The following is a 52970-nucleotide window of genomic DNA, read 5'->3' on the forward strand; positions in this document are numbered from 1 at the left end:
CGTCCGGACCCGCCCCCGGCCCCAGGTCGATCACCCAGTCCGCGGACGCGGCGACGGGGATGTCATGTTCGGCCACGACGACGGTGTTGCCCGAGTCGAGCAACACGTCGAGCGCATCCACCACACGCTGGATGTCAGACGGGTGCAGACCCGAAACGGGTTCGTCGAGAACGACAAGGCCGGCCTTGCGGCCCGCGGCACCGCGCTGGATCGCGGACGCCAGCTTCAGCCGTTGCGCCTCGCCGCCGGACAACTCTGTGGCGCTCTGGCCGAGCTGGAGATAGCCAAGCCCGACCTGGTTCAAGGCTCCCAGGATTTCCGCGAGTTGCCGGGGCTCGGCGAACCGCTCCACAGCCTCGGCGACGGTCAGCTCCAGCACCTGATCGATGGCCAGCCCCTGATACCTGATCTCCAAAGCCTCCGGCTTGTAGCGCCGGCCCTCGCACGCGTCGCAGACCACCCACACATCCGGCAGGAAGTGCATGTCGACCAGCTTGCGGCCGTAACCGGTGCAGGTTTCGCATCGGCCACCACCCGCGGTGTTGAAACTGAACCAGGAGGCATTGACCCCGCGCCCGCGCGCCATGTCGGTTTCGGCGAACAGCTTGCGGACGATGTCGAACGCCTTGCTGTAGGTGGCCGGGTTGGACCGCGGCGTGCGCCCGAGCGGTTCCTGATCGACGACGGCGACCCAATCGAACCCCTCCAGGCCGGTCACCTGTCGCACCGTGTCGGTCATCGTCCCGTTCAGGGCGGCCTCCACGCTCGCCGCGAGCGCGCCGAGCAGACTGCTCTTGCCGCTGCCGCTCACCCCGGTCAGGCACGTGAGCCGGCCGGCGGGAAATCGCACCAGGTTTGCGGTCACATTGTGCGCACGCAAGCCGTGCAGCTCCACCCAGCCGGTGTCCTCCCCGGCCGGACGGCGGATCCGGCGCAGCCGCGGCCCCTCCCCGGCCAGGTAGCGGCCGGTCAATGACGTCGGGTGGGCGGCCGCGTCGGCGGGAGGCCCCGACACCAGGACCTCACCGCCGAGGCGGCCCGCGCCGGGCCCCATGTCGATCACCCAGTCGGCCCGGGCGATCAGTTCAGGGTCGTGCTCGACCAGGAGCACCGTGTTGCCGGCCTTGCGTAGCTCCAGGGCGATGTCGAGCAGGTGTGCCTTGTCCGCCGGATGCAGCCCGGTGCCGGGCTCGTCCAGGACGAAGACGATGCCGCTCAGCTCGGTGCTGAGCTGCGCGGCGAGCCGGGTTCGCTGCAACTCACCCCCGGACAGCGTCGCCGCGCTCCGGGACAGCTGGAGATGGGCGAGGCCGAGCCGGTCAAGGATCGCGAGCCTGCGGCCCAGGTCCTGCAGCAGCGGCTCGCCCACCTCGCGCTGCCGGGCGCCCAGGTCGCCGGCCGCCCGCTCCGCCCAGCTGCATACCTTTCGTACGTCCACCTCGAGCAGGTCGGGGAAGGTCAGCCCGCCGAGCCGCACCGACCGGGCCACCTGGTCGTACCCGCTGCCGCCGCAGGTGCCGCACGGCTGCTTGCGCATGTACGGCAGGTAGCGCTGCTTGGCGCTGGAGGTCTGGGCGTTCACGAACACCCGCTCCACCTCGGCGAGCGCGCCCCGCAGCGGCTGGCTGGAGGTGTAGGTCACCTGGGCCGTCTCGTTCTTGTTCGTCATGTTGACGGTCGCCTCGATCTTCTCCTCACCCGTGCCGTACAGCACACAGTGACGGAACTCCTCCGGCAGCGACTGCCACGGCCGGCCGAGATCCACGCCGCGTTTCTCGGCGAGCGCCGGCACGAACGCATGCTCCCCCGACCGCCACTTCGCGTACCAGGGCGAGGCCCCCTCGAAGAGCGGAAGCTCCGGGTGGGTGATGACCAGGTCCTCCTGCGCCTGCCATCGCCCGCCCACGCCGTGGCAGTCCGCACAGCTGCCTTCCGGCGTGTTGCGGTCGAAGTGAGCGGTCGTCAGATGCCCGTGCCCGCTCTCCGCCGCCGGGTCCGCGACGATTCCCGGAAGGCGCGAGTACAGCAGCCCCAGGTGCCCATCGATACCGGTGATCGTCGCGACCGTGGAGCGGGGGTTGCGGTTCAGGCGGCGCTGGTCGACCGCGAGCGTCGCGCCGAGTCCCAGGATGCGGTCGACCTTCGGCCGGTTGCGCTGGGTGATGTACTGCCGCACGAACGGCGAAAGCCCCTCCAGATACCGCAACTGCGCCTCATTGTGCAGGGTATCGATGGCCAGCGAGGTTTTGCCGCTACCGCTCACTCCGGTGAAGGCGACAAGCCGCCCTTTGGGGATGCTCACCGACACGTCCCGCAGATTGTTGGTACGGGCCCCCACCACCTCGATGGCCTCGCACTCGATACCCGCGACGTCCCGTACGAACGCAGTCAACCTTCGTCCATCCTCTCGCAAACACAGAACATGGGCAGGCAGACACCCACCCATGCCGAACCAACCGATCACGCCACCACGCGGCGGCTCGTGCCGCAGATCAGGACCGCGGCACCGAAGTGAGCTTGTCGACGTCGGGGGCGTAGGCGGTCATCCAGTGCGGATGCAGCCGGTAGTAGACCACGTCGTTGCCCCAGTCGGAGAAGTCGCCGTAGAACTCCTTGAGGTAGGCGAGCACGTCCGGCCAGTCCTCGGCCGGTTCGCCGTCCGCAGGGTTGAGGATCTCCACTGTCCCGTGGGTGAACACGCCCAGGTCCTCACCGCGCATGTGCGCGGCGCTGACGGCGGGGCGGGCGGCCAGGTGGCGGGCCTTGGCGGCGCCGGGCGCCGTGCCGAAGTGCCACTTGCCGTGCAGGAAGTGCCCGTCCACGCCGCTGATCCGCGGCTCGCCCTTCGCCGTCACGGTGGACAGGGCGAGGGTGCACATTCCGGTCAGGATCCGGGTGAGTTGCTCCGAGGTCAGGGTGTTCTCGGTATTGATGATCGAGCGGAGGTGCGAGGTAGAGCGGGAAAGGGAGGCATCGAGGAGAGCCTGAAGTTCCCTGAGCTCCTCGGGGGTTTCGCGCATCGAGGTCCTTGTCTGTCCGTGGGGCCCCGGTCCGCACTCACATCGGCGGTGACCGGTGAACCGATGATCGCTCTAAAACCCGACGCCTTGTGTCATGTTTTTCGGCCGTCCTGCGAAACCGCCGGGGCGCCCGGCCGTCGTCCTTTCTTTGGACTGTCCCAGCCGCCGCCTGGATTGGCGAGCGGCCACGTCGTCTCGATGACGACCCCCAGTCTTGTGGCCGGAGTTGTGGCCGTTCGTGGGTGTTCCGTTCGGGAGTCCCCATCGGAACACCGGCGGCCCGGGTGGCCGTCTGTCCGCTGCGCTCGACACCGCCACCGACAGGGTGATCGGCGAACTGTCGGCCCGTCGCCGCGCCAACGACATCGCCAGGCCGTCAGCCTCTGTATCTGGGCGTCTCGGGGATCTGGCTGGTGCCCGTTGGCCCGCAGCATTTCCAGGCGTAAGGGTTGCGCGGGAGACGCCGGTGGATGCGGCCAGGGTCTTGATGTCGCACTTGCCGCCAGGAGGGAGCTCGCCGCGGAGAAGCCGTGCGGCGGCCGCCCTGATGTTGTCCTCGGTGCGTTTGCGGTGAGCGTCGCTGGTCGATGGCATCAACGACGGATTGAGCACGTTGATGCTCCGCTGTCAGGCGGGCCCGTTCTCCCGGAGGGATCCGTGGGTTGCCGAGGAAGACGCGAGTCGTGTCGGCACCCGGGCCGGAACACCACGTCGGCGGGTTCGCCACCCGGATGGTCAAGGCACCAAGCCGGCAACCAGTGCGGCAACTCGTCCAGGCGCACGTTCAGGACTGTGCCAAAGACACCGAACTCAGCGGCGTCTGGGTGCGTCAGTGGTCCGGTCTCGATGATTTCTCGCGCCGTCTGTGGATCGTAGGAGGGCAGGCGGATGCCGCTGTCCATCATCGTTTCGATCAAGCTGGCCGTCTCGGTCAGATGGTGCTCGCGGACTTTTCGCAGGTGCTGGGCTTCTGTGGAGTCGCCCTGCTTGACTTGTTCGAGGTGGGTCAGCCGGCCGGTGGCCTTGATCATGAGGTCGGTTTCGTCGGAGAGTTGCTGGTAGAGCTCCAGGGGCTGCCCAGGCTCCATACCTGAACCGCCTTGGAACTGGCGGAGACGGCGATCGGGAGGTCGCCGAGCCGGCCGATCTTCACCGAAGTGACGTCAACGGCAGCGATCTTCTTCAGCTCGGTACCCTTCTCCAGGTCCCATACGATCATGTTCTGGTCTCTGTCGTCGGAGATGGCGATCGCGGTGTCACCGAGGAGGCCGGCCGCCACATTGTCAGCCATTCCTGTCTCCGCGCGCAGCCGCTTGAGCAGGCTTCCTGTGGCCAGATTCCAGACGCGGACGAAGCCCTTGATGTCGGTGGCCAGGCCGATCGGGACATCTCCCAACCGCCCGATCGCCACCTCGTGTATCTCGGGCAAGTCGCCGGCGAGCACTCTCAGCTCGGTTCCCGCCCGCAGGTCCCACAGCCGCGCGCCCCTGTCCCTGCCGCCTCCGGCTCCGGTCCGGCCTCCCGCGCTGCCTGACAGGGCGATCGGGATCTTCCCCAGGTGCCCGAGCGCCACCGCGTTGGCCTGGTACTCGTGGCCGGGGAGTGTCTTGATCAGAGTGTCCGCGGTCAGGTCCCACACCCGCAAGGTCCCGCCGCTCACCGCGGAGACGGCGATCGTGGACCGGCCGAACCGGCCGACGGCCAGGCCGTACACCGGGCGTTCCGGGCCGGCGGACGTTTTGATGAGTTTCCCCCGGGCCAGGTCCCACACCGCCAGCCGGCCAACGGAATGGTCGCATCCGACGACGACCGTGGTCCTACCCAGCCGGCCGATCGCCAGCATGGTGTACAAGCCGTCCTGGCTGGGTGGTACGGGGAGCTTCTTCAACAGGGTGCCTGCCGCCAGATCCCATACTCGTATCGTCTCCTGGTCGGTGGAGACAGCGATCGTTTTTCCGCCCAGCTCACCGAGAACTACATCAAAGATCCTGCTCTTGTGACCGCTGAGCGTGTGCAGCAGGGTTCCCAGCGCCGGCGCCGTAGCGGCGGGGGGCGAGGATGCCGGTGGTGTCGTTTCGACGTCGGGGCCGCTGAACCATCGGGGGAGAGCCAGCGAGGCGGTGCCGGTGAGGGCCGCGGCGCCGGCTCCGAGCAGGACACGGCGGCGGGTCATCCGGCCGGGACGCGGTTGAGCCGGGGGCGGCATGTCGGGTGCCGGGGCCTTGAGGGGGAGCGGAGGTGCGGTGCCGGCCCTGTTCAGGTTCGGCGTCCCGAGCTGGTCCGGTCGTCGGACGAGGGCCGGCAGGGGCATCGACGCGGGCTCTGGGACGACGGCCGCCGCGGAGGCGCTGAGAACCGGGGTGAGAGGGGGAGCGGGCGGGATTCCGTCGGTGAGATGGCCGAGCAGGACGTCGGTGGTGGGCCGGTCCTGCGGCAGCTTGGCGAAACAAGCCGCTAAGAGGGCGGTCAACCGGTCGGGGACCCCGGTCAGGTCAGGGGCGCCGGTGAGAATGGCGGCGAGCACCGCCGCCTGGGTGCCGCCGGGGAAGGCCCGGTGCCCGGTGGCCGCGTACACCATGGTGGCCGCCCAGGCGAAGACATCGGCGGGAGGGCCGGCGGGCTGGCCACCGAGCTGTTCTGGGGCCAGGTAGGCGGGAGTGCCCACGAGCCCGGAGCTGGTGGTGCTCCGGTCGGTCAGGCGGGCGATGCCGAAGTCGATGACGGTCGGCCCGGCCGGGCCCATGATCACGTTGCTCGGTTTGAAGTCCCGGTGCACGATCCCGGCGCGATGCACCGCGGCCAGTGTCGTGAGCATGGTGACCGCCAGTTGGTCCAGCCCGCCGCGTATCGGGCCGTGCTCGATGACCAGCTCGTCCAGGGTGGGGCCAGGGATGTACTCGCTGATCAGGTACGGCCGCCCGGCGAACTCGCCCAGGTCCAGCACAGCGGCGGTGCAGAAGGCGGCGGCCAGCCGGGCCATGATGGCGCTCTCGCGGCTGAAGCGGCGCCTTTCCGCCGGGTCGGTGGCCCGCCGGGCATGTAGCACCTTGATCGCGACCTGCCGGCCGTCGGGTGCCAGGCCCAGGTAGACGATGCCCTGCCCGCCCTCGCCCAGCACCTGGGTCAGTCGGTAGTCGCCGACGTGCGCCGGGTCTTCCGGCCCGAGAGGACGACGGTCGGCCATGGCACCTCACCCGCCTTCGCGGCTCGAGCTTTCGCTTCTCCTCAGCCTTAGCAAACGGATCAGGTAAGGGCCACCGCGACGGACGGGCCGGCATGGTGCGTGCGCTCGTCCGCTGGGGCGGTGTTCACGTTCTCGCTGAGGTCAGCGTTTGGAGGTCGGCGTCTTGATCGGCGGCGCGTCCAGGAGGAACGGCGTGAACCGCAAGCGGCCGCACGGCAGGTCGACGGGGAAGAGTCCGAGCGGCGGGACACCTCGACTCAGCTGTGCAGGGTAGGCCGGAAGATGAGCTCTTGAGTCCGGCCGTCGAGCGTCCGGCTCTTGAGCAGTTCGAGGTCGAAGTCGGCCGCGCCCTGGAAGATCGGGGCCGTTCCGGTCTGTCCGGTGATCACTGGGAAGATCGTCACCTGAATGTGGTCGACCAGGCCGGCGGCCATCAGCGCTCGGTTCATGGACAGGCTGCCGTGCGAGCGTAGTGGCACGTCGGACTCTTCCTTGAGCCGGGCGACGACGTCGACGGCGTCGCCGCGCACGAGGGTCGCGTTGGGCCAGGCGAGGGGCCCTTCGAGTGTGGTCGAGATCACCGTTGTCGGCAGGTTCCTCAACCGGGCGTTCACCGGGTCGAGCGCCTCAGGCTCGGTGCTCAAGTCCAGAAGCTGCACGGATTCCCGGTAGGTCCGGGCCCCGAAGACCATCCGCTGCTCCTCGCCGTACAAGGCGAAGCGGTAGTCCAGGAACTCGGGGCCTTGCTTGCCCCAGTAGCCGCCCCAGTCGCCGTCGCTGTTGTAGGAGCCGTAGCCGTCGAGGGTGGAATAGATGTCCCAGGTGTAGGTCGCGGTCATGATGTTCTCCTTACGTGTGGTCGATCGGGTGTGATCGCGGCGGTCAAGCCGATCACGTGATCCTCGGGATCGGTGAACTGGCCCAACTCGACGTTGGTTCCCGGCACGATGGCCGGGCCGAACAGTCGTCGGCCACCCAGCTCTTCGGCCCTGCCCAGAGCTGTACCGACATCGGGCACCTCGACGTAGATGGTGACGTGCCGGCTGTCACCACTGTCACCGGAGCCGATGCCGCCGGTGATGCCGTTCGGCCCGCTCGGCTGGACGACGCCGTAACCGCCAGGGCCCCGAGGTTCGATCTTCCAGCCGAACAATTGGGCATAGAAGGCATGCAGTGCCGCGGCGTCGCCGCCGACGATCTCGAAGTGCACGACGGGTTGGGGCATGGCTTCTCCTCGATCGGGGTCAAATCGATGAGCGCGCATCGCTCGGCGTGGCTGTTTCGGCTCCGCGCAGTGGGTCGGCGTCCGACGTCGTGTCGTCGCCGTGCGAGTTCCGAACGTGCTTGAATGCCCGCACAGCGAGAACGGCCAGGCCGGCATACATGATGGCGCTGACGATGCCCACCACGTGCACGCCGGAGGTGAAGGCGTCGCGGGCTGTGGCCAGCAGGTCGCCGCTCTGCGCCGCGGGCAGTTGACCGGCCACGCCGACCGCGCGGTCGATGCTTTCCCGGGCCGCGTCCGCAACCTCAGGAGGTACCGTGCCGAGCGCGCCCTCCACGCCATCCCGGTACACCGCGGCCCCGAGCGTTGCGAGCATGGCGATGCCGAACCCGATCCCGAACTCTGCGGCCGTCTGGACGATCGACGCCCCCGAGCCGGCCTTGTCCGGCGACACGACGCCCATGGCGAGGTGGTTGCAGAGCGCGGCCAGCGGAGCGGTGCCGAGCATGACGACACACATCGCGACGAAGATCGTCATCGGGCCGGACGTCGAGTCAGCCAGCGTGAAGGCCAGGTAGCCCGCGCCCGCGATGAGAAGGCCACCCGCGATCAAGTACGCCGGACGGATGTGGTTCGCCACAAGAGGAGTGGTCAGATTGCCGATGATCATCAGTACGTTGGGCACCAGCAGGAGCAAGCCGGCCGCCAGCGGGGTGAGGCCGGCGACGTTCTGCAGGTACTGCGTGGCGAGGAGGAGGGTGCCGGCCCCCACGACGGCGGTGACGAACATCAAGATCAGAGCGGAGCTGAACGTGCGGTTGCCGAACATGCGCAGATCGAGCAGCGGGTGCTCCAGGCGTCGCTGCCGCTGGACGAACACCCACCCAACCGCGATGCCGAACACCAGTGCCCCGGCGGGGAACCACTCCCAGCCGTTGCGAGCAAGTCCCTTGAGCCCATAGACGAACGGCAGGATCGCTGCGAGGGACAGCGCGACGCTGACCGGGTCGAGCTTGCCGGCCAGCGGTGCCTTCTGCTCAGGGAGCAGGGAACGGCCGAACGCCAGCAGCAGCACGATACCCGGCACGGACACCAAGAACACCGAACCCCACCAGAAATGCTCCAGCAGGACGCCACCGACGAGCGGGCCGAGCGTCGCCCCACCCATGAAACAAGCCAGATAGCCGGCCAGAGCGCGGCGGCTTTGCGACGGGTCGGTGAACATGCCGGTGATCAGGGCCAGCACCGACGGCGTCACCGCGGCGCCTGCCACGCCGAGCAGCGCACGGCTGGCGATGAGCATCTCCGGGCTGGTGGAGAACGCCGCCGCCACAGAGGCGATGCCGAACACCGCGGCGCCGAGGAACAACAGCTTCCTCCGGCCGATCCGGTCACCGATGGTGCCCATGGTGACCAGCAAGCCCGCGATCATGAGGCCGTAGATGTCCACGATCCACAGCTGCTGGATGCCGCTGGGCGCGAGGTCGGCGGTGAGGCGTGGTACGGCCAGGAACAGCACGGAGAAGTCCATGGTGACGAGGAACGTGGGCACGCCGAGCACGGCGAGCCCAACCCATTCTCGCCACCCGGCTCCGGGTCTCGCATTTCCAGTAGTCACGATCTACCCCAGTCGGTGGTGCTCAGCTCCTGGTCCACCAATCCGCCGGGCGCGGCAGCCCGGCGGTGGTGCTTCGACACTAGGGAGATCGGCCGATGCCCGAATCCGTATCGGTATCAGTGGTTGCATGGCCAGTGCGGCGGTAGTCTGGCCGCCATGCTTCGCGGCCGGCAGGTTGAGTGTGCTGCCATCGACGCCCTGCTCGAGCAGGTCCGGCGCGGGGCGAGTGGTGTGCTGCTGATGCGCGGGGAGCCCGGGATCGGGAAGACCGCCCTGCTGGAGTACGCCCTCGGCAGCGTGGACGAGCACGTCCGGGTACTGCAGTGCGCAGGCTATGAATCGGAGAGCCAGGTGCCGTTCGCCGGGCTGCACCAGGCGCTCCGCCCAGTCCTCGACCATCTTCCGGCGCTGGCCGAACCGCAGCGCCGTGCGTTGTCCGGTGCCTTCGGGCTAGGGGAGGCCACTCCGGACCGGTTCATGATCGGCGCGGCGGTGTTGTCGTTGCTGGCCGAGGCGTCCGAAGTGTCTCCGCTGCTGGTTCTGATCGACGACGCGCACTGGCTGGACCGGGCATCGCTGGATGCGTGGATGTTCGCCGCACGGAGGCTGGGGCGCGAGGCCGTCGGCGTACTGATCGCCACCCGTGACGAGCCCGGCGCGCCGGATGCGTCCGGGCTCCCGCAAATCACACTCGCCGGCCTACTGCCACAAGACGCTGCGCTGCTGCTCGATGATCTCGGTTTCGCGGGCGTTGCCCGGACCGAGTTGGTCGCGTCCACCGAAGGCAACCCATTGGCGCTGCGTGAACTTGCGGCCACAGGCCCGATGCCGTACGAGGCCCCGATACGGTTGACCGATCGCCTGGTGCAGGCGTTCGGTCGCCAGATCGACGCACTCCCGCCCAGTACGCGCAGGTTTCTGACACTCGCAGCGGCCGACGACACGGGTGATCTCGCGACCATTTACCGGGCGGCTCCCGCGGTCGGTACCTCGCTCGCCGATCTGACCGCGGCGGAATCAGCCGGACTGGTTCGAGTGGCGCACGGCGCGCTGGTCTTCCGGCACCCGCTGTTGCGGTCTGCCGCGTATCACGGCGCGGTACTGGCCGATCGGCTGGAGTCTCATCGCGCCCTGGCCACGGTCACCGGCAACGAATATCGGCGCGTCTGGCATCTGGCCGCGGCGACGATCGGACACGACGACGCGATCGCCGACGCCTTGGAACAGGCGGGCAGGCGTGCGATGGCTCGGGGTGCGCACAGTGCGGCATCGTCGGCCTTTCGAAGAGCCGCTGAACTTTCGGCCGAGGCGAGCGATGCGGTGCGTCGGATGACCGACGCGGCCGAAGCGGCTGTCGACGCGGGCAGGATCGAATGGGCCAGGGTGACGGCGCTGCAGACCCTTTCGACTGCCGGTGGCCCGTTGCATCGCGCCCGGTTGCTCGAGGTTGCCGGTCGGGCCGAATTCGCAGCCCGTAACCTGCACGAGGCCTATGGCCACCTCCTGGCCGCCAGCGACGCGATGGTCGCAGGTGATGGCGAGCGTGCGTTCTGGCTGGGCCTGACCGCTGTGCACACGGTCTGGTCGATGCCCACGGATCCGGTGAAGCTCGTCGCCGCTGTCGATCACCTTGCCTCGTTGGCGCCCGAGGGAACATCACTGGATGCCGTTGCGTGGCTCGCGAAATGGACTGCGGTGGCCGCCCTCGTGACCGACCCTCGCGGGTACCCCGAACTTGATCCTCTGCTGCTCCGCGCCGCCTCCGTCGCCAGGGAGCGTGGACCCGAGGCCCTGGCCGAGGTGATGAGCTTCGCGACAATGCTGAATCGGGACAGAACATCGTCGGAGATCGCCGCCGAGATCATCCAGGATGCCCGCGAGCGGGGCGCGGTCGCCGTGCTCCCATCGGCGCTTGCCCAGCTCAGCCTGAGTCAAGTCTTTCTCGGTCGGCATCGGGACGCGCTGATCAGCGGCACCGAAGCGGTCACGCTGGGCCGTGATACCGGTCAACAGCTCTGGGCCGCGTACGCGAGCTCCGCGTTGGCCTACCTGGCGGCGATCGAGGGTGATGAGACGCGTTGCCGCGCGATGGCGAGCACCGACGCGGGTTCTCCGGGTGACGAGCGTGCGACGGGCACCCAGGCCGGCGCGGCCCTCGGCCTGCTCCATCTGGGACTTGGCCGGATCGCTGAGGCGTACGAACGTCTTGCTGCCGTGCAACGGGCACCAACCCGGCACCTGTCCGCCGTCCAGCGCAGCGTGCCCGACTTCATCGAAGCCGCCGTCCGAATCGGCCGTGCCGACGCGGCGGCCGAGGCGCTGCGGCGCTGCGAAGCTTGGGCGACGGTCATGGATGAGCCGTGGACCGACGCCTTGGTGTTGCGGTGTCGGGCCCTGCTTACGACCGACGAGTCGGCGGAGGATCTGTACGTTCAAGCACTGGCACGCCACCCGGTCGACGAACGGCCCTTCGATCGCGCCCGAACCACCCTGCTTTACGGCGAATGGCTACGCCGCGCCCGCCGCAAGACCGAGGCCCGGGAGCAGCTGGACGTCGCACGCCGTCTGTTCGACCAGTTGGGCGCCCGGCCCTGGGTAGAGCGTGCATCGGGTGAACTGGCCACGATCGACGGCTCTGGTCAGCAACGTTCGACGCCGGCCGAGGCGAGTCGACTGACACCGCAGGAACTGCAGATCGCCGAACTCGCCGCGGCCGGCCTGTCCAATCGTGACATCGCGGCGCAACTCTTCCTCAGCCCCCGCACCGTCGAATACCACCTGTACAAGGTCTATCCGAAACTCGAGATCCGATCCCGCGCCGAGCTCAGCAAGGTGCTTCACTATGAAACCGCACTGGAGCGCTGAGCAGCGTGGACGGCGAACACACCTATGGCTGCCCAATGTATCGAGGCTGACTGCGGGCGCTGCATCAGCGCGACAACAACCGCGACCACTGCGACCACTCACGATCGTTGTCTTGGGCTATTGGTCACCTCTTTTCGTGCGGTGGATCGAATCCGCTCGACGCTGGGACCGTCCAGAATCAGCTCACCGGGCAGGTCGCGGACGAGTGTCACCACCAGCAGCGGTAGCGATACTGCCCGCGGGTCTGGGCGGTCATGGCAACGATGCCGTTCTCCAGCTCCGCGATGCGCTGGGCCTGGTCGGTGGCGGCCATGACCCTTCGTCGGTACGCCGCGGCGATTTCCGACTCCGACAGCCACACCTTGTCCGCTCCATGCCGGCGTGGCCACCGCAGACGGGTCTCCTTCTTCGCCGGAATGGAGACCGCGTGAGGAGCGAAAGAACCGGGAGGCACGGAGATCAGCAGTACGCCTTGGGATGCATCGCTGGGATTGCCGATCCGGTGAGTTTCAAACCTTGGTGGCATGGGGTGGATGCGAGAGGCGGCAGCTTGTCGGATCCGGTTCTCAAGCGTGCCGAACTCGACGTCCAGGATGGCGGAAGGGTGTCCCCGGAGGAGTCCGGGTGCTTGTAGTCGAGATCTTCTGTTTAGGGAACCGCAAGACTTCCTGATCAACAGCAGGATAGGGGAGGCGACAAAGCGTGAGGAACCGAGCCATCCGGTCAAGTATCCGGCCCTCAACCGATCGCAAGCTGCTGACAAGTGTTCTGGAAGTGATCGTCCAGGCGTGAGAGGGATGAGCGAATCCAGTCGTGATCGCACCTTGTGATCTACAATGTAAAGGCGGCGGGTGATTCAAAATTTATTCCCCCTGAAAAACAGCGGCACGGGCTTCGCCCGTACGTCTCAACAGAGGCCACCTGCCATCGTCACCTTGATCTTCTTGCAGGTCAGAGAATGATGCAGGAGCTCATCGCCACCCCCAGCTTTCTGCAGGGGGCTGAAGGAGGACCCGGGGCCGCTGCAGTTAGGGACGCTGCTGGCGAGATCGCCAAGCTGGAGCGGGTCAAGGCGATCTGGCCGCCGGAGAACCTGCTCGAGGGAACTTCGGAGAAGATCGTGGAGGCGTGGCGGACGCGGGCGATGCGCAGGTATCCGTCCGACTGCGCCGCGGCCTGCCCGCAGGTGTGCCTGACGCTGCTGGCGGCGCTGTGCTGGGTGCGCAAGACCGAGACGATCGACGGGCTGGTGGAACTGCTGATCCAGCTCGTGCACAAGATCAGCGTGCGAGCGGAGAAGGAGGTGGAGAACGAGCTGAGCAGTGAGTTCCTGCGGGTGCAGGGCAAGCACGGCATACCTCGCCTCGGCCTGGATTCGCACCATCATCTCGTCGGCCATCACGCCGAGCTGGACCTGGAGGGCCGCCTGGCTTCGCCGGCTGGATCGCCCTCGGCGTCGGCTTCGTCCTCGTCGGCGTCCTGGTGCCGCCCGCGGCCTGGTTCGCCGAACGGCGGGCCACCCTGGTCAGCGCCTGGGTGGCGGATCAGCGGCCGTGATAGTGCGGTAGATCGAGCGGCGGTACCGGGAAGCCGCCTGCGGTCGGTTCTTCGCCGAGCTCCTCGAACTCGGCGTCGACCTGTGCCTTCCTGGCTTCCTTTCGCCGCTGGCCGACGGTGTCGAACCGCATCCAGATGGCCAGGGCGCCGACGGCGATGACGACCCCGAGCGCGGTGGAGACGATTCCCGGGCTCTGCGTGATCGTCCGGACGGCGGCGACGAGGAGGATCCAGCCTAGGTTGACCGGGATGAGGACCTTCCAGCCCAAGGACATGAGCTGGTCGTAGCGTACGCGGGGCAGCGAGGCGCGGACCCAGATGATGAAGCAGAACGTCAGCACGAACTTGATGAAGAACCAGAGCAGCGGCCACCAGCCCTCGTTCGCGCCCGCCCACAGCGAGATCGGGAACGGCGCCCGCCAGCCACCCATGAACAGGGTGACCGCGATGCCGGAGGCGGTGAACGTGTGCAGGTACTCGCCCATCATGATCAGAGCGAACTTCAGCGATGAGGAGTACTCCGTCTGGAAGCCGCCGACCAGTTCACCCTCACCCTCGGGCAGGTCGAACGGAATCCGCGCCGCCTCACCGAACATGCAGATCACATACACCAGGAACGACGGCAGCAGCATGATGCCGTACCACAGCGACGTCTGCGCGTTCACGATCTCCGAGGTCGACAGCGTCCCGGCGAAGATGAAGACGGCCACGAACGACAGGCCCATCGCGATCTCGTAGGAGACGACCTGCGCGGCCGAGCGCAGTCCACCGAGCAGCGCGTACGGCGAGCGCGACGACCACCCGGCCAGCACCACCCCGTACAGCGAGATGGCTCCCATCGCCAGCATGAACAACACCGCCACCGGCAGATCGACCAGTTGCAACGGCGTCTGGTGCCCGAACATCCACACCTTCGGCCCGAACGGCACGATCGAGAACGCCACGAACGCCGGAACCACCATGATGACCGGGGCCAGCAGATACAGCACCTTGTCCACGGTGTTGGGGAAGAGGTCCTCCTTCAACCCCATCTTGATCGCGTCCGCCACCGACTGCAGGATCCCGAAGGGTCCCGCTCGGTTGGGTCCGATGCGGTTCTGCATCCTGGAGATGAGCTTGCGCTCGAACCAGACCCCGAACACGACTCCCAGCGAGAGGAAGAGGAACAGGAACACCGCCTTGACGATGGTGATCCCCAGCGGATCCCTGCCGAAGTCGGCGAGTGTGGCTCCCATGACGTGTTGCCCCTTCCCGTCCCGGCACGACGTTCGGCCGGGAGCGGAAGGTCACGCTATTCGGCGAGCTGCCTGGTGTCTTGAACGAATGCGAACAGTTGCGCGGGCGTGAGCCGCGACATCGCCCTGATCTCCCGGCTGAGATGTGGCTGGTCGGCGAAGCCGCAGCTCAGGGCTGTGTCCAGGGTGGCTGACGGGCGGCGCCAGCTGTCCATGGTCCGCTGGAAGCGGGCGATCCGGGCGACGGTCTTGGGTGACAGACCCACCACTCTGCGGAATCCGAGCTCGACGTATCGCCTGCTGACGCCGAGCTCGGCGGCGAGGTCCGCGATCGTGCGCGGACAGTCCGGGGCCTGCAGCCGCCACCAGGCGTGCGTGATCAGGTGGTCGCGTCCCGGGCCGGGGCGCAGCCACGTCGTCAGGCGCTCCCACAGCAGGGCGAAGCGCTCATCCCAGCTCGCTGTCTCGCTCAGCCGCCCCGCCAGTTCCTCGGCCCGGATGCTGCCGAGGAGGTCAGCGAGTGGCACGGTCGCCCCGGCCACTTCCCTGACCGGCGCGCCCGTCAGCGCGGACATCCCGGCGGGAGTGAGCCCGACCGCCATCCCGTGACGCCACGGCGTGTGGACCGCGAACGTCGCGGTGGCGCGTGGGCCGGTGACGATCGGGCTCATGCCGGTGAAGTCGACGATCAAGGTGGCCGCGTTGAGCGGCAGCATCCGCGCGTCTTCCGCCGTCCGCGTGCGGAATCCCGCCGCCCCCAGTGCGTACGGGCGCAGGTGCGGCGGCGACCGCCGCACGATCATCTCGTACGGCTCGGCCTGCCCCAGCGCGGGCACCGAGTGGATCATGCCGTGGCCGGCTGGAGCATGGCGCGTGCCTGAGATGCCAGACCAACCATGGATGACGCGTCAGGCACGTTCTGAATCCTTCATGTGCCTAGCATGCCTGACACTCCAACAAGCACCGAAGAGAGACCACCAGTCGGCCGATGGTCGGCCACCTGGACGAGGCTTCGGGGGTTCGAGGTCGCATCAGGGCACCCGCAGGCGTTAGGTTTGCTGGACGTGGCGGCGGGCGGCCGCCGCTCGCCGAGGATCGGTTTCGGCCCGGACGTTCGGGGATGAGTCAGGCGGCAGGGCTCGACAACGCTGGATCGGACGTATCCGCCGGTCGCATTGCTTGCTCACTGCTCCGTCTCGTGGGCCTCTGAGACGGGGTCAGCCGCCGCAGCCACCACCGCAACCCCCGGCGTTGCAACCGCTCCCGCCGGAGGCGGCTCTGTTGGGGCGTGAGGCGGGCCGAGGGCCGAGAATCGCGTCGCGGATGTCGTCGCTCGGGCCGTGCAGGGCGATGGTGATGGGTCCTTTGGCGGTGTCCCAGGGGTTGTCGCGCATGAGCGCCTCAAGAGCCTCGTCGCCGGCCGGCGTACAGTGCCGAAACCTCTTCTTCTCCTGGTGAGCCCATGCGATCAGTGCGGTCAGCACCACCACGGCGAGGATGCCCAGCGTCAGCACGGACTGGGTTGTCATGCTCGTGGTCAGCGCGGCCCACAACACGCTGCCCGCCGCCGCGGTGGCGACCCAGCCCAGCGCTCCCACGATCCAGAGCCACCGGTCCATCGTGTGGAGGGAACCGGTCTGATACAGCAGCCCGTTCTCGATGAGGCGGTGTTCGAGGTCATCCGTGTACGAACCGCTGTAGAGCTCACGCTCTAAATGACGCGCCTCCAGACCCGCCGGCGCGCCGGCGACCAATCGCAGGAAGTGCTCCTCGATCGGGTCGCCCGGCTCATGGCGCGACCGGACCGGGTGGATGCGGCCATCGCGGGAAAGGCGCAACCTGCCCGCCTCGACCAGTATCCCGATGGCGGCCAAGGCGGTCCTCCGCTGTCCACCCTGCAGATAGGCCAGCTCGTACGGGGTCAGCTCGCGCGTCCGGAAGACAGGGACGGCCGCCTCGATGGCGGCGACCCGGCGTGCGAGCGAGCGGACGGCGAAGACGACGAGAACCGCGAGGACCAGTGAGGCGATCAGCGCGATCACGTTCATTCGGGGGCTTTCCTTCCAGCGGGGTCGGAAGGCGGCGCACCGTGTCGATTCTGACACGTCGGCTCCGGGGGGCTCCCGAGCGACCCGCTGGGCATTTTCAGGTCTTCGACCCCCTCCAGCCCGACCTGGCCCTGATCAGCTTCCTGGAACGGCGTGACAGCGATGGAGTGCCGATCGAAGGCCCACGCCGCCCGGGCTACAGCTTCGAAGTCGACCGCCCGCTCTGCCGCGGGTTCATCCCCGTCTGCGATCGGGCGCTGAGCCGGCTGGATGCCACCGGCCGAGGCCGTAGCCGACACGTGGACAGGTACCACGGCCGCGTGCCCGCCGACAACCTGCTCCAGGCACCCTTCCTCGGGGCCGGCCTGTTCCGCCGCTTCCGCGCCGTCGGCCAGGCCGCCATCATCCTGGCCGACTTCAACTACCCCCACCGCCGCCGTCCCCCCGGCCAGGGCCGTCCAGCGCATCATGCTCCGCCGCGACGCGTTCCTCATCGCCCGCTCGACGACCTAGTCCGCCGTCCACGTCCTGCTGCGCCGCCCCGACGGCACCAGCCAGCAACTCGCCGACACGTCCACCGCGATCGACCAGGGCGGCGCCCCCGCCAGGAAACTCCTCCGTCAAGCCCACCCCGCGTGACTCACCCATGCCGCACTCACGACATCAACCCGCCCTCCGCATCCGGGAAGGACCCACGCGGGTGGACCCTCCCCGCACATACACGTCCACGTGCTGGCGCAGATCGCCCGCAACCCGCGAACACGGATGCGCGACATAGGAGTCAACCTTCAGGGCCGTCACGGGCGCCGGACGAGCCGGTCCGGCAGGCCACGGTGCTGTCCAGGGCGCTGCTTCAGGAGGGCTGGGTTGGGGGTGCGTTCGGGCGGTCTTGCGCGGCCTGCTCGAGCTTGGCCTTCTCCGCGGTGTCCACGCTGAGCTGCCAGTTGCGTGTGACGGCCACCCATTCGGCGACGTTTATCTTGGCACTTGATCTTGTCTCACAGGTCTGACAGATATGTCTGCTTCACACCTGTCTCACGAAAGAGATGAGCAGTGCCCCCCACAGCAACAGAACCAGCGGTCGGCCCTTCCCCCGAACCGCTCGAAGCAGTTGTCCAGCTCCGCCGTACGTCACGTACGCGAGCAACCGGCGCTCCTGACGTCCCAGACGTCGCCGGTGTCCTCCAGCGGGCCGGCGTCGGCGAGGGCCAGCCGTTTATGCTGGGGCCTGACGGCTCCTACGACCTTCAGCTCAACCGGTTCCTGCGCGAGCTCGACAGCTGGCAGGTGCGCTCGGAGAACGGCCGTCTGGCCTACAGCCGCGACATCATGCTGTTCTGCCGGTTCCTGCACGAGTCGCGAGGCGGCAAGACGATCTGGGAGTGCGACGGCGCCGACCTGCGCGCCTACAAGGTGGTGCGGCTGCGCACGCCGGGCCCGCACCAGGTGACGGTCGGCACCTGGAACCGGTCGATCGCCGCGCTGGACAAGTGGGTGCAGTGGTCGATCGCCGAAGAGCTGCTGGCCGGCGAGCCGTTCCGCTACGTCGACAAGACGGTGCTGACGCCGCACGGGCTCAAGCAGGTCCGGGTGAACGCTCAGCATGAGGACGACCCGGAAGACGCGCCGCCGGAGTTCGTGTCGATGGAGGACTACCTGCTCTGGCGCGACGTCGGCCTGCGCGGTGAGCTACCCGAGGGCCGGCCGGACCCGACCTGGCGCGGGCGGCACGGCGAGCGCAACGCGATGTTCGCCGACACGCTGGTGCACACCGGCATGCGGCTGGGCGAGGCATCAAGCCTGCTGATCAGCGAAGTGCCGCCGCTGCACGGCGCCCGCGTGGTCGGAGACGTGAGGCTGTCGGCCGCGGTGACCAAGCGCGGCAAGCGCAGGACGGTTTACCTGCCCAAACGCGTGCTGCGCGCGCTGCACCACTACGTCGAGATTGAGCGGGACGAGCTGGTACAGCGGGTGCTGTCCCAGGGCGGCTACCCGGTGCTCGAGGATGATCTGCTGGTGGCGCGGGCCGGGCGGCACGCGCTGCAGCTGCTCGACACGAGCAGGACGTGGTCCTACAACAAGATCGGCGCTGTGGACCGGCGGCGGCTGCTGCGCGTGGACGGCGACGGGGCGGTGGCCGGGCCGTTGTGGTTATGGCTGGGTGACGAGGGGCAGCCGCTGCGGCCGTCGACCTGGCAGTCGGCGTTCCGGCGGGCCAACCAGCGGTGCGCCAAGTTCGGCATCCCGACGGAGATCCATCCACACACGTTGCGCCACATCTACGCGGTTCACATGCTTGGGTTGCTGCTGCGGCAGACCCTGCGGGAGCTCGGCCGGCCGGAGAACGCCAGCCTCGCGCGGGCCGAGATCCGGCGGTTGCTGATCGGCAATCCGATGCGCAGGCTGCAGCTGCTGCTGGGCCACAGCCAGGAGTCGACCGTCTACACCTACCTGGACGTGCTCGATGACGCTCAAGACATCGTGCTGGCCGCGCTGGCCGAATGGGACGCGCAGACCGCAGCTCTGGAGGCGGTCAAGTCCGGTGCGGAGTCGGCCGGATGAGCCCGCGTCGCGTCCGCTTCCCTGCGGCGGCGGACATGCCGCCCGAACCGGTCCCCGTTCCGGCAGTCGGACCCATCGTCTTCTCCGCCCGGTTCCGAGGACAGGAGGCGACCTTCGACCTGTCGGACCTGCCTTGCCCGCGGCTGGTCCGGCATCTGGCGTGGGCGTTGTCAGGTATCGCCGGCGACACCGGCAGCCAACGCTCAGAAGCCACTGTCAAGGACAGCGTGCGGGCAGTGCGGTCATTCGCCGAGTTCGTCGCTGCGGCCCACTCGAGCACGGCTGAGAAGTTCGATCTGGAAGATTTGACACCTGCCCTGCTAGAAGGTTACGAAGGGCGGCTGCTGACGCACTACGGGGACAAAAGGCCAACGCCCTATAGCACTACCGTCAGGGTGATCCAGCTCTTGCGGCTGGCGGCTGAGGAGAACGCCGACAAGGTCAGCATGGAGATGCAGACTCGGCTGAGCCTCACCTCCACTCTGGCGGGCCGCGTCGATAACCCGTTGGACTCCTACCCGTTCCCCGTGTTCGAAGCCATGCAGGCCGCGGCCCTGGCGGACGTTCGAGCGATTCGTGACCGGATTCTGGAGGGTGAGCGCTTGGCTGCGTTCGGCCAGGATCCTGCGGTCGGCGGCTGGCACCGACTGGAGAACGTCCTCTGGCACGTTGCCCATCACGGGCCACTGACAAGTGTGGGTCGGGGCGGGCAAGGCCTCAGCAACGCGTGCAACCGGATGGGCGGCATCCGAGGCGTGAACAGCAGCCTGTTCCTGACCTCAGCGGATCTGGTGCCGTTTCTGGTGTTGTTGATCTGCCAGACCGGCTTGGAGCCCGAGTGCGCGAGCAAGCTGCGGGCGGATTGCCTGGTCAGTCCTGGCCGCGGGTTCGTGAGCGTCTCCTACGTCAAAACCCGTGCCCGAGGAGCCTCACGCAAGACGTTGCGGGTGGCCGATGGAGGTGCTCTGCACTACCCGGGCGGTCTGCTTCGGCTCGCTCTGCGACTCACTCAGCGTGGTCGGCAGTTGCTCGACACCGACTGGCTCTGGATTGATGTCCTTCACGACGGTTTGCGGCCCTCGTTCGATCGAAGGCGCCCTCTGAACCGCCTCGCTGTCAGCTGGATGAGGCGACACGAACTGGACAAGCTCACCGACCGTGACGGAGGTCCTGCCAGTCTGAACCTGGTGCGGCTCCGCAAGACCTATAAGTCCCGCCGCTACCTGCAGACTTCCGGCGTTCTTGAGGACTTCGCCGAGGGCCATACCAAGAGAGTCGCCGCCCGCCACTACGCCGACATCGAAGCTCACCGCGAACTGCACGAGGACGCGGTGGAGAACGGGCTTCGCGAGGCACTGGCCACGGCCTTAGCACCGCTCATCGTCCTGGACGACGATGGCGGCCGTCTCGACGAAGGCGAGCCGCTGACTCCGGACGAAGTTCACGCGGCTCTATCCGGGGCGAACGACGTCTGGCTGGCCTCCTGCACCGGCTTCTACGCCTCGCCTTATGCGATCAAGAAGGGAGCGGGCTGCCCGGTGGCTGTCTGGGGCTGCTTGGAGTGCCCCAACGCGGTGTTCACCACCCGGCACCTACCCAGCATCCTGAGCTTCCTGTCCTTCCTGGAAAAGCAGCGCGAGGAGTACTCAGTCCAGGAATGGAAGGCCCGCCACGGGCTGGCCTGGGAACGCATTGTCCACGGGATCCGGCCCAAGTTCAGCGACCAGCAGATCACCACCGCGCAGGCCATCGCCGAGGCCAACGGCCCCGCTCTGGCTCTGCCCGCCCAGTTCCTGGAGATCATCACGTGAGCACGCCCCACCAGCTTGGCTCTGTCGCCCCCGAGCCGATCCCCGACGACGCTTACGTCCTGCCCGAGGCGCTCACCATGGGCACCGGCCTTCGGGGACCTCGCTTCGCCGATGAGGAATGGGACTTTCGCCCTTTCGTTCCCCGCACGCAGTCGCAGGTTGCCTGTGATTTCGCAGGAGTCCACGACGACATCGCCGAGCGGACACTACGGGAGTATCTCTACTCCCGGATCCGAAGAGGGTCGGCAGGTGACGTTCCGCACGGAAGGGCCAGCCGCACCCTGAAGATCACAGGGATCTGCGGCGCTGCACTCAGGGCCAAAGCGGTCTTGGCGACACTGCGGCAAGTCGGCGCACCTCGGCTGTCAGAGGTCACCAAACAGCATCTGCAAGACGCGTTGAGCATCTGGAAGGCGCGATCACCGGTGATGGCGGAGGCCCATGTCAACGAGCTGAAGCACTTTGCGGCTCACAGCCCGTTCCTCAGCCAGGACCGCCTACTTATCGCCCCCTGGCCAGGACGCGCGGCCAATGCGGTCGCTGGCAATATCCGAAAAGAAGGCGAAAACACCACAAAACGCATTCCCGAAGAGATCAGCGGACCGCTCGTCAAGGGCGCGCTGTTCTACGTCCAGCACGCAGGCCAGGACATTCTGGCCGCCCGCCGAGAACTGAAGCTTCTCGAAACCGCACACGCCTGTGGTCCCCGGCGGAGCCCGGGCGAGACGAAGGCATTGATCAGTGCATTCGTTGACCAGCGTCGAGCAGAGGGCCGTGGCATCCCCGCCCTTGCCTGGGGAGCGGCGTGCCGCTGGCCGAAGATCCCCGTCATCAACGGGGTCCCACAACATCCCAACAAGAGGATGATCGGCCTTCTCCTTGGCACCATCGTTGCAGGACAAGGTCACCACGAGTTGCTGCGTCGGGCGGGCGACGAACTCGGCTACGAGCCTGGAGGCCTCAACACCCCTATGCCGATCTGGCCCGATTCAGGAAGGCCCTGGCGCAGTTCCCTGGACCCCTGGAACCTGCGTCTCGAACTCGGTTACCTGCGAACCGCCTGCTGGATCCTGATTGCTTTCCTATCGGGCGCCAGGGACGTTGAGGTACGCGAACTCCGGCGCGATTGCGCCTTCATCGACACTGCGGACGACGGCCGCCCCCGCTACAAGCTGCGCGGCCGCGTCTTCAAAGGACGCAAGCTCAGCGGAGATGAGGTCGAGTGGGTCGTCCTCAACGTGGTCCACCAAGCCGTCGATATCCTCTTGCAACTCAACGACGACCCGACCCATCTGTTCGGTCGTCTCACCGGCGAAAACGCCGGGTATCGGTTGCTAAGCGACGTCAATCTCAAGCTCGCCAGGTTCCGGGAGCACCTCAGCGGCCTGTTCAGCACTCCCAACGGTCTGTTCATCCCCCGCGCGCCGGTCACCGGCGGTGCTGATGACCTGGATGACGACGATCTTGGCACCGGCTCCGCGACTGGACTGCCGTGGGCCTTCGAAACCCGCCAGTTTCGTCGCACGCTGGCCTGGCACATCGCGCACCAGCCGTTCGGGATTGTGGCCGGCGCCCGACAGTTTCATCACGCGAAAACGATCATGTTCGAAGGCTATGCGGGCACTTCAGCGTCCGGTTCGCCGCCGAGGTCGCGGCGGAGGAGGCCGTCGCGAAACTGGACTACCTGGAAGATCTTTACCGGGACTGGAATGACGGCGGCCGCGCCGGCGGCGGCGCGGCTCAGCGCATCGACGCCGAGTTGGCCTACGAGTAGGAGCGGTACGGTGAGCCGGGGTTACTGTCACATTCGTTGACAGTTGGGGTCTGAGCAGGCAAGTCTTGCCCGATGGCGGAGTCTGAGGGTGTCGCGTTCGTCCGGGCAGATGTTGAGCGGTTCTGTGCGGAGTTGGTGGGGGTGGCGCCGGCGATCAGGTTGGCCAGGCTGGCGGAGTTGCGGGTGATGCTGGAGGGCGTGGTAGCGACGGCCTCGGCGCAGGCGATGGCCGATGCGCGGGATGAGGGGTGGGGGCTGCGCCGGATCGGCCGGCATCTGGGGATGTCGCACGAGCAGGTACGGCGGACGCTGGCCGAGCCGACGCCCGCTCCGGGGCGCGCCTGAACCTCGCTGGGGAGACCATGAAGGCCTCGCCCTGCCAGAGCCGGGGCGATCATCACGTTTCATGATCGATATCGCGGATTCGCTCTGGCCGGACATCCCGAAGATCATCCGGATGTCACACTTTCGGCTGATGGCGGGCCGGCGACCCGGCCTGGCCCACGAGCGTCGGGAGTTTGTGATGCCGGTCAACTTCCTCACCGAGGACCAGCGCAGCAGGTGGGGCAGGTTCAACGAGGCCCCCGACCTCACCCAGCTGGGCGGGTTCTTCCATCTGGAGGCCGCTGATCGGCGGCGGGCGATGGCGGCCAACGGCGCCCGCAACCAGCTCGGCTACGCCGTCCAGCTCGGAACGGCTCGGTTCTTGAACTGCTTCCTGCCCGATCCGGAGGACATGCCGACGGTGGTGGTCGACTATGTCGCCGAGCAGCTCGGCCTGGACTCCTCCGTGCTCAAGGGGTATGGGGAGAAGGAGGCGCGCTGGGATCACCAAAAGCAGATCCGTGAAGCCTACGGCTTTGAGGTGTTCGAGGAGCACGCGTTCGCGCTGGCATGCTGGATCTACCGGCGCGCCTGGTCGAACAACGAACGCCCGATCGTGCTGCTGGACCTTCTCACCCACCGCCTGGTCGAGGCGAAGATCTTGCTGCCTGGGGTGAGCACGGTGGAGCGGATGATTTCGGAGATCCGCGAGCGGGTCGCATTGCGCCAGTACAAGATCCTCGCCGCTCTGCCCAGCCCGGGGCAGAAGGGCGCGCTGGAGCAGCTGGTCACGGTGGCCGAGGGGCGGCGGATCTCGGGGCTGGACCGGCTGCGCAAGAGCCCCACCGACGTGTCCGGTACCGGGGTGGGCAAGGCGCTGGAGCGGCATGTGGAGCTGCGCGGCCTGGGCGCCTCAGCGTGGGATCTGTCGGCTGTCCCGGCCGGGAAGGTCGCCGCGCTGGCTCGCTTCGCCAAGGCTGCCCGGGCCAAGGCGGTCGCGGGCCTGGCCGGGGATCGCAAGCTGGCCACCCTGGTCGCGTTCGCCGCGGTGATGGAGCCGGTCTCGGCCGATGAGGCCATCGAGGTGTTCGACCTGGCGATGGGCGACATGCTGCGCACCTCGGCGTTCAGGGCGGGCAAGGAACGGCTGCGCACGCTTAAGGACCTGGACACCGCCGCGATCGTGTTGCGCGAGGTGTGGCTGGCGATCCGGGACGTGGCCGCCGACCCGGACGGCGACGTGCGGGCCGCGCTGGACGGCATGGATCTGCCGGCCATCCATGCCGCGGCCGACACCATCGGCGAGCTCGCGCAGGAACCCGATGAGGACTTCCACGACCAGCTGCTGCAGCGCTACACCACCATGCGCCGGTTTCTGTCGAAGCTGTTGAAGGTCATCGACTTCCACGCCGGCACAGCCGAGGCTGAGCGCTCCAGCGCGGGAGCGGGCGCGCGCCGCGGCTTTGAGCTGCTGGAGGCGATCGACTTCCTGAAAAGCCTGGAGCGGCGCCGCAGCCCCGTACGCCCGGAGGAGGTGCCGTCGGCGCACCTGAGTTCGGCCTGGCACCGCCGGGTCTTCCCCAAGCGGGGGGAGAAGGCCGGCCAGGTCAACACGCTGGCCTACACGGTGGCCACCGTCGAGCGGCTGCGCGAGTGCCTGCGCCGCCACGAGGTGTTCGTACCCGGCCTGCCCAAGTGGGGCGACCCCACCGCCGGGCTGCTGGCCGGACCGGCGTGGGACAAAGCCCGCGCCAAGGTGTGCCGCGACCTGGGCCTGTCGGCCGAGCCGGGCGCCGACACGCAGCGGTGGGCGCGCACCCTGGACTTCGCCTACAAGCAGCTCGCCGCGGGCCTGTCGGGCGAGGAGTCGGGCCCGGATTCGGCACGCAATGAGTGGCTGCGCATCGAAAAGTCTCCCGAGGGCAAGGACCACCTGGTGCTGACCGGGCTGGAGGCGCTGGACGAACCCGCCTCACTGACCGCGCTGCGCGCCGACGTCGATGCCCGCATGCCCGTCGTCGACCTGCCCGAAGTGCTGCTGGAAGTGCATTCGTGGACCGGCTGCCTGGACGCCTTCACCCACGTGTCCGGCGAGATGCCTTCCAAGAAGGAGGACATGGTCAAGTCGATCGCCGCCGTCTTGGTCGCCCAGGCCATGAATGTCGGGATGCGGCCCATGGCCAGCGAGCACGAGCCCGCGCTCGCTCTGGACCGGCTGTTTTGGGCCGAGCAGAACTACATCCGCGCCGCCACGCTGACGGCCGCCAACGCCTCCTTGGTCGACTACCACGCGCAGCAGGAGATCGTGCAGACCTGGGGCGGCGGCGAGCTGGCTTCGGCCGACGGGCTGCGCTTCGTCGTCCCGGTCAAGACCATCAACGCCGGGCCGAACACCAAGTACTTCGGCAAGGGCAAGGGCGCGCGCGGCGTCACCTTCTACAACTTCACCTCCGACCAGTTCACCGGCTTTCATGGCATCGTCATCCCCGGCACCCCCAAGGACTGGTACTACATCCTGGAAGGCCTGCTGGAACAGGAGACCTCGCTGCGGCCCACCGAGATCGTCTCGGACACCGCCGGTGCCTCGGAGCTGGCCTTCGGCGTCTTCCGGCTGCTGGGCTGGCAGTTCTCCCCGCGCCTGGCCGACGTAGGCAGCGCCACCCTGTACCGGGCCGACCCTGCCGCCTTCTACGGCCGTCTCAACACCATGATCAAAACCCGGGTGAACATCGGCCTCATCAACGATCACTGGGAGGGGTCCCGGTAGCAATGAAGAAATTTCCAACGAAGTAGCCTCTGACCTGCGATAACAGAAGTGCTTGACCGCCTGTGGCGGGTCGATGATCACTGCCGCTACGTTCTGCCGCCCTTCGGCCGCTCTTCGGGATTAACTGATCAGGTTCCTGATCGCCGCGGTGACGGCGGCAGGTTGGGTCTCCGGCAGAAAGTGTCCACCCGGCAGCATCAGGGTGCGGACATTCGGCGCCCAGCCGTGCCAGACCGCCGAGGGGTCGAACGGCAACACCATGTCGCCGGGGTCCTGCCAGATCGCCAGGGTAGGGACCTTGACGCGCCGGCCGGCCTGCCGATCCTCGCTGTCGTGGGCCGCATCGGCGAAGGCGCTGGCCCGGTAGTCCTGGCAAATGGCGTGGATCGTTTCCGGATTACGCGTTGCGGCCAGGTATGCCTCACGGACCTCGGCGTCGAACGTGCCGGCCTCGGCCCAGGCATCGAGGAAGTAGCCGAAGAACGTGTCTGGGGCAGCGCCGATCATCCGCTCGGGCAGGTCGTTGAGCTGCGCGAGGAAATACAGATGGAAACCGAAGACGCCACCCACGCCCGTCAGTGACTCCCACATGTCGACGGTAGGGATGACGTCGATCACACCGAGGTGATCGATGGCGTCGGGGTGGTCCAACGCGGCACGGAAGGCGACCAGCGCTCCGCGATCATGGCCGACCAGGCTGAAGCGTTCGTGGCCGAGATGTCGCATCAGCGCCACCATGGTCGCCGCGGTCACACGCTTGGCGTATTGCTCGTGGCCACCCTCTGGCTTGGCGCTGGCCCCGTAACCGGGCAAGTCGGGGCATATGACGCGGAAGCGGTCTGCCAGCGCGGGAGCGACATGCCGCCAGGTCAGATGGGTCTGCGGGAAGCCGTGAAGCAATAGCAGCGGCGGTCCCTCTCCACCCGAAGTCACATGGAGGTCAAGACCGTCCACCCGGACCGTGTGTTCATCGAAGCCTGAGATCGTTGCGGGCATCGGTCCAGACTGTCATGAGCAACCGACAATTCTTCGCCTCCCACCGCCAGCCTCCAGCCACAGCCCTGCGGGAAACGATCACCTCCGTGCTGGGAAGCTATCTTCAAAGCCCGGTGTTCTGCAAGCTCAACTGCACTCGTGAACGCCCCAGCGCACTACGCCCACCCCCTGCCGGGATCGGTACGCGGGGCGCCTTCCGCTGGCGCCCTTCCGGCCCTCACCCAGGGCGAGAAAGGCGACTCGGAAGGACGCGCGCTCGCAACCTCCTACCTGGGTTCCGTCTCGGTACGCGAACCTGTACCTGGAGGCGGTCCGGCGGTCCGGTCGCGGTCGGTGAATGCGTCGATCAGGCAGCGCACCGGCATGCTGGCTTCGGCGGGGTGGTGGCGGAAGGGCCGGTCGAGGTTGAGGTGGTAGCGGTTGTGGCGGCCGATCCGTTCGCGCGACAGGTAGCCGGCCTCATGGAGGTCATTGACGATCGTCTGGACCCTGCGCTCGGTGATGCCGATCCCACCCGCGATCTGGCGCAGCCGCACCTCGGGGTCGCGGGCGATCTCCAGCAGCACGCGGGCGTGGTGGGTGAGAAAGGTCCAGGCGGGAGTCTCGAGGTCGGGCTGGGGCGCATGGCTCACGATGTTCACGCTTTCGGCCTGACGGGACGGCTGTCGGCTGCTGACGGACGCCTGCTCATGCTGAAGAGTATTTCATGTAACGAATGTCAGGGTTACGATGATGCGCCGGACCCCGTCGGCCGGCGCCAGCCGGGCGGGATTCTGCCGCGCCGCAGACCGGCTGGAAGCGGGTATGACATGAATGCTGATCTTCGATCGGGGATGGAAGCCACCTTCGCGACCGGCGGCACCATGGGCGCGATCATGCGCGACCATGTCTGGGAGGAGACCCCGCTGGGCGCGGTGCACACCTGGCCGCAGAGCCTGCGCAGCTCGGTCAGCATCTGCCTCACCTCACGATTCCCCATGATCATCTATTGGGGCCCGGACCTGACGGTGCTCTACAACGACGCCTATGCACCCATTCTGGCGACCAAGCACCCCTGGGCCCTCGGTCGGCCCGCCCACGAGTGCTGGGCGGAGATCTGGGACGTGATCGAACCCATGCTCAGCCAGGTCCTGCATCGCGGGCGGGCCACCTACTCCGATGACCTGCTGCTGATCCTGCACCGGTCCGGTTTTCCGGAAGAGTGCTACTTCACCTTCTCCTTCAGCCCCATCCGTGATGAGACAGGCGGCGTCGGCGGAGTGTTCTGCGCCGTCACCGAAACCACCCAACAGGTCATCAGCGCACGCCGCCTGGCCACCTTGCGCGCGCTCGGCGAACGCACCGCCACGGTCGATGCCGCCGCGGACGCATGCGCGCACGCGGCCCAGGTGTTCGCCCGTAACACCAACGACGTGCCGTTCGCGCTGCTGTACCTGCTCGATGAGGACGGGCAGCACGCTCGGCTGGCCGGTAGCTCTGGACTGGCGCCCGGTGGCGGGCTGAGCCCACCAGCGCTGCGCCTGCAGGTTTCCGCCGAGGAGGTCTGCCCGTGGCCGCTGGCTGCGACGCTGGCGGGTGAGATCGAGGTCGCCTGTTCCGGCGAGGAGTTGGACGCCCTGGCCCGGGAGGGCTTCGATCCGCCGGCCGGGGCTGTGCTGCTGCCGATCGCCGGGGCGACAGGCGAACAGCCCGCGGGAGTGCTGGTCGCTGGTACGCCAGGCGGCCAGGCGGCCGCCGAGGATGTGCGCGCCTTCCTGCGGATCGCCGCCGCGCAGATCTCCGCCGCGATCGCTGATGCCACCGCGCGGGCCGCCGAACGCCGCCGCACCGAGCAGCTGGCCGCGCTGAATCAGGCCAAGACGACGTTCTTCTCCAACATCAGCCACGAGTTTCGCACCCCGCTCACGCTCATGCTCGGCCCGCTCGACGACGTCCTGGCTGACCCGGCCGGCCCACGGCCTGCCGACCGCGAGCTGGTGGAGATGAGCCGCCGCAACGCGCTGCGGCTGCTCAAGCTCGTCAACACGCTGCTGGATTTCTCCCGCGCCGAAGCCGGGCCGTTGCATCCCCGGCTCGAGCCCGTCGACCTGGGCGCGATGACCGCCGAACTGGCGAGCCTGTTCCAGACGGCGGTGGAGCGCGGCGGGCTGCGGCTGACGGTGGACTGCCGCCCCCTTCCCCGGCCGGTCCCGGTGGATGCGGAGATGTGGGAGAAAATCATCCTCAATCTGCTGTCCAACGCCTTCAAGTTCACCCTGGACGGTGAGATCACCGTCACCGTCGACCACGCCGGCGACTGGGCGCGGGTCCGCGTGAGCGACACCGGCGTCGGCATCCCCAGCCAGGAGCTGGCGCGACTGTTCGACCGTTTCCACCGCGTCGCCGGCACACGCGCGCGCAGCGAGGAAGGCAGCGGCATCGGCCTGTCCCTCGTGCACGAGCTCATCCAGCGGCACGGCGGCACGATCGAGGTCGACAGCACCACCGACGTCGGCACCACCTTCACCATGCTGCTGCCCTACGGCACCACCGCTGCGACCGCCGCCGCGGCGAGCCCCTCACCCGGGCCCGAGCGCTCGGCCGCCTACCTGCAAGAGGCGCTGAGCTGGGCGCCACCAGCCCCGACGGCCCCAGAAGAGCAACCCGCCGAGGTCTTGATCGTGGACGACAACGCCGACATGCGCGAGCACCTGGTGCGTACTCTGGCGCCGCACTGGCGGGTGCAGGTCGTCTCCGACGGGCGGGCCGCACTGAAGGTCGTCGGCCGCGCCGCGCCCGAACTGGTCCTCACCGACGTGATGATGCCGCACCTGGATGGTTTCGGCCTGCTCAAGGCGTTGCGCGCCGCCGATGCCACCCGACACCTTCCCGTGATCATGGTGTCGGCGCGGGCCGGTCAGGAAGCCACCCTCGAAGGCCTGGACGCCGGGGCCGACGACTACCTGATCAAACCCTTCACCGCCGCCGAACTCATCGCCCGCGTCCGCACCCACCTGAACACCGCACGCCAGCGTCGGCGGGCGGCCGAGCGCATCCAGGTCCTGTCCCACGTCACCCAGCAGCTCAACAGCAGCCTGGACCCCGCCCGCATCGGCCGGATCCTTTCCGACAACCTCGTGCCCAGCTACGCCCGCGGGTGCGCGGTCTGGCTGCACGACGAACCGGCCGCCCTGCCGCTGCTCTTGCATGTTTCCGCCGACGACGCCCTCGACGCCACGGCGCTGCGACGGCCGCTGGCAGCCGACGGGCTGCCGCAGACCGGACAGCTGGCGCTGGCGCTGGGCCACCACGATCGCATCATCGGCACCGTCATCCTGGCCGATCCCACTCCGGCCGCCTCCCATCCTGCGGACCGCCCCTTCCTGGCTGACCTGGTCAACCGCGCCGCCCTCGCCCTGGACAACGCGGCCCGCTACCGCCGCGAACACCGCATCGCCCTGCACCTGCAGCGCTCGCTGCTGCCGGCCGCACTGCCCGCCGTCAACGGCATCGACCTGGCCAGCCGCTACGTAGCGGGTGCCGCTGGCAGCAAGGTCGGCGGCGACTGGTATGACGCCCTGGTGCTGCCGGATGGCCGCCTCGCGCTGACCATCGGCGACGTGATGGGCCGTGGCGTGCAGGCCGCCGCCCTCATGGGCCAACTGCGCACCGTCATCCGCGCCTACGCGCTGGAGGGCATTCCCGCCGCCCCGCTGCTGGAACGGCTCAACACCTTCCTCGACGGCAGCGGCCAGCGCCAGTTCACCACCATGTGTTACGCCCTGTTCGATCCGGCCAGCCGCCACCTGCAGATGGCCAACGCAGGCCACCTACCACCCCTGCTCGTGCCCGCCACCGGCCCCGTCAGCCTGCTGCCCATCTACCACGGCTTGGCCCTGGGCGTGGACGCCGCCTACGACTACAGCAGCCAGGACTTCACCCTGCCGCCCGGCTCCACCTTGCTGCTCTACACCGACGGCCTCGTCGAGTCCCGCGACCAGCTCCTCGGCGACCGGCTGAACCAGCTGTGCGAGGCCCTGTCCGGACAGCGTGACCACGACGCCGCCGCGGTCTGTGGCACCGCCATGACGGCCATGGTGACCGGCTCGTCCGACGATGACATAGCCCTGCTTGCCATGCATCACACTCAACGTTCGCGCTGACGTGGGCCACACGGTTCTCCTGGCCGGGTAGGGGCAAGAGCCTGATCGAACGCACCGTGGCCCCTGCGACGCCGCTCCAGGGAGGGGCTACACATGGACCGGACTGGGCAACGACCTGTCACAACCGCTGCCGGCCCTGCTGGACGGAATCCGGGAGCATGCCGCAGCCCCTGGTCTCCGCGCAGTCCCGCAATCATCCGCAATGCGCTGTCCAGGCTCATCACCAAACGTGGCCTCGCAGAACATCCGGGTCGACATCGAGCCCGGTCAGGACCGTACGAACCGTAGCGGAAGTGATCAACAAACGGAACCAGTCAGCATCAATGCAGGTCAGGCAAATCCGTTGAAATTTCCCGGGGACTACAGCGGGGCCTGCGCACGGCCTTCAGCTCGGACTCCAGCGCGTCGATGCGCTCTTGCAACTGTTCGAGGGTGGGCTTGTCGCCCGGGATGGTGCCGGTCACGGTCTTCCTGGTCGGAACGGTGCCGATGCCGTTCGCGCGGTCGTCGCGCAGCCAGTTGCGCAGTGTCTCGGGGTTGATCCCCCGATCACGTGAGGCCTGCACGGTGGTCAGGTCCGAGTCGGAGTGATGCAACGCGACAGCGTCGGTCTTTAACTCCGGTGAATAGACCTTCATCACCATATGTGCTCACCCTTCCGGGCCCTTCATCAGGGCTGGTCAGAGGGTGTCCACTGCTCGGCGGGAAGACTCAGACACCGCGGTTGCCATCATTCGCCTCCTCATCGCGCGACGAAAGGCTCATGGCCGGCCAACCGGCTTCGAGGGTGACGAACAGCAAGCGACCACTCCATGGCCTGCGATCTTCGAACGGGGATGCCAGCGGGGAAGGCTAGGCGGGCTCGATGGATGCGGGGCCGCGGACGCGTTCGACGGCGGCCAGCGCCTGATCCACATGATCGTGGATGGACATCACCCGCACGGTTCCGGTGAGCTCCAGCAGCCGGGCCACCCTCGGCTGCAGCCCGGCCAGGTGCACCCTGGCGCCGTGGGCCTCGGCCAGGACGGCGGCGGCCAGCAGCACCGACAGGCCGCTGCTGTCCAGGAAGGACAGGCCGGTGACGTCGAAGATCAGATGGTCGCTCAGCCGCCGTCGGGCCCCGTCGATGCCCTTCTCCCACTCGGCGCTGTTGGTGGTGTCCACCTCGCCGTCCACGATGATCAGCGCGGCCTGCCTCAACGGTCGGACGGTCAGCTTCATGACGGCTCCTGCACGCGGCTCAGACCAGTCGGCTCAGACCAGTCGGCTCAGACCAGTCGGCTCAGAGCGGTCGGCTCGGCCGACCAGGCTCAGCCGCGGAGACCCGGGAAAGATCGGGAGAGGTGGGGGGCGCGCCTTCGGCGCGCGGGGTCGCGACATGCAGCGGGAGGAACGGCGACGGCGGGGTGCCCGTCACTCCCGAGTGTAATCCCGAATCCTGTTACAGGAAAGCAGGTTCGTTTAAGATTGTTCGTGATGGCACGAAACGGACCCCCCGCCCAGCCCGAAGGCCCGGGCGCGCCGCGGCGCAGCGAACGCGACACCCCCGTGCACGGGGTGGGGGAGCGCTCACGCGGGTGGACCTTCCTCACCCATCACGCCCGCGTGCTTGCGCAGATCGCCCGCAACCCGCAAGCGCGGATGCGCGACATCGCCGCCGCGGTGGGCATCACCGAACGCGCGATCCAGACCATCGTCACCGACCTGCAGGAGGCCGGCTACCTGACCCGCGAGCGGGTCGGCCGCCGCAACCACTACCGCGTCGACCTCGATCGGCCCTTGCGCTACCCGACCGAGGCCGGGCTGCCGATCCGCGCGCTGATCCGCTTCCTGACCGACACCGGCGATCCCTGATGGCCGGTGCGCCTGATTCCGGTGCGCCTGATTTCCGTGCGCCTGCTGGCCGGACGCGCTGCCTGCGCTGCGTGCCGGCGCGCTGGCCGGGACTGCCTGCCGGGCGGCGTCACAGGTAGACGGCTGTCGCGGAGGCGGCCTTACGGTCGCGGGCGGCCGCCCGGCGGTGCAACGCGGCCAGCGCCAGATGCTCGCCCGCCCCGGCCGGGTCCTCTTCGGCGCGCCGCTCGTGCTGGCGGACGGCCCGCTCATGAGCTTCAGCCGAGCGCAGCAAGGCGATGCGGCAGCGCCACCGGCCCTGCCAGCACCAGCGCGCCACCGGCTCGGCGTCCTGGCCGAAGAAGACGGCGCCGTTCGAGGTCGGCCCGGCCGGCAGGCTCGGCGCCAGGCCGCGCAGACGGGCTCGGACCACCCGCAAGCACACCGCGGCCCGCTGGGCATCCAGGCGCGCTTCGTGCAGACGCCCACTATCGAGGCTCATGCCGGCCTCCCTCTTGCGCGGTATCCGCGGACGGCCCAGCCCCCTGCCTGGCCCGGCTCCGGGGTCAGGCCCCCGGTGCTGCCCGGCTGCGAGATCGCTAATCCCTGTCCTTCCTGCTCTGCGCGAGGAACGTCTCAGCGATCAGGTTCCGGGTGCCGGACGCGTTGCCGGCGAGGTGATCCAGTGCCCGCAGCGAGTAGTCCAGCCAGTGGCCGCAGCCGAACCGCTCGAACGCGGGCCGCAGCTCGCTCAGGCGTCTGTGGACCTGCAGGTCGGGCTCGTCCCCGGCGGCAAGCCACAGGTTCCGGCACACCGTCGGCCTCCAGCTCGCGGAACGCGGCGCCAAGTTGCACAGCATCATGAAGGTCCTCGGCCACTCCTCGGTCTCCATGGCACTCGTCTACGCCCAGATCAGCGGCCAAGAGGTCCTGCGCGACTACAAGTCCGTCCTGGCCCCCGGGCACTGGATCACCTCGCCGTCATCGCCGGTCCCGCCGCACGTGCCGGCCCGGTCGTGTCGCATGGGTCGACGTTCCTTGCCGGATGCGGACGCGGGGTTGCCGAAGGCTGGTGATCGCTCCTGCGTGCGGCCGGGTAGAGGCCAGGGCATGGGGGATTGCGGGGACTGGGTGCGCGGATGGGAGCATCGGCTGGGTCTCGGCCTGGCCAGGGCCGGTGGAGCGCAGCGGGGTGGGCAGGCCGACGTGGGGACCGACGTGGGGACCGACGTGGGGGGTTTCCGGACCCGGCACGTTGCGGCCACGCTTCGGCCGGGCACCGTGGAGCAGGTCCGGCAGATCGTGGCCTCGGTGCCGCCCGGAGTGGTTCTGTATCCGATCAGTACCGGCCGTAACTGGGGGCTGGGCTCGCGCCAGCCGGTCGCCGACGGCGCGGTGGTGCTGGATCTTGGCCGCCTGCAGCGGGTGCGCCATCTGGATACGGGGGTCGGCGCGGCGGTGGTGGAGCCGGGCGTGACCCAAGGCGCGCTGGCCGCCCGGCTGGACGGCACACCCTACATGCTGAACGTCACCTCCTCCTCGGCGCACACCAGCGTCGTGGGCAACGCGCTGGAGCGCGGGGTGGGGCTGCGCAGGCAGCGCTGTGAAGACGTGGCCGGGCTGGAGGTGATGCTGGCCGGCGGGCGGCTGATGCGGCTGGGCAACTGGCCGGACGAGGCCGGTCGGCTGGTGCCGTACCGGCAGGAGCTGGGGCCCGGCCTGATGCCGCTGTTCTCGCAGTCGAACTTCGGCGTGGTGACCGCCGCGGTGATCAGGCTGCTGCCCCGCCCGCAAGGGCTGCGCCTGGTACGGCTGGCGTTCGAGGCGCCCCGGCTGGCGGCGGCCGTGGACGAACTTCGCCACCTCATGCAGCAGCGGCTGATCAGCGGCGTGCTGAAGATCTACCCGCGGCCGCGCACCACGGAGTTCAGGGCCTACTGCTGCGTGGACGGCGATGCGGAACTGGCCGAGGCCGCCGCCCGGCTGCTGATGCGCCGTGCCCGGCTCGGCAGGCTGTTCAATGACGTGTGCGCCGATCCGGGTGATGACCCGCTCGCCGAACGGCTGCGCCGCTGCCTGGGCGGCGACCCGAGCCTGAACGAGCCGGCGATCCAGAACATGTTCGGCGCGGACGCCGCGGGGGTGGACGCCAATCCAGCGCGCGGCTTCTTGTTCTTCCTGCCGGTGCTGCCCTTCCACGGCGCCGCGGTGGCCCGGGCGCATGAGCTTGTCGTCCAGGTGGGTGAACAGAGCGGCACCTGGTGGCGGCCGACGGTGAACGCGATCTCCTGCGACGTGATCGACCTGGCGATCTCCTGCCGCTTCCCGCGAGCGGCCACCGGGGCGGCGCATCAGGCGCTGGATCTGCTGCACGAGCGCTTCGCCGAGGCGGGCTGGCGGCCGTATCGGCTGGACATCGATCACATGGACGCCGGCGGCCCGCCGGATGTGCTGCGCCGGTTGAAGGAGACGTTCGATCCGGCGGCCGTGCTGGCGCCCGGCCGCTACACCTCACCTGCCACCGGGCCCGCCCTTGGACCCGCCACGGCTGTGCCCGAGTGTGGCCCGGGGGCCAGTGTGTCGCAAGGCGACGATCCGGTCATGAGCCCGGCACCGTGAAGAAGAGCCGTGAAGAGAGAGCTGTGCAGAGGGCCGTGCAGAGGGTCGTACAGAGGGGGCCCGGCGCCGACTCAACCCCAGCCCGCTCGTGGCAAAGACATCTCGAGCCGGGCGTGATCTAACTGATCCGCTGCTGCGGGTAGCCCGACCGCGACGTCTCGTGTGACCAGGAGGTACGCCATGCCCTTCACCCTGCCGCCGCCGGCGCCTTTCGACCCCGCGGCATGTCAAGGCGGGGCACCGCCGCCGCGGCCCGGCCCCGCCGCTCAAGGTTGCCGGCTGGTGGCTCCCTTCTTGCCGATGGGAGCCCGCCCTGAGCTGCTGCTGGCCGGTGGGCGCGGCGCCGTCCTGATCGATACGGCCGGCCGGCGACTGCTGGACACCACCGCCGGGCTCGGCCAGTGCGCGGTCGGCTACGGCAGAGCCGAACTCGCCGAGGCCGCCGCCGCGCAGATGCGCGCCCTGGCCTTCTTCCCGCTGGCGGGCGCCGCCACCGAAGCGGCACTGCGACTGGCCGACCGGCTGGTCGAGCTCGGCCCTGCCGCGATGAGCCGGGTGTTGTTCACCTCCGGCGGCAGCGAGGGCGTGGAGACGGCCATCAAGCTCGCCCGGCTGGCCTGGCACCACCAGGGGGAAGCGGACCGACAGGTGATCTTGACCCGGCACGGCGCCTATCACGGAGCCACCAGCGCCGCCCCGGGGGCCAGCGGCATCGCGGCGTTCCAGCACGGTTTCGGGCCGCCCTCGCCGGGGTTCGTGCACCTGTCGCCCGCGCATGCCCGGCCGCTCGGCGCGAATGCCACAGACGTGCTGGTGGCCGAGTTGGAAGAGAGCATCGAGGAGGTCGGCGCGCGGCGGATCGCCGCCTTGCTCGCCGAGCCGATCATGGGCATGGCCGGGATGATCCCCCCTCCGCCCGGCTACTGGCCGCGCGTGCAGGAGGTATTGCGCCGCCACGGCATCCTGCTCATCACCGATGAGGTGGCGACCGGCTACGGCCGCGCCGCCTGGTTCGCCGCCGCCCACTTCGACCTCGCCCCGGATCTGCTGGTCACCGCGAAGGCGCTGACCAGCGGGTACGTGCCCATGGGCGCGGTCTTGGCCGCCGACCGGGTGCAGGACATGCTGGGCGGCCAACCTTTGATGCACCTGTTCACCTTCGGCGGGCACGCCGCGGCCGCCGCGGTCGCGCTGGCCAACCTCGACCTCATCGAAGGCGAGGGCCTCATCGAGCGGGCCGCCGAACTCGGCGCACGCGTGCTCGCCGAGCTGGGCGCGCTGTCCGATCGGCCGCGCGTGGCGGAGGTGCGGGGAGCGGGGCTGATGCTGGCCATCGAGCTCACTGAGCCGATGCCCGGCCTGAAGGCCCGGGCGATCGCGGCTGGGATCCTGCTGCGCCCAGTCGGCGACCGGGTGGTCCTCACCCCGCCGCTGGTGCTGACCGATGAGCAGGCCGAACGCATCACCGCGTTCCTGATCGCCAATCTGCGGTGACGGACGCGCCAGCCCTGCCGGACGGGAGGAAGAACGGTATGAGGATGTCTACGGCGGGCAGCCCCGCGGCCGAGCTGGCCGCGCTCGCGGACCTCACGGTGCCCATGGCGATCAGGACGGCGGCAGCGCTGCGGCTGGCCGATCACGTCGCCGGCGGCGCGGACACGGCCGAGGCGCTGGCCCGGGCCTCGGCAAGCGACCGCGACGCCGTCGGGCGGCTGATGCGGCACTTGATCCACGCCGGGGTGTTCGCCCGCGACGGGGCGGGCCGCTACCTGCTGACAGCGTTGAGCGAATGCCTGCGCCAGGCCCACCCGAGTGCCGCCAGGCTCGCCCTCGACCCCGGGGCCGCGCTCGGCCGCGCCGACCTCGCCCTGGTCGAGCTGCCGCACGCGATCCGCACCGGCGGGCCCGTCTACGCGCTGCGTTACGGTCGGCCGATGTGGCAGGACCTGGCGGACGAGGTGGAGCTGGCCGGCAGCTTCGACGCCTTCATGGCCGCCCGGATCGCCCGGTCCCTGCCCGCCATCGTCGCCGCGCACGCCTGGCAGGAGCTGGGCAGCGTGCTCGACGCGGGCGGCGGGAACGGCGCGCTGCTCATCGCGCTGTTGCAGGCCTACCCGGCGCTGACCGGAGTCGTGCTCGACCAGCCGGGCACCGTCGAGGCCGCGGCCAAGAACCTGGCCGAGGCCGGGCTGGGCGAACGCGCCCGGGCCGTCGCCGGCGACTTCTTCGGCCCCCTGCCTGCCGGTGCCGGGGGTTACCTGCTGCACGACATCCTGCACGACTGGAACGACGCCGACGCCGCCCGCATCCTCACCCGGTGCGCCGAGGCCGCCGGGGAGCGGGGCTCGGTGTTCGTGATCGAGCGCACCGAGCTCACCGAACGCTTCGACACGGCGATGGACCTGCGCATGCTCGCCTGGTTCGGCGGACGTCAGCGCACCCTGCCCCGGCTCGGCGAGGTGGCCGCGACGGCGGGGCTGGCCATCGCCGACGTCCGCCCGGCCGGCCGGTCCTCGGTCGTGGAGCTGCGGCCGTACCAGCAGTCGTGCGGAACGCAGCAGCAGCATGCTGATCAGCGTCACCACGAGGAGCGCGTCGAAGGCCGCCGGATAGAGGTAGGCCAGGTCCGCCCGCGCCTCGCCGGTGATGGCGAGCGCGCGCAGGTCGTCGAACGACAACACGCACGCGGCCCCGGTCAGGCCGGCGACCGCGAGCCCGGCCAGGGCGATGCCCAGGCGGCGCAGCAGAGAGGGGGAGGTCTCGTCCATGGCGCTTTCGAGACTACAGAAGAATGATGGGCCAGGACCGATCAAGGGAGACACATGAGCGCACTGCCGCAGGACGCCCGCGAGCTGCTGGACGCGCCGAACTACGCGACCGTCACGAGCATCAACCCCGACGGCGGCCCCCAGTCGACCGTGGTGTGGGTGCGCACGGACGGCGACGACGTGATCTTCTCCACCGTCCGGGGACGGCGCAAGCCGCGCAACTTCGAGCGCGACCCGAGGGCGAGCCTGCTGGTCATCGACCCGGAGAACCCGTACCGGTATGTGGAGGTACGTGGCCGGGTGACCATGACGGACGACCCGACCGGTGCGCTCATCGAAGAGCTGTCGCAGAAGTACCGCGGCATGTCGTGGGAGGACAAGCCGGGCACCGAGCGGTTGATCGTCCGAATCGCTCCGGACAAGGTCACGTTGCGGGGCTGAGTATCGGGGTTGAGCATTGCGGGGTTTATTAGACGTGCGACGGCCGCGAAGGCGTTAGCCTTGCCTTCGTGAGCCTGCACATCTACGACACCAGCACGCGCGCCATCCGTGAATTCGTTCCGGTCGAAGCCGGCCGGGCGTCGATTTACCTGTGTGGGGCGACCGTGCAGGCTCCTCCGCACATCGGGCACATCCGCTCGGGCGTGAACTTCGACGTGCTCAGGCGCTGGCTCACGCGTTCCGGGTACGACGTCACGTTCTGCCGTAACGTCACGGACATCGACGACAAGATCATCAGGGTCTCCGCCGCGGAGTCGGTGCCCTGGTTCGTCGTGGCCGAGCGCAACCAGCGCGCCTTCACCTGGGCCTACGACACGCTGGGCTGCCTGCCGCCCACCGTCGAGCCGCGCGCCACGGGCCACGTGCCCGAGATGATCACGCTGATGGAGCGGCTGATCGCGCGCGGGCACGCGTACGCCTCCGGTGGCGACGTCTACTTCAACGTCCAGTCGTACGCCGACGAATACGGCACGCTCTCCAACCAGAAGCTGGAGAACATGCGCCCGGCCGCCGACACCGACGACGAGTCGTGCAAGCGCGACCCGCGCGACTTCGCGCTGTGGAAGGGCGAGAAGCCCGGCGAGCCCACCTGGCCGACCCCGTGGGGGCCCGGGCGTCCCGGCTGGCACCTGGAGTGCTCGGCGATGGCCACGAAGTATCTCGGGCCGACGTTCGACATCCACGGCGGCGGTCTCGACCTGATCTTCCCGCACCACGAGAACGAGATCGCCCAGTCCCAGGCGGCCGGCGACGGGTTCGCCCGCTACTGGATGCACAACGGCATGCTCAAGATCGGCGCCGAGAAGATGAGCAAGTCGCTGGGCAACTCGCTGCTCATTCCGGACATGGTGCAGAAGGTCCGTCCGGTCGAGCTGCGCTACTACCTGGCCGCGCCGCACTACCGCTCCTCGATCGAGTATTCCGAGGAGGCGCTGCTGGAGGCCGCGGCGGCGTACCAGCGCATCGAGGGCTTCGTCACGCGCGCCGCCGAGGTCATCCACGACGTCGACGCCGACGCGCCGCTGCCCCAGGCGTTCTCCGACGCGCTCGACGACGACCTGGGCACGCCGCAGGCGCTCGCCGTCGTGCACGAGGTGGTCCGCGAGGGCAACGTCGCGCTGTCGCGCGGCGACAAGGAGGCCGTCGCGCGGCTGCTCGCCGAGACCCAGAACATGCTCGACGTCCTGGGCCTCGACCCGCGCTCGCCCCAGTGGCGCGGCACCGGCTCCGACCTGACGCCCGTCGTCGACGCGCTGGTGGCGGTGGCGCTGGAGCAGCGCAAGGCGGCCAGGGCGCGTAAGGACTACGCGGCCGCCGACGCGATCAGAGACCAGCTCGGCGCGGCCGGCATCACGGTCGAAGACACTCCGCAGGGGCCGCGCTGGGAGCTCAGCCGCTGACAGAGCGTGTCCACCGGGACAGACCGGGTCATGGGCACGAGTACCCTTGGTGTCATGGCAGCAGGGGGTAGGGCGTCGGGCAGGCCCGCGAAGAAGAAGGGCCCGTCCAAGGGCACCGGTGGTCAGGTACGCCGGGGCCTCGAGGGCAGGGGCGCGACTCCGCCCGCCGAAATGCGCCACTGGTACAAGGACAAGGCGCGCGCCGAGCGCATCGCCCGTGAAGACCGCGGCGGGGCGCGCCGTCCCGCCGGTCAGGCCAGGCAACGGCGCTCGGAAGACGCCCCGGAATACATCGGCGGCCGCAACCCGGTCCTGGAGGCTCTGCAGGCCGGCGTGCCGTGCAGTGCGCTCTACGTGGCCCAGCGCATCGACAACGACGACCGCGTCCGCGACGCCATCAAGATCGCGGCCGAGCGCGGCATCGCCCTGCTCGAGGTCAGCCGCGACAAGCTCGACCGCATGACCGAGGGCGCCGTCCACCAGGGCGTCGCGCTGCAGATCCCGGCCTACGACTACGCGCACCCGTCCGAGCTGGTCGACCTGGCCCACGACGCCGCGGAGACGCCCCTGATCGTGGCGCTCGACGGCGTCACCGACCCGCGCAACCTGGGCGCCATCGCCCGTTCCGCCACGGCCTTCGGCGCCCACGGCCTGCTCGTCCCCTCGCGCCGCTCGGCCGGCGTCACGGGCGGCGCCTGGAAGACCTCCGCGGGCACGCTCGCCACCCTCCGCGTCGCCCGCGCCGCCAACCTCACCGCCGCCCTGCGCGAATACCGCGAGGCGGGCCTGTTCGTCATCGGCCTCGACGGCGCCGGCCAGGCCGACATCGGCGACGTCGACCTGCTCACCGAACCGCTGGTGGTCGTGGTCGGCTCCGAGGGTAAGGGCCTGTCGAGGCTCGTACGTGAGCAGTGCGACGTGGTGACGCGCATCCCGATGCAGGCGGCCGCCGAGTCGCTGAACGCGGGGGTGGCGGCCGGCGTGGCGTTGTACGAGGTCGCTCGTCACAGGCGTCGCTAGCGTCTACACTGGTAGGCCGCGCCGACGTAGCTCAATCGGCAGAGCATCTGTCTTGTAAACAGAAGGTCAGGGGTTCGATTCCCCTCGTCGGCTCTTCTGGGAAACCCAGGTCATCATGGCGGTGACCTGGGCTTTCGCCTGTTGTTGATCAGGCGCAGATGTCCGGCTGTGTTCGGTCAGTACTGGCTGGCGACGGCGGGCCATGCCCAATGAGTGCCCACGCGTTTGGTTCTGGACTTCCTGCGGCAATGGTGGGGCGCTCTCAAGGGTCACGCATCGTGCGGGGGCGACGTTGAAGCTGCCGTGCAGGGTGTTGGGCAGCGCGACGTCTAGGTCCGTCGTGTGGCGCCGTCACCGTATAACGGTCGGTCCGAAAGCACGGGCCTTGGGAGAGAGAGGGCAATAACCTGCACTATGTAAGATTTATTCTAATTTGTGACGGATTGCAGGTAGTTCTTGGCGTGCCACAAAGCATGTTCTGACTCTGAGGTCACAGTAACGGCACCATGATCGTCCTTCCATTACATTTTTTAGCTCAGCCCGATACCCTGCATATTCCTCAGTAGGGCGACTGTGGTGGAGGCTGCGAGTGACGGACCGTGGCATTGATAATCCGATCATCAACTCGCCTTACCTGGCTCCAACCAGGCACTTCACCTTCGACAATGACGGGATCACCGGCGAGATCGCAGAGGGTCGTCGGCCTAGCGCCTACTTCATCCCGATACCTAAGGCCCGCAAGCGCGCCGTTCAGGTCGAACTCGACCTATCCGAACTGGGCCTAACCGCCGATCAGATCGAGCCCAACCACTTCGTCAACTCCATCCGGGCGAAGGTGGACCGCTGGCGGATGCTTGGCTATCCGCACGTAACCCCGACCTCGCGTCACCTGCTGGAGTATTGGAGCGATCCCGGGCGGGACAACCCCATCCTGTTCTGCCAGCGAGAAGCGGTCGAGACCGCGATCTATCTGGCCGAAGCCGTACATAAGGACGGCGACTCCTCCATCCCGAACAAACTTGGCGATATCAACAAGGAACACAACGGCGGTCTCAGCCGGGTGGCGCTCAAGATGGCGACCGGGTCGGGAAAAACCATCGTGATGGCGATGCTCATCACCTGGCAGACCCTAAACAAGGTCGCGAGTCCCAAAGACAGGCGGTACGCCAAGCGCTTCCTGGTCGTCGCCCCCGGCATCACCATCCGCGACCGGCTTCGGGTTCTCCTTCCTGAGGACGAGGGCAATTATTACCGGCTCCGTGACCTCGTCCCTGCCGAGATGTACGGCGCGCTCCGCCAGGTGAAACTTTCGATCATCAACTTTCACGCCTTCCAGCACCGTGAGACCAAGATCGGGCGGGGGGTGTCCAAAACCTCGAAGGAAGTGCTGACGGGAAAGAAGGGCGGGACGAGCCCCTTCCTAGAGACCATCGGCCAGATGGTCAACCGGGTCGTCGGCGACCTGGGTGGCACCTCGGAGATCGTTGTGCTCAACGATGAGGCCCACCACTGCTACCGCGACCGGATTGCCGACCCTCTGGATGGCGGCGATACGACCCTGAAGGGGGAGGAGCGAAAGGAGGCTGAGGACCGCAACGACGAAGCGCGCGTCTGGTTCCGTGGCCTCCAGGCCGTCAAAGCCAAGCTCGGCGTCAAGACTGTCTACGACCTCTCGGCCACCCCCTTTTTTCTGTCGGGTTCTGGGTACCGGGAGGGCACGTTGTTCCCTTGGGTGGTCAGCGACTTCTCCCTGATTGACGCCATCGAGTCGGGCATCGTCAAGATTCCTCGCGTACCGGTGAACGACAACGCCACTACGAGCAATGTCACGTACTTGAACCTCTGGCAGAACATCCGTGACGGGCTACCAAGGAAGGGACGGGCCAAAGATGGTGGAGTCTCGGCCGACCACCTTCCCCCAGCGCTAGAAGGCGCGCTGCACAGCCTCTACGACTCCTACAAGAAGTCGTATGAGGACTGGAAGGGCTCCCCGGCGGCCGAGCACGGTGATCCACCGCCGGTCTTCATCGTGGTCTGCAACAACACCACGGTCTCCAAGCTGGTCTTCGACTGGATCAGTGGCTGGGACCGAGAGGTCGACGCGGAGATCACGGTCACAGTCCCAGGAAGGCTGAGGCTGTTCTCCAACGTCGACGAGCATGGCCGTCGCCTGCACCGGACCCCAACCATCCTGGTCGATTCCAAGCAGTTTGAATCCGGTGAGCTAACCCCGGAGTTCCGCAAGGCTCTCGGCCCCGAGATCGAGGAGTTCAAGCAGGAGTACATCCGCCGTTTCCCCGGTCGCAGTGCCGACAAGGTGGACGATGCGCTGATCCTGCGCGAAGTGATGAACACCGTCGGGAAGAAGGACACTCTCGGCGAGCACGTCCGCTGCGTGGTCAGCGTCTCCATGCTCACCGAGGGCTGGGACGCTAACACCGTCACTCACATCCTCGGTGTCCGCGCCTTCGGCACTCAGCTCCTGTGCGAGCAGGTGGTTGGGCGCGGCCTGCGCCGCCGCTCATACGCGGTGGACGAGAACGGCTTCTTTACCCCGGAGTACGCCGATGTGTACGGGGTCCCATTCCAGTTCATTCCCACTGTCGGCGGGAGCCCTGGCCCGGACCCCAAGCCGAACCGTCGGGTGCGCGCAGCGGACGACCGAGCCCATGCCGAGATTACCTTTCCCCGGCTGGCCGGCTACCGGATCGAGCTACCCGACGAGGAACTGGTTCCCGCATTCGGCCCGGACAGCCGGATGACGCTTAGTACCGATCTCATCCCCACCCTCACCGAGGTTTCCGGCATCGTCGGCCTGGGCCGTACCGACCTGCTGGCGGAGCTGCGGAGCAAGCGGGAGCAGGAGATCGCCTTCCAGCTCGCCAAGCAGGTCAGCGAGATGTACCTGGCCGACCCAGAAGACCGTAAGCCGTGGCTTTTTCCGCAGACGCTCTACATCACTAAGAGATGGCTCGCCGAATGCGTGACCCTCGCCGGTGATGGGTTCCTGGGGATGCTCACTCTCTCGGAGCTGGCCGACCAAGCGGCCCGCCGGATCAAGGACTCCATCGTCACCGCGCGGGGTGTCAGGCGCCCCCGGTCTCTCCCAATCTTCCGCCCGTTCGACCATATTGGATCTACCGCTGAGGTGAACTTCTTCACCACCAAGGCGGTCTATCCGACTGCGGAGGAGAAGAGCCACGTCAACTTCGTCGTCCTCGACGGGCCGGGTGGTAACACCTGGGAGGAGAAGCTCTCCCGGATCCTGGAGGCAATGCCACAGGCCGCGGCCTACGTGAAAAACGATCACCTCGGGTTCAACATTCCGTACACGATCGGCGGCCGGACCCGACAGTACCTGCCAGACTTCCTGGTACGGCTCGCGCCCTCGGAATCGGCCGGTGACCTCGTCCACACGCTGATCGTGGAGGTGTCCGGAAGCCACAAACCGGCTGAGCAAGCACGGGAGAAGGCCCGCACCGCAAGGAATCAGTGGGTGCCGGCCGTCAACAACCACACCGGTTTCGGCCGGTGGAGCTACTGCGAGTTAAAGAACCCAACCACGTTCCGCTCCGACCTGGAGGCCGCGGTTCAGGCCCTGTACGGCGGGACGGGAACGAGCGCCCAGCTCGGTCCAGAGTGGGACGCCGAAGAAGAGCCTTGGTTGATCAGCGCGGGAGAGGGAGCGTAAGGATGTTGCCGAAGAATGCAGCGGCCACCCCGGTCAGGTCGCTCAAGCACGAGGACAAGCGGGTCAACATCCCCACCGCCGACTCGCGCGACCTGCTGGACGAGGAGGCGGCCGAGCCGTCGCGGCTGCTCTATCCGCGTAATGTCGACCTCGACCCGCAGCTCGTCTGGAAGGGCAAGGACGAGCAGGACCCACGGGAACTGGTCGTCGACGCGCCGCCGATCTACATCCAGGAGAAGATAGACCCGCGCGTCTTGATCGAAAACCTCCGCCGTACGGCCGAGCGGGTCGAAGAGGAGCCGGAACTCACACTTTTCGACGACTTCGATGGCCTCGATGGCACGGACCTGATCGAGTTTTACAAGCACGGGGCCAACTGGTCGAACCGGATGATCCTCGGCGACTCATTGCAGGTCATGGGGTCACTTGCCGAAAAGGAGAATCTTCGAGGGAAAGTCCAGATGGTCTACCTTGACCCGCCCTACGGGATCAAGTTCGGCTCCAACTTTCAGGCTTCTACCGGCAAGCGGGATGTCAAGGACGGCAAGGTCGAGGACCTCACTCGTGAGGTTGAGCAGATCAAGGCTTTCCGCGACACGTGGAAGCACGGGATCAGCTCGTATCTCGCCTATCTTCGAGACCGCTTGGTTATTGCCCGTGATCTCTTGGCCGAATCTGGCAGCATCTTCGTTCAGATTGGAGACGCCAATCTTCACCTTGTTCGTTCGCTGCTCGACGAGATCTTCGATGTCGAGAATTTCTGTGCGCAGATCTCGTTCCGCACGACTACCGGAGCAACGGGAAACCTCTTGCCTGGCACCGTGGACTACATTCTCTGGTACGCCAAGGATGCTGAGCAAGTGAAGTATCGCCAGCTCTTTCGTCTGAAGGAGGTGGGCGGCCAGGGGGCGGGGGCATACTCGATGGTCGAAGAAAGTGGCGGCCTGCGACGCCGAATGACCAAGGAAGAGCGGCTTGATCCTTCTCTACTCCCGGAGGGGTCTCGCATATTCCGGCTCGATAATCTCACTAGTCAAAGCGCCGGCAGGGAGAAAGGTGAGGGGGCGGCATCGTGGTTTCCGGTAGAGTATGGAGGGCGGACCTTCCGCCCAACAATGCAGTCCCGTTGGAAAACGAATGAGCACGGCATGGCCCGGCTATTGGCCGCTAGCCGCCTCGGCATTGCCGGAAATACCTTATCCTATGTTCGCTTTATAGATGATTTCCCTGCGTTTCCGATCAATAATTTTTGGGACGACACGAGCGTTGCAGGTTTCGGCGACCCAAAAATGTATGTCGTCCAGACGAATGCTAAAGTAATTGAGCGCTGCCTGCTAATGACGACTGATCCGGGGGATCTGATTCTTGATCCTACCTGTGGTTCTGGCACCAGCGCGTACGTCGCTGAAGAGTGGGGGCGGCGCTGGATCACAATTGACACATCGCGCGTATCGCTTGCCCTCTCTCGGCAAAGAATCATGGGTGCGAAGTACCCCTTCTATCTACTCGCTGATTCCGAGGAGGGGCAGCGTCAAGAGTCGAAGATTACTGGGCAACCCTCCTTCGCTACCACGTATGGGGGCGATGTACGCAAGGCGTTCGTCTATCAGCGAGTTCCACACATCATGCTCAGCTCGATCGCAAAGAACCCTGATATCAGGGAAGGAATGACTCGCAAGCAGGTCGACGAAGCAATTGCTCGACATTCAGAGCAAGAGTTGCTCTATGACAAGCCGTATGTGGACAACGGAAAAGTCCGAGTGGCTGGTCCGTTTACGGTAGAGAGTTTGGCGCCGCACAAGACAATCCCGGCTGCCGTACAGACCGGAACCGAGCAGGCTGCAGAGGGAGAAGACTCCTCCAGCTTCGAGCAGTCGATCCTTGACAACCTGGCAAAGGCCGGGGTGCAGAACGGCCGGAAGAAAGAGCGGCTGGAATTCGAGTCGCTTGCACCATACGCAGGGGAGTTGATCCATGCGGAAGGGGTCCGGAAGAACGGTGAGAAGGGTACGCCGCAGCGGATCGGGGTGAGTATCGGTCCGCAATACGGCACCGTGGATCCGAACTGGATCCGGCGGGCTGCTCGTGAGGCGATCATGGGGATGGGCTTCGACCTACTCATCATCTGTGCGTTCGCGTTCGACCCGCAGGCGGTGAAGACCACCGAGGAGTTCAAGCCGAACGCGGAGGATTTCGCCTCTGTGCAGGAGGAGCGCAAGTTCGGCCGGCTCCCGATCCTGCTGGTCCGGATGAACTCCGACCTGGTGATGGCCGACGTCCTGAAGAAAACCGGGAGCGGCAACCTGTTCATGGTCTTTGGCGAGCCGGATATCGACATCCAGCGGACGGCCGAGGGCATCGTCGTGGAGATCCGAGGAATCGACGTCTACGACCCGACCCAGGGCACGATCCGCTCAAACGGCACGAACGAAATTGCCCTCTGGATGATTGACGCTGACTATGACGGCGAGTCCTTCTTTGTCCGGCACTGCTACTTCACTGGTGGTCACGACCCGTACAAACGGCTCAAGCAGGCACTCAAGGCGGATATCAACGAGGACGCCTGGGCGACTCTCTACGCTACCTGTTCGCAACCGTTCCGGGCTCCGACTAGCGGAAAGATCGCGGTTAAGGTGATCAATCACTATGGCGACGAGGTTCTCCAGGTTTACGACCTGTGAAGGGGCTGGCTCTCGCAAATTGCACACCCGGCAACAGGTAGGTTGACTGAGTGAGTAAGAGATGAGCAGGGAAAAGAAGCGGCGGGCACGGAGCGCGAAGAAACAACGAGCGCGTTCGCAAGGGGCGCGTGCAGGCCGGAGCGACGCATCCTCTAGTGAAATTACAATCGCGGAGGTCTATGAGCGGATGGCTCGGTACGTGCGCTCGACCACTAGTTACGAGGAAGCTGCGGCGGCGGCGCGGGCGGATCTGCAATCGGCGGTCGAGGAAGTTTCTCGGCTGGCATGCGGCCTCGACTTGATCAAAGTCGTTTCGAGTGTTCGCGTCGCCATGATCATGAACCGGGTTACGACCGGAGTGGATGTGTCGGCTGCCGTTCTAGAACTGATCACACTGGTCCTGGCATGTCGCGATTCCGCCACCTCGAAACCGGCTGCTGAACCAGACGAGTCCGCGTTCATGCCCCCGCATCTAGAGGCGGCGTCTCGGGAGGCTTTGGCTACGGGCAGCATGATGGCGATGTTCGACTCGCCTCCATCAGATGCGGAAAGCGCGATCCTCTTCTATTCGGTTCAACGTGAAATAACCCTCCGCAACGCGGTTTATCCTCACATGTTGCTTGATACCCTTCACGGTCTATTCGCGGACCCGGCTGTGAATAATGAATGCCGAACCGTTTTGGGCTTCACGGGCTTGGAAGCCGTAAACGTGATAGAAGCGGTCCGGTCGCTGTCGATCTCGGAGTTGGGGAAGCGGTTCGCGGGCTTGGAGTCTGCTCGGGATGAAAGTCTCCCTTATATCCTGTCGTGGATGAGCGATCGCCAAGGCGAGGCGCAGCCATCAACGGAGGAGCATCGCATTGCGGCGCAGAAAGTGTTCGACGCGGTTCAGGGCCTCACCACGAACATCGACCATGCAACGGTCATCGACCCTGAAGCTATAGCCCAGCGCACCGGGTATGAGCGCTCCACCGTCGAGACGATTCTTGAGGCCTTCAGCTTGCCTAGCTTGACCGAAGTAGATGAGATTCTAGGCCGCTTCTTTCAAGGGGATAACCCCTTACGTGTAGCGCCCATTGTAACCGGCGCACAGGGGCGACGGATGCTTGTCCATGACGGTCTTGCGCTGCCAGCGGTTCGGGAGGTAATTGAGACTAGACTCGCAGCGGCAAACCGCTGGGACGCCTACAAGCGTAACCGTGGCGAGTGGGTCGAGAAGACCGCCATCGATTTGCTTGCTGGTGTGCTTCCGGGTGCTCAAGTCTTCCGCGGTTTCAATTATTTTGTCCCCGACCCGAAAGCGGCCATACTCCAGACCGAACCTGAAAAGTTCACCAAGCGCGTCGAAGGCGACGGCCTCATGCTGATTGACGACGTTGCCTTGCTCATCGAGGTGAAGGCCGTCGCGTTGACCGCCGAAGCGCGCGGTGGCGTCGCCCGGCGACTGCGGGGAAAGCTGCGCGACATCGTCACCGATGCAGCGAACCAAGCCGAGCGGCTGCGTGAACGCATCATTACCGACAAGCGGATACGGCTGGATGACGATCAGTGGATTGATGTCAGCGGCGTCCGGGAGATACACACGATCGCGGTCGGACTCGAAGATCTCTCTGGCGTGACCACCGCGACAACGATGCTGCTCGCCGCCGGTATCCTCAAGCCAGACCATATCCCCTGGACAGTGTCGGTGCACGATCTTCGCATCGTATGCGAGTTGCTGGACCATCCCAGCGAACTGCTGCTCTATCTGCGCCGCCGCACCGAGCCGGAGGCGACGTGGAAATATCGCGCGGTTGATGAGCTCGACCTCTTTTTGCTTTTCCTCCATCGCGGCCTCTACGTCGAACGGGACCCGCGAAGAACAGCGGAGGAGCTGCCGTGGGCGGAGCCGCCGTCAACTGCTACCCTTCGCCGCTTTGCGGCACAAGGCCCCGAGTTTGTCACCAGCCACACCGAACCACTCGACGCCTGGTACGACTCACAACTTGACTCATCTGCGTCACCGGCAGACAAGCCACGACTCAACGCGGATCAAAAGCTTCTCGAACTTGTTGAGCAAATCACGGGAACCGAAGCCCCGGGCTGGCTATCGACCGCAACGTCCTTGTTAGAAGGCGACGGAAAGGTTCAGCGGAGATTCGGCCGTTATGCCACCGACCTCGCAAAGCTTGTACGTCGCGACCGAAAGCACCACTCAGTTACCCATCTGATGGGCGAAACCTCAGGCAATCACGTTCTACTCGTCTGGGCATGCCACGGACCAGACGAAGACGTCGACACCGTCGTGTCTTATCTAATGGACTACCTCCACGCCAAGAAGTATCAGACCGGCGCCTACCGTGCAGCGTGTATGCTTTTCGACGCAAGCGGCAAGCATCTCCTACGACTCCTGTACGACAATCGGCCGCCGCAACCGGATCCAGTGTTGGAGAAGGCCGCGGCCCGCCTCGTGCCACTCGAAAGAATGGCGCGGACCATGCCCAGACCGATGCGTCCACATTAAGCCGCATCATCAACCCGAAGAGGGTCGCCGACGCATGACGATACGGAAGACGTCAGCGGAGCCAGGTGCCGGGGGTGCACGCCTGCGTGAGTCCGGGAACCTGATCGCGAGTTTACGTTGAATCGGTCGAGCTGCCCGGGTGCTGTTCAGGATTGACAAGCGGGCCTCTTGGCGCGCCGCCGAAAGTGGGGCTGGACTTTGGCATGGTCCAGCCCCCGCGATCAGATGCTGCTTATCAACCCCGTAGAGCTTCGCTGATGCGGCGCATGGCGACTTCGTCTTGGCCGACGAGACACTTGGCATAGGTGCTCAGAAGGACCTTGACGCTGTTGCCGGCCCACTCGGCGACTTGCTTCGCGGGTACACCTGCGTTGAGCCACGTGGATAGGCAGGCATGTCGTAGATCGTAAGGGCGTTTGGCGAGTGGTGATGAGTACTCTGCTGAGCTGAAGGTGGTTCTTCGCGCGGCGTCCCAGGTGCGGCGAATAGTGGTCGTGGAAAGTTCGCGGCCCCCGATGCCATGGAACACGATGCCGTTCGTCCTGACGCCGGAGGTTTCTAGGTGTGTGCGCAGGATCGTGACCAGCTCAGGAGTACAGGGAACTGGCCGGGATTCTCCCTCTGCGCGGTGCTTGAGTCCTCGGTCATCTCGACTGTTTCCTGAGTCGGTCCATTCTTTGCCTGCATGGGGTGCTGCGCGCGTGAGATGTATCTCTCCCCACATCCCTTCGTCGGTCGGCAAGGTGAGATTGGTCTCATGCAGCTTGACGGCTTCCTCGGGGCGTAGGCCGGCGAAGTAGAGAACTGCGAAGAAGGGCATCAGCGGCCGGCGGGACCGCTGTATGCGCGCGGCGTGAACGGCACGCACAGGCTGCATGCCGCACGGCTGCTCAGCATGCCCGCCATCTGGGTCGAGATCACGCAAGAAGCTCTGCCTCTCCAGATCACTTCCGATGACCTCGATGTTTGGGAAGGTGAGGAGCCTGAGCAGTTGGTGGCATGCTGGCGGGGATTGCTGGCTCGCGGGTTGGCTCATGGCACGGTAGAGGACGATTCCTTTTCTGTGCGCTTGAGCATCTTTCATCTAGATGACGTGGTGGCACCCTGGCTGCTGCTCCAACCGGAAAAGGCGATCGCGTGGGCTGCGATCTACGAGCGGACTTACCCCGGAGCTTTGGAAACCTGCGGCATCCCACCCTAGAGTAGTCAGGAGTGGTTCGACTGGCTGGCGACCAGGCAGAGTTAATGCCCGCCTCTCCGCGGCGGGCCTTGGACGTGCCCAATGCTGTCCCAAGGGTGAGGGCGAACTGACAGTCCAGGCGGCGGAACTGCAGGTCAGAGCGTCGTACAGGTCGTGGTGCGTCTTCCTCTTGTAAACAGAAGGTCAGGGGTTCGATTCCCCTCGTCGGCTCTGCGTGAAGAGGCCCCTGAACTGGAGTTTCCGGTTCAGGGGCCTCTTCGTTTGTCAGGACAATCTTGAGATCTTGCTAACATGGGGGCCCTTGGTCGCTCGGCGAAGACGTCGGCGGCGGTGGCCGCCTGTTCGTGGATGACGTGGCGTAGACCCTGAGGGTGATCGCCGGGTCGGCGTGGCCGAGACGGGCCGCGACGACGTGGACGGGAACGCCGGCCAGGAGCAGGGTCGTGGCGTGGATGTGGCGGAGGCCGTGCAGGCGGGCGTGGGGGAGTTGGGCTCTCGGGTTCTGCTTGTTGTGGGTCTCGATGAGCTCGGGCATGAGCGAGCTGGGCGTGTCCGGGAAGAGCGGATCTCCCCAGCCGGTGGTGAAGACGTACGCGCCTCCGCCCTTCCAGGACTCGCCGAGCCTTAGGCGTTCCTCGTCCTGGCGGGCGCGGTGGGCCTTGAGGACTCTGACTGTGCTGGGGTCGAGGGACACGACGCGGGACCGCCCGCTCTTGGTGGTGCCCTCGACGCGTTGGCGGGCGATCACCGCTGCGGGGCCGGTTTTGTGGATCTGCGGTTTGTCCAGGTCCACGTCCGTCCAGCGAAGGTTGAGCAGTTCGCCTCGGGGACAACGGTTGCGTGAAAGTAGGACTACTGTGGTTGAACTCGTGATGTCGCCGGGTGGCATAGGTGGGTCTGATTGTCGGGCCGGTCTCGGTGAGGCGGCCGTCTATGACCAGACCGCTGGCCGCCGCTGATTACCTGGTGCGCTCAGTGCGGTCGTCGTACTCTTCGCGGGCGGTGATGACTTCTTCGATGTGCAGCACGGACCACTCCGTGAGCGCCTTCAGCGGTTCCCGTAGCGTCTGGCCGAGCGCGGTCAGCTCATACTCCACGTGCGGCGGCACCTCTGGGTAGACGGTCCGGCTGACCAGCCCGTCGCGTTCGAGGGTGCGCAGCGTCTGGGTGAGCATCTTCTCGCTCACGCCCGCCAGCGCCTGCCGGAGATGGCCGAACCGGGAGGTCCCGTTCCGGCCGAGTTCGCCCAGCACGAGGACCGCCCACTTGCTGCCGATCTGGTCGAGCAGGTCCCGCGACGGGCAGCCGCGCTCGTACGGATCGAATGACGGCATGGGCCCGGTCGCATTCTCGACAGCAGCCATACGGCTCACCTCTATGCTTTCGCTGCGGTAAGTACCCTACCAAGAAGTGGCTACTCCCCAACAGAGAGTGTTCAGGTCATTCTGTATTCCATCCCGCGGCGGACGGACCGCGGCAGGCGTGCGAGGCACGCGTGGAAGGAAGGAATGACCATCATGCCGATCGTCGTCACTGGAGCCACCGGCCAGCTGGGCAGGCTCACCCTCGAGGCACTGCTGCGGCGCGAGATCCCGGCCGCGGACATCATCGCGACCGGCCGGGAC

At 67.1% G+C, this 52970-nt stretch carries 38 protein-coding genes, 1 tRNA gene and 2 pseudogenes; 19 read left to right on the plus strand and 22 right to left on the minus strand.

The window, feature by feature from the left end; genetic code table 11:
- From HII36_RS18835 to HII36_RS18865, 7 genes are all read right to left on the minus strand, one after another.
- A partial coding sequence (locus tag HII36_RS18835; protein ID WP_217369682.1) for an excinuclease ABC subunit UvrA occupies positions 1-2392 on the minus strand: 2392 nt, incomplete at its 3' end.
- A gap of 100 nt (positions 2393-2492) precedes the next feature.
- Positions 2493-2879, minus strand: a complete 387-nt coding sequence (locus HII36_RS18840) for a pyridoxamine 5'-phosphate oxidase family protein (RefSeq protein WP_236003638.1) — start codon at positions 2877-2879, stop codon at positions 2493-2495.
- 734 nt (positions 2880-3613) lie between these two features.
- Complete coding sequence (locus HII36_RS18845) at positions 3614-4051, minus strand: hypothetical protein (RefSeq protein ID WP_173524523.1); 438 nt, start codon at positions 4049-4051, stop codon at positions 3614-3616.
- Positions 4048-6204, minus strand: a complete 2157-nt coding sequence (locus tag HII36_RS18850) for a WD40 repeat domain-containing serine/threonine protein kinase (RefSeq protein ID WP_173524524.1) — start codon at positions 6202-6204, stop codon at positions 4048-4050. The genes HII36_RS18845 and HII36_RS18850 overlap by 4 nt, the downstream gene beginning before the upstream one ends.
- 257 nt (positions 6205-6461) lie before the next feature.
- Positions 6462-7043: a dihydrofolate reductase family protein gene (locus tag HII36_RS18855; RefSeq protein ID WP_173524525.1), complete on the minus strand. Its 582-nt coding sequence runs from the start codon at positions 7041-7043 to the stop codon at positions 6462-6464.
- Positions 7040-7429, minus strand: a complete 390-nt coding sequence (locus tag HII36_RS18860; protein WP_173524526.1) for a VOC family protein — start codon at positions 7427-7429, stop codon at positions 7040-7042. Before HII36_RS18860 ends, HII36_RS18855 begins: the two co-directional genes overlap by 4 nt.
- Positions 7430-7448: 19 nt before the next feature.
- Positions 7449-8981: an MFS transporter gene (locus HII36_RS18865; protein WP_328807782.1), complete on the minus strand. Its 1533-nt coding sequence runs from the start codon at positions 8979-8981 to the stop codon at positions 7449-7451.
- Between the two features lie 222 nt (positions 8982-9203).
- Between HII36_RS18865 and HII36_RS18870 the strand changes: the two genes are divergently transcribed.
- Complete coding sequence (locus HII36_RS18870; protein ID WP_173524527.1) at positions 9204-11912, plus strand: ATP-binding protein; 2709 nt, start codon at positions 9204-9206, stop codon at positions 11910-11912.
- Positions 11913-12120: 208 nt separating this feature from the next.
- Here the strand turns inward: HII36_RS18870 and HII36_RS18875 are convergent, their stop codons facing one another.
- The 5 genes from HII36_RS18875 to HII36_RS18895 form a co-directional block, all read right to left on the minus strand.
- Complete coding sequence (locus HII36_RS18875; RefSeq protein WP_173524528.1) at positions 12121-12273, minus strand: hypothetical protein; 153 nt, start codon at positions 12271-12273, stop codon at positions 12121-12123.
- A gap of 1183 nt (positions 12274-13456) precedes the next feature.
- Positions 13457-14704 (minus strand): NADH-quinone oxidoreductase subunit NuoH, encoded by a 1248-nt coding sequence (nuoH, locus tag HII36_RS18880; RefSeq protein ID WP_173524529.1) that lies wholly within the window; start codon positions 14702-14704, stop codon positions 13457-13459.
- A 56-nt stretch (positions 14705-14760) separates the two neighbouring features.
- Complete coding sequence (locus HII36_RS18885; protein WP_173524530.1) at positions 14761-15540, minus strand: helix-turn-helix transcriptional regulator; 780 nt, start codon at positions 15538-15540, stop codon at positions 14761-14763.
- Positions 15541-15921: 381 nt separating this feature from the next.
- A complete protein-coding gene (locus tag HII36_RS18890) occupies positions 15922-16752 on the minus strand; it encodes a TIGR04222 domain-containing membrane protein (protein ID WP_173524531.1) in 831 nt (276 codons plus the stop codon).
- A complete protein-coding gene (locus HII36_RS18895; RefSeq protein WP_173524532.1) occupies positions 16749-17222 on the minus strand; it encodes a hypothetical protein in 474 nt (157 codons plus the stop codon). Before HII36_RS18895 ends, HII36_RS18890 begins: the two co-directional genes overlap by 4 nt.
- Positions 17223-17970: 748 nt before the next feature.
- Here HII36_RS18895 and HII36_RS18900 point away from each other — a divergent pair.
- The 5 genes from HII36_RS18900 (at position 17971) to HII36_RS18920 (ending at position 25990) form a co-directional block, all read left to right on the plus strand.
- The gene (locus HII36_RS18900; RefSeq protein ID WP_173524533.1) at positions 17971-19314 is read left to right on the plus strand and encodes a tyrosine-type recombinase/integrase; all 1344 of its coding nucleotides are present in this window, start codon (positions 17971-17973) and stop codon (positions 19312-19314) included.
- Positions 19311-21125 (plus strand): hypothetical protein, encoded by a 1815-nt coding sequence (locus HII36_RS18905; RefSeq protein ID WP_217369683.1) that lies wholly within the window; start codon positions 19311-19313, stop codon positions 21123-21125. Before HII36_RS18900 ends, HII36_RS18905 begins: the two co-directional genes overlap by 4 nt.
- A complete protein-coding gene (locus HII36_RS18910) occupies positions 21122-22939 on the plus strand; it encodes a hypothetical protein (protein WP_173524534.1) in 1818 nt (605 codons plus the stop codon). The genes HII36_RS18905 and HII36_RS18910 overlap by 4 nt, the downstream gene beginning before the upstream one ends.
- Before the next feature lie 32 nt (positions 22940-22971).
- A complete protein-coding gene (locus HII36_RS18915) occupies positions 22972-23244 on the plus strand; it encodes a hypothetical protein (protein ID WP_173524535.1) in 273 nt (90 codons plus the stop codon).
- Between the two features lie 178 nt (positions 23245-23422).
- Positions 23423-25990, plus strand: coding sequence for a Tn3 family transposase (locus HII36_RS18920; protein ID WP_173524536.1), 2568 nt, complete (start codon positions 23423-23425; stop codon positions 25988-25990).
- A gap of 120 nt (positions 25991-26110) precedes the next feature.
- Here the strand turns inward: HII36_RS18920 and HII36_RS18925 are convergent, their stop codons facing one another.
- Together HII36_RS18925 and HII36_RS18930 are read right to left on the minus strand one after the other, a co-directional pair.
- Complete coding sequence (locus tag HII36_RS18925; RefSeq protein ID WP_173522786.1) at positions 26111-26986, minus strand: alpha/beta fold hydrolase; 876 nt, start codon at positions 26984-26986, stop codon at positions 26111-26113.
- Positions 26987-27252: 266 nt separating this feature from the next.
- The gene (locus HII36_RS18930) at positions 27253-27618 is read right to left on the minus strand and encodes a helix-turn-helix transcriptional regulator (protein WP_173524537.1); all 366 of its coding nucleotides are present in this window, start codon (positions 27616-27618) and stop codon (positions 27253-27255) included.
- On the opposite strand from HII36_RS18930, the gene HII36_RS18935 reads away from it, so the two are divergent.
- Positions 27610-31128 (plus strand): SpoIIE family protein phosphatase, encoded by a 3519-nt coding sequence (locus HII36_RS18935; protein WP_173524538.1) that lies wholly within the window; start codon positions 27610-27612, stop codon positions 31126-31128. The two genes, HII36_RS18930 and HII36_RS18935, sit on opposite strands and share 9 nt — an antisense overlap.
- 320 nt (positions 31129-31448) lie before the next feature.
- Here HII36_RS18935 and HII36_RS18940 read toward each other — a convergent pair whose 3' ends face one another.
- Positions 31449-31772, minus strand: coding sequence for a transposase (locus tag HII36_RS18940; RefSeq protein ID WP_173524539.1), 324 nt, complete (start codon positions 31770-31772; stop codon positions 31449-31451).
- Between the two features lie 208 nt (positions 31773-31980).
- Positions 31981-32349: an STAS domain-containing protein gene (locus HII36_RS18945; RefSeq protein WP_173524540.1), complete on the minus strand. Its 369-nt coding sequence runs from the start codon at positions 32347-32349 to the stop codon at positions 31981-31983.
- 255 nt (positions 32350-32604) lie between these two features.
- On the opposite strand from HII36_RS18945, the gene HII36_RS18950 reads away from it, so the two are divergent.
- Entirely contained in the window at positions 32605-32982 is a 378-nt protein-coding gene (locus HII36_RS18950; RefSeq protein ID WP_173524541.1) for a helix-turn-helix transcriptional regulator, read from the plus strand.
- 109 nt (positions 32983-33091) lie between these two features.
- On the opposite strand, the gene HII36_RS18955 is transcribed toward HII36_RS18950, so the two are convergent.
- Both HII36_RS18955 and HII36_RS18960 read right to left on the minus strand, forming a co-directional pair.
- Positions 33092-33463, minus strand: a complete 372-nt coding sequence (locus tag HII36_RS18955; RefSeq protein ID WP_173524542.1) for a hypothetical protein — start codon at positions 33461-33463, stop codon at positions 33092-33094.
- A gap of 97 nt (positions 33464-33560) precedes the next feature.
- Entirely contained in the window at positions 33561-33776 is a 216-nt protein-coding gene (locus tag HII36_RS18960) for a hypothetical protein (protein WP_173524543.1), read from the minus strand.
- Between the two features lie 295 nt (positions 33777-34071).
- Here HII36_RS18960 and HII36_RS18970 point away from each other — a divergent pair, with 295 nt between their 5' ends.
- The 3 genes and pseudogenes from HII36_RS18970 to HII36_RS59200 form a co-directional block, all read left to right on the plus strand.
- Positions 34072-35580 carry an FAD-binding oxidoreductase gene (locus tag HII36_RS18970; protein WP_173524544.1) on the plus strand — a complete coding sequence of 503 codons (1509 nt, stop codon included), beginning with the start codon at positions 34072-34074 and terminating at the stop codon, positions 35578-35580.
- A 282-nt stretch (positions 35581-35862) separates the two neighbouring features.
- Entirely contained in the window at positions 35863-37074 is a 1212-nt protein-coding gene (locus tag HII36_RS18975) for an aminotransferase family protein (protein ID WP_217369684.1), read from the plus strand.
- A 104-nt stretch (positions 37075-37178) separates the two neighbouring features.
- Positions 37179-38045, plus strand: a pseudogene (locus HII36_RS59200) (methyltransferase); the annotation flags it as partial.
- Positions 38046-38189: 144 nt separating this feature from the next.
- On the opposite strand, the pseudogene HII36_RS59205 reads toward HII36_RS59200, so the two are convergent.
- Positions 38190-38348, minus strand: a pseudogene (locus HII36_RS59205) (hypothetical protein); the annotation flags it as partial.
- Positions 38349-38402: 54 nt separating this feature from the next.
- Here HII36_RS59205 and HII36_RS18990 point away from each other — a divergent pair.
- The 7 genes from HII36_RS18990 (at position 38403) to HII36_RS19020 (ending at position 50144) form a co-directional block, all read left to right on the plus strand.
- Positions 38403-38789 (plus strand): PPOX class F420-dependent oxidoreductase, encoded by a 387-nt coding sequence (locus tag HII36_RS18990; RefSeq protein ID WP_173524545.1) that lies wholly within the window; start codon positions 38403-38405, stop codon positions 38787-38789.
- Positions 38790-38857: 68 nt separating this feature from the next.
- The gene (cysS, locus tag HII36_RS18995; RefSeq protein WP_173524546.1) at positions 38858-40249 is read left to right on the plus strand and encodes a cysteine--tRNA ligase; all 1392 of its coding nucleotides are present in this window, start codon (positions 38858-38860) and stop codon (positions 40247-40249) included.
- 54 nt (positions 40250-40303) lie between these two features.
- Positions 40304-41269: a 23S rRNA (guanosine(2251)-2'-O)-methyltransferase RlmB gene (gene rlmB, locus HII36_RS19000; protein ID WP_173524547.1), complete on the plus strand. Its 966-nt coding sequence runs from the start codon at positions 40304-40306 to the stop codon at positions 41267-41269.
- Between the two features lie 20 nt (positions 41270-41289).
- Positions 41290-41362 (plus strand) — tRNA-Thr (locus tag HII36_RS19005).
- Between the two features lie 496 nt (positions 41363-41858).
- Entirely contained in the window at positions 41859-44960 is a 3102-nt protein-coding gene (locus tag HII36_RS19010; protein ID WP_217369685.1) for a BPTD_3080 family restriction endonuclease, read from the plus strand.
- Positions 44961-44962: 2 nt separating this feature from the next.
- Positions 44963-47641, plus strand: a complete 2679-nt coding sequence (locus HII36_RS19015) for a site-specific DNA-methyltransferase (RefSeq protein ID WP_173524548.1) — start codon at positions 44963-44965, stop codon at positions 47639-47641.
- A 61-nt stretch (positions 47642-47702) separates the two neighbouring features.
- On the plus strand, positions 47703-50144 hold the full coding sequence (locus HII36_RS19020) for a hypothetical protein (RefSeq protein WP_173524549.1): 2442 nt from the start codon (positions 47703-47705) through the stop codon (positions 50142-50144).
- Between the two features lie 235 nt (positions 50145-50379).
- On the opposite strand, the gene HII36_RS19025 is transcribed toward HII36_RS19020, so the two are convergent.
- Positions 50380-50964 carry a site-specific integrase gene (locus HII36_RS19025; RefSeq protein WP_236003640.1) on the minus strand — a complete coding sequence of 195 codons (585 nt, stop codon included), beginning with the start codon at positions 50962-50964 and terminating at the stop codon, positions 50380-50382.
- Between the two features lie 33 nt (positions 50965-50997).
- Here HII36_RS19025 and HII36_RS56660 point away from each other — a divergent pair, with 33 nt between their 5' ends.
- Positions 50998-51345: a hypothetical protein gene (locus HII36_RS56660; protein ID WP_236003641.1), complete on the plus strand. Its 348-nt coding sequence runs from the start codon at positions 50998-51000 to the stop codon at positions 51343-51345.
- 286 nt (positions 51346-51631) lie between these two features.
- On the opposite strand, the gene HII36_RS19030 is transcribed toward HII36_RS56660, so the two are convergent.
- Together HII36_RS19030 and HII36_RS19035 are read right to left on the minus strand one after the other, a co-directional pair.
- Positions 51632-52138: a tyrosine-type recombinase/integrase gene (locus tag HII36_RS19030; RefSeq protein WP_173524551.1), complete on the minus strand. Its 507-nt coding sequence runs from the start codon at positions 52136-52138 to the stop codon at positions 51632-51634.
- A 166-nt stretch (positions 52139-52304) separates the two neighbouring features.
- Complete coding sequence (locus tag HII36_RS19035) at positions 52305-52679, minus strand: winged helix-turn-helix transcriptional regulator (RefSeq protein WP_202609808.1); 375 nt, start codon at positions 52677-52679, stop codon at positions 52305-52307.
- Positions 52680-52970 lie beyond the last annotated feature (291 nt).

It is taken from the genome of Nonomuraea antri, from assembly GCF_013283785.1.
In the GTDB taxonomy this organism is placed as follows: domain Bacteria; phylum Actinomycetota; class Actinomycetes; order Streptosporangiales; family Streptosporangiaceae; genus Nonomuraea; species Nonomuraea antri.

Bases quoted from the DNA above. Each gene is read 5' to 3' on its own strand.
- HII36_RS18920 (WP_173524536.1), top strand. From the start codon at position 23,423: ATGCCGGTCAACTTCCTCACCGAGGACCAGCGCAGCAGGTGGGGCAGG.
- HII36_RS18860 (WP_173524526.1), bottom strand. From the start codon at position 7,429: ATGCCCCAACCCGTCGTGCACTTCGAGATCGTCGGCGGCGACGCCGCG.
- HII36_RS18840 (WP_236003638.1), bottom strand. From the start codon at position 2,879: ATGTGCACCCTCGCCCTGTCCACCGTGACGGCGAAGGGCGAGCCGCGG.
- HII36_RS18845 (WP_173524523.1), bottom strand. From the start codon at position 4,051: ATGATCAAGGCCACCGGCCGGCTGACCCACCTCGAACAAGTCAAGCAG.
- HII36_RS18915 (WP_173524535.1), top strand. From the start codon at position 22,972: ATGGCGGAGTCTGAGGGTGTCGCGTTCGTCCGGGCAGATGTTGAGCGG.
- HII36_RS18955 (WP_173524542.1), bottom strand. From the start codon at position 33,463: ATGAGCCTCGATAGTGGGCGTCTGCACGAAGCGCGCCTGGATGCCCAG.
- HII36_RS18890 (WP_173524531.1), bottom strand. From the start codon at position 16,752: ATGAACGTGATCGCGCTGATCGCCTCACTGGTCCTCGCGGTTCTCGTC.
- HII36_RS18855 (WP_173524525.1), bottom strand. From the start codon at position 7,043: ATGACCGCGACCTACACCTGGGACATCTATTCCACCCTCGACGGCTAC.
- nuoH (WP_173524529.1), bottom strand. From the start codon at position 14,704: ATGGGAGCCACACTCGCCGACTTCGGCAGGGATCCGCTGGGGATCACC.
- HII36_RS18945 (WP_173524540.1), bottom strand. From the start codon at position 32,349: ATGAAGCTGACCGTCCGACCGTTGAGGCAGGCCGCGCTGATCATCGTG.
- HII36_RS18925 (WP_173522786.1), bottom strand. From the start codon at position 26,986: ATGCCCGCAACGATCTCAGGCTTCGATGAACACACGGTCCGGGTGGAC.
- HII36_RS19020 (WP_173524549.1), top strand. From the start codon at position 47,703: ATGAGCAGGGAAAAGAAGCGGCGGGCACGGAGCGCGAAGAAACAACGA.
- HII36_RS18935 (WP_173524538.1), top strand. From the start codon at position 27,610: ATGGCTCACGATGTTCACGCTTTCGGCCTGACGGGACGGCTGTCGGCT.
- HII36_RS18970 (WP_173524544.1), top strand. From the start codon at position 34,072: ATGGGGGATTGCGGGGACTGGGTGCGCGGATGGGAGCATCGGCTGGGT.
- HII36_RS18990 (WP_173524545.1), top strand. From the start codon at position 38,403: ATGAGCGCACTGCCGCAGGACGCCCGCGAGCTGCTGGACGCGCCGAAC.
- HII36_RS19015 (WP_173524548.1), top strand. From the start codon at position 44,963: ATGTTGCCGAAGAATGCAGCGGCCACCCCGGTCAGGTCGCTCAAGCAC.
- HII36_RS19035 (WP_202609808.1), bottom strand. From the start codon at position 52,679: ATGCCGTCATTCGATCCGTACGAGCGCGGCTGCCCGTCGCGGGACCTG.
- HII36_RS19025 (WP_236003640.1), bottom strand. From the start codon at position 50,964: ATGCCCTTCTTCGCAGTTCTCTACTTCGCCGGCCTACGCCCCGAGGAA.
- HII36_RS18940 (WP_173524539.1), bottom strand. From the start codon at position 31,772: ATGGTGATGAAGGTCTATTCACCGGAGTTAAAGACCGACGCTGTCGCG.
- HII36_RS18900 (WP_173524533.1), top strand. From the start codon at position 17,971: ATGCTGGGGCCTGACGGCTCCTACGACCTTCAGCTCAACCGGTTCCTG.
- HII36_RS18870 (WP_173524527.1), top strand. From the start codon at position 9,204: ATGCTTCGCGGCCGGCAGGTTGAGTGTGCTGCCATCGACGCCCTGCTC.
- rlmB (WP_173524547.1), top strand. From the start codon at position 40,304: ATGGCAGCAGGGGGTAGGGCGTCGGGCAGGCCCGCGAAGAAGAAGGGC.
- HII36_RS18895 (WP_173524532.1), bottom strand. From the start codon at position 17,222: ATGATGCGCTGGACGGCCCTGGCCGGGGGGACGGCGGCGGTGGGGGTA.
- HII36_RS18850 (WP_173524524.1), bottom strand. From the start codon at position 6,204: ATGGCCGACCGTCGTCCTCTCGGGCCGGAAGACCCGGCGCACGTCGGC.
- HII36_RS18950 (WP_173524541.1), top strand. From the start codon at position 32,605: ATGGCACGAAACGGACCCCCCGCCCAGCCCGAAGGCCCGGGCGCGCCG.
- HII36_RS18905 (WP_217369683.1), top strand. From the start codon at position 19,311: ATGAGCCCGCGTCGCGTCCGCTTCCCTGCGGCGGCGGACATGCCGCCC.